This is a genomic window from Pseudomonas sp. MSSRFD41, assembly GCF_014230245.1.
GTDB classification, from domain to species: Bacteria; Pseudomonadota; Gammaproteobacteria; order Pseudomonadales; family Pseudomonadaceae; genus Aquipseudomonas; species Aquipseudomonas piscis.
The window spans coordinates 168912-226083 of sequence record NZ_JACKZK010000008.1 but is presented as its reverse complement, the minus strand read 5'-3'; the positions used below and the strand labels follow the sequence as shown (position 1 = coordinate 226083).

The window sequence follows — 57172 nt, the reverse complement described above, 5'->3', positions numbered from 1 at the left end:
TTCTTTCACTCGACAAGAGTGATTTTTTTCAGTAGTGGCACCACTTTTTTTATTCGGTAGTGGCACAAAAATATCCCACCGCTTTAACTCCCCAGAACTAAAGGGCCAAACCCTTAGTGCTATCAAATTGCGAGCAGTGCCATCTTTCTCGATATTTCAAGAAATTTCAGAAAACAGGATGAGTGGGCAGGAACTATGCCTGCGAAGACCGCTCATACCACCGGTAACGATTCTCAACGACAGCGTACGAGATGACTTACACGGACACCCGGAAAACTAAATAACTTACGAAGCCGCTTCCAACGGCGTAACTCAAACTTTAACTAACGGAATAAAAACAGGAGATAAGAGCCCCAACTATCCCCTAACAAGCCAAGGAACAGCTGGCCTTCAAGGCCTCCCTGCAAGCAACTGGAGAGCACGGACCACGTGGCATCCAGCTATCCACAGGAACGCGGGTGGTTTTTCGGGAGACCTGCAGCAGGAGCCGCCGGCAACATTCAACGGCACATCGAAACAACAAGGACCGGTTGCGCACAACTTGAGTGAATTTATTTAATCACTCGGAACTTAGTCTGCCTGCACAGGATATTACGGCGTCTTTCGCTGTACTTCCCAGTGCACAACTACAGCTGGCAAACATTAACTCCGGCCATCTAATGGCGTGAATAACACAGAGGTAAATGCGATGCGCATCAGCATATTTGGTTTGGGTTACGTCGGTGCAGTCTGTGCCGGTTGCCTGTCCGCTCGGGGCCATGAAGTGGTTGGCGTAGATATTTCCAAAGACAAGATCGACCTGATCAATGCCGGCAAGTCGCCGATCGTCGAACCGGGCCTGGGTGAACTCCTGGAGCAAGGAATCCGCACGGCCCGCCTGCGCGGCACCACCCACTTCGCCGAAGCCATCCGCGATACCGACCTGTCGATGATCTGCGTCGGCACCCCGAGCAAGAAGAACGGCGACCTGGAACTGGACTACATCGAATCGGTATGCCGCGAAATCGGTTTCGTCCTGCGCGACAAGGCCACCCGCCATACCGTGGTGGTGCGCAGCACCGTCTTGCCGGGCACGGTGAAGAACGTGGTGATCCCGATCCTCGAGGACTGCTCGGGCAAGAAGGCCGGTGTCGATTTCGGCGTCGCGGTCAACCCCGAGTTCCTGCGCGAAAGCACCGCGATCAAGGACTACGACTTCCCGCCCATGACCGTCATCGGCCAGCTCGACCAGGCCTCCGGCGACATGCTGCAAGCGCTCTACGAAGAACTCGACGCGCCGATCATCCGCAAGGACATCGAGGTCGCCGAGATGATCAAGTACACCTGCAACGTCTGGCACGCGACCAAGGTCACCTTCGCCAACGAGATCGGCAACATCGCCAAGGCGGTGGGCGTCGATGGCCGCGAAGTGATGGACGTGGTCTGCCAGGACAAGACCCTCAACCTGTCCCAGTACTACATGCGCCCGGGCTTCGCCTTCGGCGGCTCGTGCCTGCCCAAGGACGTGCGTGCCCTGACCTACCGCGCCGGTGCCCTGGATGTACAGGCGCCACTGCTCAACTCGCTGATGCGCAGCAACGAATCCCAGGTGCAGAACGCCTTCGACATCGTCTCCAGCCACGACAAGCGCAAGGTCGCCCTGCTCGGCCTGAGCTTCAAGGCCGGCACCGACGACCTGCGGGAAAGCCCGCTGGTGGAGCTGGCGGAAATGCTCATCGGCAAGGGCTTCGACCTGCGCATCTACGACCGCAACGTCGAGTACGCCCGGGTCCATGGCGCCAACAAGGACTACATCGAATCGAAGATCCCCCACGTCTCGTCCCTGCTCGACTCGGACTTCGACGCGGTGATCGAACATTCCGACCTGATCATCCTGGGCAACCGCGACGAGAAGTTCCGCCCCCTGGTCGAGGACGTCCCCCACGGCAAGCAGGTCATCGACCTGGTGGGCTTCATGTCCAAGCCGACCTGCGCCCAGGGCCGTACCGAAGGCATTTGCTGGTAACGGCAGCGGCAAGCTCCGAGCTTCAAGCCGCCAGTGTGAGCACCGCGCTTGCAGCTTGCCGCTTGGAGCTTGCAACTGATTTTAGGACGTTGATTATGCACAGGCTAAAACACTGCCTGCTCCAGGCCGCCGGTTGGCTGTTCTACCTGAGTCTGTTGATGGGGATGGCCCTGCTGCTGCCCGCCTCGACCTTCGACTCGCAGTCCAAGGACTTCATCTTCCTGATCGGCGCCGTGGGCATCTGGCGCTACTCCATGGGCGCCACGCATTTCGTGCGCGGCATGCTGTTCCTCTACGTGGTCTACCCACACCTGCGGCGCAAGGTGCGCAAGCTCGGCAAGGCGGCGGACCCGTCCCATGTGTACCTGATGGTCACCAGCTTTCGCATCGAGGCGCTGACCACCGCCCAGGTCTACGGCTCGGTGATCCGCGAGGCCATCGACTGCGGTTTCCCCACGACCGTGGTCTGCTCGATCGTGGAGATGTCCGACGAGTTGCTGATCAAGAGCCTGTGGGCGCGGCTGAACCCGCCCGAGCGGGTCAAGCTGGACTTCGTGCGCATTCCCGGCACCGGCAAGCGCGACGGCCTGGCCTTCGGCTTCCGCGCCATCTCCCGCCACCTGCCGGACGAGCGTGCCGTGGTCGCGGTGATCGACGGCGACACCGTGCTGGCCGAAGGCGTGGTGCGCAAGACCGTGCCCTGGTTCCAGCTGTTCGGCAATGTCGGCGGCCTGACCACCAACGAATTCTGCGAAGTGCGCGGCGGCTACATCATGAGCGAGTGGCACAAGCTGCGCTTCGCCCAGCGGCACATCAACATGTGTTCCATGGCCCTGTCCAAGCGGGTGCTGACCATGACCGGGCGCATGTCGGTGTTTCGCGCCACCGTGGTCACCGACCCGGACTTCATCGCCGACGTCGAGAGCGACTCCCTGCAACACTGGCGCCTGGGCCGCTTCAAGTTCCTCACCGGCGACGACAAGTCCAGCTGGTTCAGCCTGATGCGCCTGGGCTACGACACCTTCTACGTGCCCGACGCGGCGATCAACACCGTGGAGCACCCGCCGGAAAAGAGCTTCATCAAGGCCAGCCGCAAGCTGATGTTCCGCTGGTACGGCAACAACCTGCGGCAGAACTCCCGGGCCCTGGGCCTGGGGATCAAGCGCCTGGGCCTGTTCACCAGCGTGGTGCTGTTCGACCAGCGGGTATCGATGTGGACCTCGCTGCTGGGCCTGACGGTGGCCATCATCGCCAGCTTCAAGTACGGCACCGCGTTCATCCTCGCCTACCTGCTGTGGATCGGCATCACCCGACTGATCCTGACCCTGCTGCTGTCCTGCTCGGGGCACCGGATCGGCCCGGCCTATCCGCTGATCCTCTATTACAACCAGATCGTCGGGGCCCTGGTGAAGATCTACGTGTTCTTCCGCCTCGACCAGCAATCCTGGACCCGCCAGGACACCAAGCTGACCCGCGACCTCGCCAGTTTTCAACGTTGGTTCAACACCTGGTCGTCCCGGACCATGACCTTCTCGGCCGGCAGCGTATTCGTCGCCGTACTGCTGCTGATGGTCTGAACCGCCCTGCCTGAATGAACTAGGAAATCGACCCTATGAACACCGCCGTCAACGTCAACGTAGTGCATGAATCCGAAGCCCAGCGCCAGCACGCCCGGGTCAGGATCCCGGCCAAGCTGCGCTTCTTCGGCACCGAGGCCAAGCCCCTGGAAGTGCGGCTCCACGACCTCTCCGCCGGTGGCCTGAGCTTCAACGCCGGGCAACAACTGCTGGCCGTGGGCAGCGTACACAAGGGCCGCCTGCAATTCGTCATCGACAACCTCGGCCTGGCCATGGACGTGGAGCTGCAAGTGCGCTCCTTCGACCGCCAGAGCGGCCGCGTCGGCTGCCAGTTCCAGAACCTGGAACCCCAGGACATCGCCACCCTGCGCCACCTGATCACCTCGCACCTGGCCGGCGACCTCGTCAGCATGGGCGACGTGCTCGCCACCCTGCAGCGCGACAACTTCACCAAGGCGCGCAAGACCAAGGACAACGGCAGCGGCATGAGTCCCCTGGGCCGCCTGCGGGCCGTGACCTTCAGTGCCGGGATCTTCATCGTCGGCCTGGCCGCCTTCGGCTTCATCCTCAAGTCGGTGTATGGCCTGTACTTCGTCAGCCACGCCGAGGCCGGCCTGGTGAACGTGCCGGGAATGAACGTGACCATGCCGCGCGACGGCACCGTGCAAAGCCTGGTGCAGGCCAACGGCAACGTAGCCAAGGGCGCGCCCCTGGCCAGCTTCAGCACCAGCATGCTGGATGTGCTCAAGGGCCACCTGGACGAGAACCAGTTGCAGCCGGCCAAGGTCGAGGAGCTGTTCGGCAAGCAGATGACCGGCACCCTGACCTCGCCCTGCGACTGCACCGTGGCCCAGCAGCTGGTGGCCGACGGTCAGTACGCCAGCAAGGGCGACGTGATCTACCAACTGGTGCCACGGGGCAGCCTGGCCACCGTCGAGGCGCGCTTCTCTTACCGTCAGTTCGGCGACGTGCGCCCGGGCACCAAGGTCAACCTGCAGGTCGCCGGGGAAGACCAGATGCGCACCGGCACCATCGTCAGCAGCACCAGCCTCAACGGCAACGACCTGTCTTCGGATATCCGCGTGCAGATCAAGCCCGACGCGCCCCTGGGCAGCGAGTTCGCCGGCCGCCCGGTGGAAGTCAGCAGTGACCGCGGGCCATCGATGAACTGGCTGATCGACAAAGCCATGGCCACGGGTCTGTAACCATGAACACGCCTACCCAACTCGCGGTGTTGCCGTTGGTGGCCGCCCTGGCCCTGGCCGGTTGCGCCGGCCTGCCGGACCAGCGCCTGGCCAACGAAGCCCTCAAGCGCGGCGACACCGCCCTGGCGCAGCAGAACTATCGCCAGCTGGCGGACCTGGGTTATAGCGAGGCGCAAGTGGGCCTGGCGGATATCCAGGTGGAAAGCCGCGACCCGGCGCAGATCAAGCAGGCCGAGGCCACCTACCGCGCTGCCGCCGATACCTCGCCACGGGCCCAGGCGCGCCTGGGCCGGTTGCTGGCGACCAAGCCCGGGGCCAGCGAAGCCGAACGGCACGAAGCCGAGGGCCTGCTGCAGAAGGCCTTCGCCAACGGCGAAGGCAACACCCTGATCCCCCTGGCGATGCTCTACCTGCAATATCCCCACAGCTTCCCCAACGTCGACGCCCAGCGGCAGATCGGCCAATGGCGCGCCGCCGGCTACCCCGAGGCCGGGCTGGCCCAGGTCCTGCTGTATCGCACCCAGGGCACCTACGACCAACATCTGGATGAGGTGGAGAAGATCTGCAAGGCGTCCCTGAACAGCACCGACATCTGCTACGTCGAGCTGGCCACCGTCTACCAGAAGCGCGGCCAGGCCGAGCAGCAAGCCGAGCTGCTCAAGCAACTGCAAGCCAGCCATGGCCGTGGCACCGTCAGCGCCCAGCGGGTCGACAGCGTGGCCCGGGTCCTGGGCGACGCCAGCCTCGGCAAGCCCGACGAGAAAACCGCCCAGGCCCTGCTCGAGCAAGTGGCCCCGGTGTACCCGGCGTCCTGGGTCAGCCTGGCGCAACTGCTCTACGACTTCCCCGAACTGGGCGATGTCGAGCAAATGATGAAGTACCTGGACAACGGCCGCGCCGCCGATCAGCCTCGCGCCGAACTGCTGCTGGGCAAGCTCTACTACGAGGGCAAGTGGGTGCCGGCCGATGCCAAGGTGGCCGAGCAACACTTCAAGCAAGCCCAGGGCCGCGAGGTCGCCGCCGACTACTACCTGGGCCAGATCTACCGCCGTGGCTACCTGGGCCAGGTGTATCCGCAAAAGGCCCTGGACCATCTGCTGACCGCTGCCCGCAACGGCCAGAACAGCGCCGACTTCGCCATTGCCCAGCTGTTTTCCCAGGGCCGCGGCACCCGGCCCGACCCGGTCAATGCCTACGTCTTCAGCCAATTGGCCAAGGTCCAGGACACCCCCCAGGCCAACGAACTGGCCCAACAACTCGATGAACAACTGCCCCCCGGCCAACGCGCCGAAGCCCAGCGCCTGCTGCAACAGGAACAGGCCGTACGCGGCACCCTGGCCCAGAGCACGCTGCAACTGCAGGCCCTGCAGGAAGAAGACGGCGAGGAATCCCTATGAAGTACATCCCATTGCCCACGCGCGCCCTTGTAGCCGCTGCCGCAGGCTGCGACCGCCAGGCCCCCTTGCGCCTGTCGAAGCTGGGGCTTGCCCTGGGTTGCGCCCTGGCCTGGTCGACACCCTCTTTCGCGGCACTGAGCGAGACCAAGAACTTCGGCCTGGAAGTGAAGATCACCGCGCAATCGGAGGACGACCGCGACCTGGGTACCCAGGGTGGCGGCGACGTCAACGGCATCGGCCTGGACCTGCGGCCCTGGGTCTATGGCGAAAGCGGCAACTGGAGCGCCTATGCCATGGGCCAGGCGGTGACCTCCACCGACGTGATCGAGACCGACACCCTGCAACAATCCAGCGACGATGCCAGCCAGCAGTCGGCCAACGACGACCGCAAGGCCAAGAAGAACTACCTGGCCCTGCGCGAATTTTGGGTCGGCTACAGCGGCTTCACCGCCTACCCCGGCGAGCAACTGAAGTTCGGCCGCCAGCGCCTGCGTAACGACGATGGCCAATGGCGCGACACCAACATCGAAGCGCTGAACTGGACCTTCGACACCACCCTGCTGCGGGCCAACCTGGGCCTGGCCGAGCGCTTCAGTGAATACCGCACCGACCTCAAGGAACTGGCGCCCAAGGACAAGGACCGCCTGCACGCCTACGCCGACGTCGCCTACCAGTGGACGCCCGGCCAGTGGGTGGGCATTCGCGCCCACCATACCCACGATGACGGCAAGCTCGACTATGCCAAGCCCGGAGAGGCCAGAGACCCGCTGGACAAGCAACAGAACGGCGACCTGACCTGGCTTGGCCTGGAGGCCAACAGCGACGCCTATAACTGGCGCAACACCAACACTGTCAACTACTGGGCCAGCCTCACCGGCATGCGCGGCGACCGCGACACGGTCAACCCGCTGAATGCCGACGGCAGCCGCCCGACCCAGGCCAAGCGTGGTGAAAACCTCAACGGCTGGGCCACCGACCTGGGCGTGCGCCTGCGCCTGGACCCGAACTGGCAAGTGGGCGCGGCCTATGCCCGGGCCAGCGCCGAATACGAGCAGAACGGCCTGCAAAGCAACCGCTCGAACTTCACCGGCACCCGCTCGCGGGTGCACCGTTTCGGCGAAGCCTTTCGTGGCGAGCTGAACAACACCCAGACCGCCACCCTGTTCGGCTCCTGGCAGTTGCGCGAGGACTACGACGCCAGCCTGGTCTACCACAAGTTCTGGCGCGTGGACGGCAACAGGCCGGTGGGCAGCAACGGCATCAATGCCGTGCACAACGACTACGACGACAGCACCGGCGCCCTGCTGGGCAGCACCTCGCTCCCCCTGCAAGACGGCAAGAAAGACCTCGGCCAGGAGATGGACCTGGTGGTCACCAAGTACTTCAAGCAAGGCCTGTTGCCGGCGGCCCTGAGCCAGTCGATCGACGAGCCCGCGGCCCTGGTGCGTTTTCGCGGGGGCGTGTTCAAGCCCGGCGACGCCTACGGCAAGGACGTCGACTCCTATATGCACCGCGCCTTCATCGACGTGATCTGGCGCTTCTGAGGCCAGCCATGAACGGAGTCCCCCAGATGCATCGCCATCCCCACACCCCGCTGCACAAAGGCTCCCTGGGCCTGCTGGCCGGTGCCCTGCTGCTGGCCAGCGGCACGGCCCTGGGCAACGTCGAGACGGCCAAGGCGCCGACCGTCGTCAAGGAGCTGCAACAGGCCAAGACCTACACCGTCAGCAGCGCCCCCAGCGAACCGCTGGCCCTGGCCAAGCCGACCCTGCCCGACCTTTCCGGCTACACCGCCGAAGCCGTGGCGGCGAAGATCGTGCGCAGCAAGCCGGGCAAGATCAGCGTGCGGCGGATGATGCAGGAAGACGCCCTGAAGGACTTCATCGGCGGCGACAACAAGATGGCCGAATGGGTGGTGCGCCAGCACGGCATTCCCCAGGCGATCTTCGTCGACGATGGCTACGTCAACCTCAAGGACCTGGCAGGCAAGCTGCCCAAGCAGTACATCAGCGAAACCGCCCCTGGGGTCTACCTGGCCCGCCTGCCGATCGTGGTCGGGCGCCACGGCATCCTGGAGATCGACCAGCAGACCCGCGAGCTGCGCCTGTCCCAGGAAGCCGGCGCGTTCCTGGTCAACGATGGCCAGCTGTTCGTGCGCGATACCCAGGTCACCGGCTGGCGCGAGAAGGACAACGGCCCGGCGACCTTCCGCTCGGCCAAGGAGTTTCGCCCCTTCCTGCTGGCCTGGGGCGGCACCCAGACCTACATCGCCAACAGCAAGATGGCGAGCTTCGGCTACGCCAATTCCAAGTCCTACGGGGTGAGCATTTCCCAGTACACGCCGAACATGGCCAAGGTGCTCAAGCGTCCCGAGCCCACTGGCTGGATCATCGGTTCGGAGTTCTCGGACATGTGGTACGGCTTCTATTGCTACGAGACCGAAGGCTTCGTGCTCAAGGGCAATACCTACCGCGACAACATCGTCTACGGCATCGACCCCCACGACCGTTCCCATGGCCTGATCATTGCCGAGAACACCGTCTACGGCACCCGGAAGAAGCACGGCATCATCATTTCCCGGGAGGTGAACGACAGCTTCATCTTCAACAACCGCAGCTACGACAACCACCTCTCGGGGCTGGTGATCGACCGTAACAGCATCAACAACCTGATCGCCTACAACGAGATCTACCGCAACCACACCGACGGCATCACCCTCTACGAGAGTGCCGACAACCTGATCTACGGCAACAAGGTGGTCAGCAATCGGCGCCACGGCATCCGCATCCGCAACAGCGTCAACATCCGCCTCTACGAGAACGTCGCCATGGCCAACGGCCTGACCGGGGTCTACGGCCATATCAAGGACCTGACCGACACCGACCGCGACATCAAGCTCGACCCGTTCGATGCCCAGGTCTCGCTGATCGTGGTCGGCGGCGAGCTGGCGGCCAACGGCAGCGGCCCGATGTCCATCGACTCGCCCCTGAGCGTGGAGCTGTACCGGGTGTCGATGCTGGCACCGACCAAGAGCAGCGGCATCAGCTTCTCCGGCGTGCTGGGCGAGCGCCAGGACGAAATTCTCGACCTGCTGGTACGCCAGCGCAAAGCCGTATTGATCGACCCCGTCGAACGCCAGACCGAAATGCGCGATTGAGGATGACTTGCATGCACCCACACTTGATCAAATTCCTGGGCTTGTCGGCCCTCGCCGCGGGCATCCTCGCCGCCAGCGCCACGGCCCGGGCCGATGAGGTCGCCGCGCCGTCGTTCAAGGCCGAGCCATGCTGCAACCTGTGCCCGGCCGCCCACGATGCGAAGAACTACGTGACCCGCTACCAGCAGAACTTCACCACCCTGGTGCAGGCCCAGGGCGACTGGCTGTTCCGAACCCAGGAGGATTTGCGTACCGAGTTCGACACCACCGCGCAAGGCTACCGCCGCCTCAAGCAGTTGCACGACGCCTTCAAGAGCAAGGGCGTGGAACTGGTGGTGGTCTACCAGCCGACCCGCGGCCTGGTGAACCGCAACAAGCTCAACCCGGCGGAAAAAGCCCGCTTCGACTACGACAAGGCCCTGGCCAACTACAAGGCCATGCTCGGGCGTTTCGCGCAGATGGGCTACGTGGTCCCGGACCTGTCGCCGCTGACCGACGAGCAATTGCCCGAGACCCTGCCGGCCCACGACTTCTACTTCCGTGGCGACCAGCACTGGACTCCCTACGGCGCCCAGCGCACGGCGCGAATCGTCGCCGACAAGGTCAAGCAACTGCCGGCGTTCGCCGACATTCCCCGGCGCGAATTCGAGACCCACAAGTCCGGACGCATGGGCAAGACCGGCACCCTGCACAACATGGCCGGGCAACTGTGCGGCACCAGCTATGCGATCCAGTACATGGACCAGTTCACCACCGAGCCCAAGGGCGAGGCCGGCGATGGCGACCTGTTCGGCGACTCCGGCAACCCGCAGATCACCCTGGTGGGCACCAGCCACAGCGGCAAGAACTACAACTTCGCCGGCTTCCTGGAAGAGGCCATCGGCGCCGACATCCTCAACGTCGCTTTCCCCGGCGGCGGCCTGGAAGGCTCGATGCTGCAATACCTGGGCAGCGAGGAGTTCCAGAAGACCCCGCCGAAGATCCTGATCTGGGAGTTCTCGCCGCTGTACCGCCTGGACCAGGAAACCATCTATCGGCAGATGATGGCGCTGCTGGACAACGGCTGCGAAGGCAAGCCGGCGCAGATGAGCGCCAGCACCACCTTGAAGCCCGGCAAGAACGAACTGCTGGTCAACAGCCAGAACAAGGACCTGCGCAACAGCGCCCACCAGGTCGACATCCGCTTCGCCGACACCTCGGTGAAAACCCTGCAGGCCACCCTCTGGTACATGAACGGCCGGCACGAGGACATCAAGATCGAAAAACCGGAGACATCCGACACCGACGGGCGCTTCGCCTTCGAACTGCGTACCGACGAGGACTGGGCCGCGCAAAACCTGCTGGCGGTGGAAATCCAGGGCCCCGAGGCCGGCACCGCCGGGCAGAAGGTCGAAGCGAAAATCTGCAAACGCAACGTGTTCCCGAGCGCCGAGCAACGCACCGCGCGGATCGGGCAGTGAGGTTATCCATGCACAGCACACGCGTGACACAACTACTGATACCGGGCCTGCTGGGCCTGGCGATGGTCGCCGGCAGTGCCCAGGCCGCCGCGCCGCTGCGCCCGCCCCAGGGCTACTACGCCCCGGTGGACAAGTTCAAGACCAGCGACGACCGCGACGGCTGCGACGCGATGCCGGCGCCCTACACCGGCGCCCTGCAGTTTCGCAGCAAGTACGAAGGCTCGGACAAGGCCCGGGCGACCCTCAACGTGCAATCGCAGCAGGCCTTCCATGACAGCACCGCGGACATCACCAAGATCGAGCGCGGCACCAGCAAGCAGGTCATGCAGTTCATGCGCGACGGTCGCCCGCAACAGCTGGACTGCACCCTCGCCTGGCTCAGTGCCTGGGCGCAGGCCGACGCGCTGATGTCCAAGGACTTCAACCACACCGGCAAGTCCATGCGCAAATGGGCCCTGGGCAGCATGGCCTCGGCCTACCTGCGGCTGAAGTTCTCCGACTCCCATCCCCTGGCCACTCACCAGGAGCAGGCGCAGAAGATCGAGGCCTGGTTCGGCAAGATGGCCGACCAGGTGGTCAGCGACTGGGACAACCTGCCCCTGGACAAGACCAACAACCATTCCTACTGGGCCGCCTGGTCGGTGATGGCCACCGCCGTGGCCACCAACCGCCGCGACCTGTTCGACTGGGCCGTCAAGGAATACAAGATCGGCGCCGGCCAGGTCGACGCCGACGGCTACCTGCCCAACGAACTCAAGCGCCAGCAACGGGCCCTGGCCTACCACAACTACGCCCTGCCGCCGCTGGCGATGATCGCCAGCTTCGCCCAGGTCAACGGCGTCGACCTGCGCCAGGAAAACCACGGCGCGCTCAAGCGCCTGGGCGAGCGGGTGCTGGCCGGGGTCAAGGACCCGGACACCTTCGAGCGCAAGAACGGCAAGCAGCAGGACATGACCGACCTCAAGGTCGACGCGAAATTCGCCTGGCTCGAGCCCTTCTGCAGCCTCTACACCTGCGCCCCGGATGTGCTGGAACGCAAGCACAAGATGCAGCCGTTCAAGACCTTCCGCCTGGGCGGCGACCTGACCAAGGTCTACGACCCGGCCTTCGAGAAGGGCAAGAAGGGCTCATAACCCGTAGGAGCGAGGCTTGCCCGCGATCAAGGCACCTCGGTCCAAGCGCCGGTCCGCGTCATCGTTCATCGCGGGCAATCGAGCGTCGACCGGCCGCTCCTACAGGGGGCGTTGCGGTCGATGCGCACGCCAGACGGCGTCGGTGAATGCAATACGCCGCCCATGGTTTTCCACGGGGGGGTTTGGGGGGCTGCGGCCCTGACTATTGGTTAAACATGGAGAGATCGGGATGGTTTTCTCATCCAATGTGTTCCTGTTCCTGTTCTTGCCGGTGTTCCTCGGCTTGTACTACGTGAGCGGGCAACGCTATCGCAACCTGTTGCTGCTGATCGCCAGCTACGTGTTCTACGCCTGGTGGCGGGTGGACTTCCTCGCGCTGTTCGCCGCGGTCACCTTGTGGAACTACTGGATCGGCCTGAAGGTCGGCGCCGCCGGCGTCAGGACCAAGCCCGCCCAGCGCTGGCTGCTGCTCGGCGTGGCGGTGGACCTGTGCATCCTCGGCTACTTCAAGTACGCCAACTTCGGCGTCGAGAGCCTCAACGCGATCATGACCGCCATGGGCCTGGAGCCGTTTATCCTGACCCACGTGCTGCTGCCGATCGGTATCTCGTTCTACATCTTCGAGTCCATCAGCTACATCATCGACGTCTACCGCGGCGACACCCCGGCGACCCGCAACCTGATCGACTTCGCGGCGTTCGTGGCGATCTTCCCGCACCTGATCGCCGGCCCCGTATTGCGCTTTCGCGACCTGGCGGACCAGTTCAACCATCGCACCCACACCCTGGACAAGTTCTCCGAAGGCTGCACGCGCTTCATGCAGGGCTTCATCAAGAAGGTGTTCATCGCCGACACCCTGGCGGTGGTCGCCGACCATTGCTTCGCCCTGCAACACCCCACCACGGGTGACGCCTGGCTGGGCGCCCTGGCCTACACCGCGCAGCTGTACTTCGACTTTTCCGGCTACAGCGACATGGCCATCGGCCTGGGGTTGATGATGGGCTTTCGCTTCATGGAAAACTTCAAGCAGCCCTACATCAGCCAGTCGATCACCGAGTTCTGGCGGCGCTGGCACATCAGCCTGTCCACCTGGCTGCGCGACTACCTGTACATCACCCTGGGCGGCAATCGCAAAGGCACCCTGATCACCTATCGCAACCTGTTCTTGACCATGCTCCTGGGCGGCCTGTGGCACGGCGCCAACTTCACCTACATCGTCTGGGGCGCCTGGCACGGCATGTGGCTGGCCATCGAGAAGGCCCTGGGCATCAACACCAGCCCACGCAGCCTCAACCCGATCCGCTGGGCCCTGACCTTCCTGCTGGTGGTGATGGGCTGGGTGATCTTCCGCGCCGAGAACCTGCACGTGGCCGGGCGCATGTACGGCGCCATGTTCAGCTTCGGCGACTGGTCGCTGTCGGAACTCAACCGTGCCAGCCTCACCGGCCTGCAAGTGGCGACCCTGGTGGTGGCCTACATCACCCTGGCGCTCTTCGGCCTGCGTGACCTGTATCGCAACCCGGCACCGACCAAGAGCAAGCCCGAAGCCGGCCCGGCCCTGGACACCCGGGCCGATGGCCCGGCCACCGCCCAACCCGGCCTGATCAAGGCAGCGCCCGGCGACAACCCCGGCAGCATCCACCAACCGGGCTATATCGTCGGCCGCGAGGCCCAGGTGCAACCGGCCTACTGGAGCGCCGACTGGTCGCGCTATGCCATGCGCGCCCTGGTGCTGCTGCTGTTCATCGCCTCGATTCTCAAACTCTCGGCGCAAAGCTTCTCGCCGTTCCTGTACTTCCAGTTCTGAGGAGGCCGCTCATGACCCGCTCATTACGCCTGTTCTACGTCGCACTGTTCCTGCTGACCCTGCTGGTCCTGGGGCTGTGGTCGGCGCGCAGCTTCTTCGGCTTCAGCACCAACAGCGACGCCACCGTGCTCGACGGGCGCTGGACCAAGGCGGTGGAAACCCACTACGACGACCAGTTCCCGATCAAGCGCCTGGGTACCAACCTCTGGGCCGCCCTGGACTTCAAGCTGTTCAACGAAGGCCGCCCGGGGGTGATCCTCGGCCGCGACCAGTGGCTGTACAGCGATGAAGAGTTCAACCCCGTGGTCAACGAGGAGCTCAACCTGCAGGGTAACTACGCCCTGGTGGAGGGCGTGCGCCAGACCTTGAAACAGCACGGGGTGAAACTGGTGATGGCGATCGTCCCGGCCAAGGTGCGGTTGTATCCGGAACACCTGGACACCGTGCGCCCGGCGCGCATCCACGCCAACCTCTACCAGGACTTCCATGCCCGGGTGGCCGCCGACAAGATCCTCGCCCCCGACCTGCTGGGGCCTCTGCAACAGGCCAAGCAACAGGGCCAGCCAGTGTTCTTGCGCACCGACACCCACTGGACCCCGGCCGGCGCCGAAGTCGTCGCCCGCCAACTGGCCCAGGCCATCGCCCGCCAGGCGCCACTCAGCGGCCAGCCGCAACGCTTCGTCACCCAGACCCAGGAGACCGTCAAGCACCAGGGCGACCTGCGGCGCTTCCTGCCCCTGGACCCGTTGTTCGAGAACCTGATGCCGGCCCCGGAGCCCCTGCAAAAACGCGTGACCCACGCCGCCGGGGAACAGGCCGACGCCGCAGACAAGCTGTTCGCCGACCACGAAGTGCCCGTGACCCTGGTGGGCACCAGCTACAGCGCCAACCCCAACTGGAACTTCGTCGGCGCCCTCAAGCAGGCCCTGCACAGCGATGTGCTGAGCTACGCCGAAGACGGCCACGGCCCGATCCTGCCGATGCTCAGCTACCTCAAGAGCGACGACTTCAAGAACCACCCGCCCCAGGTGCTGATCTGGGAATTCCCCGAACGCTACCTGCCGGTGAACAACGAAATCGGCGACGCCGACCCGCAGTGGGTCGCAGAGCTCAAGCAAGCCGGTGCCCAAGCCGGGCCGGGTAGAAGCGTCGCGAGCGAAGGTAAGACAAGGCAAAAACAGGCGAGGACGCGGAGTTTACGAGCTGTAAATGAGCAGTCCGAGCCTGTTTTTAACGCTGGATTGCCGAGCGCAGCAGCTTCTACCCAGCCCGGCCAACAAAACGTAGCTGCACTCAACACATCCGAGACGCCCGACCGGGCACACAACTGAAAAAGAGAGGTGACACCCATGAATTGCACTATCAATCCGCGTCGTCTCGCCAAGGCCATCACCCTGGCTGCCGGCATGAGCGTCCTGTCCCTGCCCGCCTTCGCCGGTGGCGACGCCGCGCTGTACGGCCCCACCGCGCCCAAGGGCTCGACCTTCGTGCGCATCTACAACGCCAGCAACAGCGAAGTCAGCGCCACCATCGGCAGCACCAACGTCAACGACGTCGCGCCCCTGGCCAGCAGCGACTTCAGCTTCATGCCCGGCGGCGACTACACCGCCAAGCTGGGCAGCCAGAGCGTGCCAGTGAAACTGGCCGCCGACCACTATTACACCCTGGTCAACAACGCCAGCGGCCAGCCGCAACTGATCGAGGAACCGCCGTTCAAGAACAAGCAGAAATCCCTGGTGCGGGTGCAGAACCTCAGCGACCAGGCCCTGACGCTCAAGACCGCCGACGGCAAGACCGACGTGGTCCAGGCCGTGGCCGCCAAGGGCCGCGGCGAACGCGAGATCAACCCGGTGAAGGTCAGCTTCGCCCTGTACGACGGCCAGAAGAAGGTCAGCGACCTCAAGCCCGTGGCCCTGGAGCGCGGCGAAGCGGCGGTGCTCTACGTCACCGGCAGCGGCAGCAACCTGTCGCCAGTGTGGGTGAAACGCCCAGTCTCAACGCGCTAACCGCGCGAGCTATCAGCCACAAGCCTCAAGCGGCAAGTGAAGAGCTTTTAACTTGTCGCTTGCAGCTTGCGGCTCCCAACTGCATTTATTAGGAGTAACAACATGATTCCGGTGATCTTGTCAGGTGGTAGCGGCTCACGTCTTTGGCCACTTTCGCGCAAGCAATTCCCCAAGCAGTTCCTCGCCCTGACCGGCGAACACACGCTGTTCCAGCAGACCCTGGAGCGCCTGGTGTTCGAAGGCATGGACACCCCCATCGTGGTCTGCAACAAGGACCACCGCTTCATCGTCAACGAGCAATTGAGCAACCGCAGCCTCGAAGCCCAGCGCATCCTGATGGAGCCTTTCGGTCGCAACACCGCGCCGGCCGTGGCCCTGACCGCGATGATGCTGGTCAACGAAGGTCGCGACGAGCTGATGCTGGTGCTGCCGGCCGACCACGTGATGGACGACCAGAAGGCCCTGCAGCGGGCCCTGGCCCTGGCCACCGTGGCCGCCGAGCGCGGCGAGATGGTGCTGTTCGGCGTACCGGCGACCAAGCCGGAAACCGGCTACGGCTACATCAAGTCGACCCACGATGCGCTGCTGCCGGAGGGCGTCAGCCGGGTCTCGCACTTTGTCGAGAAACCCGATGAACAACGCGCCACCGAGTTCGTCCAGGCCGGAGGCTACTTCTGGAACAGCGGCATGTTCCTGTTCCGCGCCAGCCGCTTCCTCGAAGAGCTGAAAAAACATGATCCGGACATCTACGACACCTGCCTGCTGACCCTGGAGCGCAGCCAGCAGGACCCGGACACCGTGATGATCGACGAAGCCACCTTCGCCTGCTGCCCGGACAATTCCATCGACTACGCGGTGATGGAAAAGACCCAGCGCGCCTGCGTAGTCCCGCTGAGCGCCGGCTGGAGCGACGTGGGCTGCTGGTCATCGCTGTGGGACGTGCATGAAAAGGACGCCGACGGCAACGTCAGCAAGGGCGATGTGGTGATCCAGGACAGCAAGAACTGCATGATCCACGGCAACGGCAAGCTGGTGTCGGTGATCGGCCTGGAGAACATCGTCGTGGTCGAGACCAAGGACGCCATGATGATCGCCCACAAGGACAAGGTCCAAGGCGTGAAGCAGATGGTCAACACCCTCAACGAACAAGGCCGCAGCGAAACCCAGAACCACTGCGAGGTCTACCGCCCGTGGGGCTCCTACGACTCGGTGGACATGGGCGGGCGCTTCCAGGTCAAGCACATCTCGGTCAAGCCCGGCGCCTGCCTGTCCCTGCAGATGCACCACCACCGCGCCGAACACTGGATCGTGGTCAGCGGCACCGCCGAAGTCACCTGTGACGAAAACGTGTTCCTGCTCACCGAAAACCAGTCCACCTACATCCCCATCGCCTCGGTGCACCGCCTGCGCAACCCCGGCAAGATCCCCCTGGAGATCATCGAAGTGCAATCGGGCAGCTATTTGGGTGAGGACGATATTGAGCGGTTCGAGGATATCTACGGGCGTTCGACGCCGGTGGAGCGCGGCGTCTCGGTGAAGACCATCGCCCAATAAGGGCCGCAGCAAGTTTCAAGCGGCAAGCTGCAAGTAGAAGCAGATAGTCGTTGTCAGCGAGTCCTTTCAACCCCCTTCCGGTCGCCTGCGTCCCCTATCCGCAGGCGGTTGGACCGGGGGATTTTTTTGCCTCTGAAGCCGCTGTCGAGCCTGGGCGAGGCTGCGACAAGGGCCGCAGGACCTTCAGCACATTCAAGACCCAGCGGCCGCTGCGCACCCGTACGCAACCTACGGTAGCGGCTACAGGGAGATTACGATGCGCTTGAATATTTCTGTCATGGGGGCGTAGTTCACATAGACCCCATTGATATTGGCTTCGAGCCATTCAGGCTGGCTGACATCTTCCCAGTCGAGTTCATAGCCCGCAGATAAGGCGAGATGTTCGAAAAATAGTCGTTGGACTCGACCATTGCCTTCACGAAATGGATGAATCATGTTGAGTTCGCAATAGAACTCCGCCAGCTTCTCACAGAACGTTTTTTTATCGAGACCACCCAGCCAATTTACTTTTTGAAGATCGGAAAAAATCTTCAGTGCCTCGGCTTCAATTCGCGCGCAATTACAGAAACGAGTCCCGCCCTTGGAGATATCAACATTTCTTAACTCCCCAGCCCATTCATAAAGATCTGAAAACAGTTTCCGATGCAATACCTTAAAGTTCTCGAGACTGTAGGGAGGTGCCACATAGACGACCCTACTGACTGTGACAGCCGTGATATCTCTTTCAGCGGCCTCGAGGTCCGCCATTACCTGGATGTTCAGTTTGTTCCTGAGTACCGATGAACTGGGATAACAGTAATGATCGTTAGAGGCGTCATACTTATCCATTCAACTGCCGTCCATGTTTGGCCAGGATGTTTTCCAGGGAGAGTTTCTCGTCAAAAGCAGGAATTTCGATGCCTTCCAGCCTTGAACTATGCATGAAATTCTTGCGTTTCTTCTTTTCGAAACGTTCATGCAGGTCGAGCTCGCGGGGAGTGACGCATGTCGAAATCCCGTGAAGCGCATCCTTCAACTCCATCCAGTTTTTTGCCGTTATTTCAAAACCAATCATTTTCGATGCGTTGGCTCGAGCGACTGGATAAGAATTCGTAGCGCGAGAATAATGTTCATAATCGAAACTCGATTTCTCCAAGGCACGGATGGTTTGCAACCTCAGCAACAAGGAGTTCCAGCCTTTGGCGCCTAGCTTCAAGTAAAGCTGGGTCTCGACAAAGCGTTTTATTTCGAGAAACTTCCCCAATGCCTTCAGGTCATCAACCTGTGCAGTGTGGAAAATCTGTTGCAGCGATACGCCCATCATTCGACCCCATGACTTTTATCAAAGCCTGGAAATTATACACCCCATGGGTCATCCACACGCTCCGTGAAGAAGGCACCTTGTCGCTCTTCATATAGAGCCAATGATCGCCATGGCAGGTTGCAATGGCTGTTTCTCAAAGATCATTCATCGTTGACAGACCGCGCGCTCAGCCAGCAACTTCCTCTGGGCTTCTGGCAGATCGGTGAAAATCAAGAGCCGAGCCCCTGCATCGCCAACCCCACCTACGCTTAGGTAGGATGCCCCCACATTTCCCAGAGGTTCGCGTCATGTTCATCGGCGTTCTGCTGGTCATCACCTGGCTGGTCCTGCTCCTGCGCTACCCCTCCAAGGCCGTCCCGGTGTCCCTGGCCGCCGCCTGCGGCCTGGCCCTGGTGGCCGGCTGGGTGGTCTGGCTGGACAACCGCGAAGCCCAGCAGCTGGCGCGCCTGGAACTGCGCCTGGCATACGCCCCCGAACACTGCCCGGCCGACCGCCCACTAGAGGTCAAGCTCAACAACGGCAACCCGGTGCCCCTGACCGAACTGCGCTGGCGCGTCGCCGCCTACGCCCCGGGCGACACGGTGAACCTCGCCGATAACCAATACAGCGCCCCACGCTATCGCGGCCCCGGCGAATTGCAGGCCGGCGCCAACTGGCAGGACTGCCTGCCCCTGCCACCGCTACGCCCGGGCTATCGCCCGCAAACCCTGGAGTTTCGCGCCGAGCGTTTACAGGGTAGTTTCTCTCGCTGATCCCCTTCCCATCGCCCAGCACAAGGACCGCGCCATGCCCGTAGCGTTGATCACCGGTTGTTCCAGCGGCATCGGCCGCGCCCTGGCAGATACCTTCAAACAGGCCGGCTACACCGTTATGCCCAGCGCCCGCAAGGCCGAGGACGTCGCCGCCCTGCAAGCCGCCGGCTTCCACGCGGTGCAGCTGGATGTGAATGACGGCGCGGCCCTGGCCGCCCTGGCCGAAAACATCAACCAGCAGTACGGCGGCCTCGATGTGCTGATCAACAACGCCGGCTACGGCGCCATGGGCCCGCTGCTGGACGGTGGCGTGGAGGCCCTGCAGCGCCAGTTCGAAACCAACGTGTTCGCCGTGGTCGGGGTGACCCGGGCGCTGTTCCCGGTGCTGCGCCGCAGCCGTGGCCTGGTGGTGAACATCGGCAGCGTCTCGGGAGTGCTGGTGACGCCGTTCGCTGGCGCCTACTGCGCGTCCAAGGCCGCGGTGCATGCGCTCAGCGATGCCCTGCGCATGGAGCTGGCGCCGTTCGGCATCAGGGTCATGGAAGTGCAGCCCGGGGCCATCGCCTCCAGCTTTGCCAAGAATGCCGGGCATGAAGCCGAACAACTGCTCAACGAACAATCGCCCTGGTGGCCGCTGCGCGAGGGCATCCGCTCCCGGGCCAAGGCTTCCCAGGACAAGCCGACCCCGGCCAGCGAATTCGCCGCCGGCCTGCTCAAGGCCGTGCAACAGCCCAACCCGCCGCGCCTGGTGCGCCTGGGCAACGGCAGCCGCGCCCTGCCGCTGCTGGCCAACCTTGTGCCCAAGGGCTTGCTGGAGAAGGGGCTGATGAAGCGCTTCGGCCTGGCCGCCAAGCTCTGACCCCGTGACGTACGGGGCCCGCCTATACACCGGCCCCCGAACCCTCTCGAAACAGCGCCCCCAACCCAGGTTGTAGCCCGGTGCAATCTTAGTAGAATGCGCGCACTCAAGGCCCCGGGCCTCGATCAAGCCGCATGGAATCGCTGGCGTCTCAAGCACGGAACTGCTGAAGCTGCTCCTCCCGCCCTTTCCTGCCCGCCCATGCGCTACTTCGCCCATAGCAGACCAGGAACTCATCATTGAAGCCCCAACACTTGCTGCCGCTGGCCGTGGCTACCTTGCTCATCGGCTGTGGCGAACCGTCGCCGGACGAAGAACTGAACGCAACCCTGCCCCAGGTCGGCCTCGAGCAACTGCTGCCCCCTGCCACGCCCAACCAGTACTGCACCACCCAGCTGGACACTGAGCTGCTGTTCGGCCTCGGCTACCAGCTGTACGACCACGACCAACCCGAGCTGGCGCGCAGTTGCCTGATCATGGCCGCACCCAGCTACGACCGGGCCCTGTGCTACCTGGCGAAGATCGCGGAGCAAGACAGCAGCAAGGACAGTGCCGAGCGTGATCGCGAGGCCTTTGGCTACATGGCCTACTCGGCACGCAAGAACGACTCCTGCGCCGAATTCGGCATGTTCCAGAACTTCACCTTCGGGATGCGCGGGCAAACCCCGGACACCGCCTTGGGCTTGCGCTGGCTGGAGCGCTCGGCACGCCATGGCGACACCGACGCCCAGCAGACCCTGGTGCGCCTGCATACCAACAAGGGCAACCTGGCCCTGGCCTACAGCTGGGCCAAGGCGCTGGACGACCAGCAGAAGATCCTGGGCCTGAAGCAGAAGATGAGCGCGCAGCAACTGGGCGAAGGCGAGCAGGAGTACCAGCGGCTGAGCCCACAGCTGACCAGCCAGGACAGCGTGCGCCAGCAAAACCGCGAACAGAACATCGCGCTGTATACAGCGGGCGTCTATCAACTGCGCCCCACGGCCTTCGAGAGCATGCCCGCAGCCGAGCGCCATGCCTTCATGGACCGGGCCCTGACCCGGGTCAGCGCGCTCCCTGAGTTCACCAACCGGCTGCAGCTCTATGCCTACGCGATCATCGCCCGCCAGGCGCAGTTGCGGGACCCGCAGCTGGACATCCTGCAGAACCCCCAGGTCCTGGCCCTGTTGCAGAATCCCGACCTGGACCTGGAGCCAACCCTGATCCAGGCCCTGGCAATCCTTGCGCCAAGCGGCTCATAGGCCTGCATGCCGCATTTCCTTTTCTCCATCATCGACCAGGGAACCTCCTTTGAAATTGCTCAAGGCATTGCCACTGACCTTGCTCGCCGTACTGGCTGCATGCTCTCCCGAAGCCCCGCAACCTGCCGCGCCCAAAGCCCCGGACCTGAACGACAGCCTGCCCAAGCTGAGCTTGCAGACCCTGCTGCCGCAGGTGCCCGACACCCAGGACTGCAACCGCCGGATGGACAGCGACGTGCTCTACGGCATCGGCATGGCGCACTTCAACGACAACGACTATCCGGCCGCCAAGAGCTGCCTGGTACTGGCCGCCCCCGAGCAGCACCGGGCGTTCTGCTACTTGTCGATGATCGCCGAGCAGGAAAGCGATGGCAGCGATGCCGGGCTTGATCGCGAGTGGTTCGATTACCTGGCCTATGCCGCCCGCCAGAACGACTGGTGCGCCGAATACGGCCTGTACCAGGTGTACCGTTTCGGTCGCAAAGGCATGGCCGCGGACCGGGCCCTGGCCCAGCGCTGGCTGGAGCGCTCGGCCCTGCACGGCTACCCGGTAGCGCAGCAGGCCCTGGCCCAGACCCTGGAGGAACAAGACGACCTGGCGAGCGCCTATGCCTGGTCGAAGATCATCGACGACCGCAATGCCAGCGGTGAGCGCGAGGCACTCAAGGCACGCCTGGGCGCCGAGCAACTGCTGGCCGCCGAGCAGCACTACAACCAGCTGCTGCGCCAGGTCACCAGCAAGGAGGCGATGTACGCCCAAGCCCGGGAAGAAGATGTCGGCCGCTACTCGGCCACCATCCAGCAGGCCTACCCGGACACCTTCCGTGGCATGGCCAGCCAGGAGCGACGGGACTTCGTCCGCCAGGCCATGCTCAAGGGCATCGACCTGCCGTACATCCACAACCGCCGCCAAATCACCAGCTACATGGTCATCAGCCGCCGCGCGCAGCTCAAGCAGGCCAACGCCGACGTGCTGCAGAACAAGCAGATTGTCGCCCTCCTGGGCAATGACGACCTGACGGTGGCGCAGATCCTGGACAAGGCCCAGGTCATCCTCAACAAGCACTACAAGTAGCGCACTCACGCGCCAGTCGCCGTTTCGCCGGCGGCTGGCGACTCAGTCCTGCGGGTCTTGGCGGACCACCACGGTGCAGGTGATACCCGCCGCCAACAGCACGCCCTCGGGCACCTCGTCGATATGGATGCGTACCGGCACCCGCTGGGCCAGGCGCACCCAGTTGAAGGTCGGGTTGACGTCGGCGATCAGCTCGCGGCTCTCGGGGTTGTCACGGTCGTAGATCCCTCGGGAAATGCTTTCCACATGGCCCTTGAGCACCTGGCCGCTCATCAACTGCATGTCGGCCTTGTCGCCCACGCGCACGTGGGGCAGCTTGGTTTCCTCGAAGAAGCCGTAGACCCAGAACGAATTCATGTCCACCACCGCCATCTTCGCCTCGCCGATGCGCGCGTAGTCGCCACGGTGCACGTTGAGGTTGGTGACGTAGCCGTCCACCGCCGCCCGCACCTGAGTGCGTTTGAGGTTGAGTTCGGCGGCTTCCAGCTGGGCCTGGGCGTGCTGGTAGTCGGCCAGGGCCGAGTCGGCGATGTTGCCGGCGTCGTCGCGGTTTTCCTTGGAAATCACCAGGCTGTCCAGGTCGGCGCGGCGCCGGGCGTTGACCTTGCGCATCTCCCAGGTGGCTTTTTTCGAGGCCACCAGCGATTGCGCCTGCTTGACCGCGATCTGGTAGTGCTCGGGGTCGATCTGCATCAGCAAATCGCCCTTGTGCACCAGCTGGTTGTCCTTGACCGGTACGTCCACCACCTCGCCGGTGACGTCGGCGGCGACGTTGATGACGTCGGCCCGTACCCGCCCATCGCGGGTCCAGGGGGTGTACATGTAGTGCTCCCACAGGGTACGGCCGATCCACAGGGCCAGGGCCAGCACGAGCAGGGTGGCGAGCAGGCTGAAGAACTTTTTCATTGCGGGGGTCTCAACGGTAGACAGTGAGCGCCATGGCGCCGAACAGACAGCAGAACAGGCTCAGGCGCAGCAGCGCCGGGTGCCAGAAGAAGCGATACAGGTCATAACCGGAGATGAACCGGTCCAGGGCCCAGGCCAGGGCCGCGGCGATGAAGAACATCAGGGTCATGGTCGGCATGTAAACGCCGTGGAAGGCGATTTCACGAGGCATGTGCAGGTCCTTGGGGCGCGGGCACCGCCGGCTTGGCCACGGCATAGGCCGCCAGCGGCGATTGCGGGTCGAGCAACGAAGTACGGATGAAATGCAGGTAGCTCTTCACCCGGCGCAAGGCCGAGGTGTCGAAGTGCGGGGCGAAGGGTTCGTCGGTGGCCTGGACCCGGCTGATGGCATGGTCCACGGCGATCAGCCCGCGTTCCAGGTTGCTCTGGCTCGGTTGCAGGAACAGCCGCACCAGGGAGCGACCCATGACCCGGATCGCCTGGCGCCAGGGCTGGGATTCGGCATAGGCCGGGTGCACCGGGAGGATCGCCTGCTCCTTGCGCAGCTCGATGATGGCGTGGCCGACCTCCAGCACTACGAACATCCAGCGCAGCAGCTCGCTCTGCACCTTGGGCTGGCCCACCGCCAGGCCATAGGCCTGGTGCAGCAGGTCGCGGGTGCTGCTCTCGAAGCTCGACGCCAGGCCCTTGAGCTTGCCGCTGATGGCATACACCACCTGGCCGCGCAGGTCCTGCTCCAGGCGGCGCCACAGCCAGCGGCTGTTGGGCGGCAGGATGATCGCCCCGGCCGCGGCGCACACCAGCATGCCCATGACCATGGCGATGTAGTCGTTGATGAAGGCGTAGGGGTTATAGATCGTCAGGTTGTCCGGCACCGAGCCGGTGCTGAAGAAGATCAGCAAGCCCAGGCCGACCCCGGCGTACTTGGGCCGCGAGGCCAGGAACGAGCCCAGCACGATCACTGGCGCCAAGGTCAGGCACAGCAGCGGGAAACCGTCGAGCCAGGGGAACACGAAGAACATCTCGACGAACCCCACCAGGGCGCCGATGAAGGTCCCGCAGGCCATCTGGAACGCCATGCGCTTGGGGTTGGGGGTGGCGGCCGACAGGCCGATGGTGGCGGCGGCGATCAGGGTCATGGTGGCGCCACTGGGCCAGGCGGTGGCGACCCAGTAGCTGCCCAGCACCAGCAGGACGAAGGCGGCGCGAATCCCCGAGGCGGCCGAGGCCAGCCAATTGGTCCGCGGGGTGTAGGGCTCGTCCCAGCGTTCGCGCTCATGGCTGTGCTCGGCCAGGGAGGCGTGGGTCTGGGCGTAGCTGTGCAGTTCGTCGACGAAGCGGTACAGCAGCTCGTAGGCGGTGTGGAAGTCCAGTTGCTCGGCATCGCTGGGGGCGGTGTCCTGGAACGCCGCGCGCAGACTGCGCACCCGCGCCGGCAGCTCGCCTTTATAGGCCGCCAGCGCCGTGGCCAGGCGGGCCGCGTCGGGGCTGGTCAGGGCCCGCCCGGAGAACCCGTCCAGCAACTCCGCCAGGTCGTAGAGCCCGGGCTTGATCGCCGCCACCACGTGATCGGCACCGCTGCTGCGCAGGCGTTCGAGCAACTGATGCAGGGCGTTGAAGCGCGTGGTGATGCCCATGAACTCGCTGTTCAGGCGGCTCAGGCGACCGTTGCGCCGGCGCATGTGCGGGTCTTCGAACACGGTCACGCTGCGCAGCCCTTCCAGGCCCACCGCCTCGGCGATGAAGCGCACGTTGCTGCTTTCGAAGGCATCGCGCTGGCTGCGGCCGCGCAGGCCGTCGGTGACGAACATCGCGAACACTCCGAAGCGCTGGTACAAGGCGTTGCGCATGGCGGCACTGGCGGTCTGCGGCAGGATCGCGGCGCTGACCAGGGTCGAGCAGAGAATCCCCAGGGAGATCTCCAGCACCCGCCAGACCGCCGCCATGAAGGCGCCCTCCGGATGGGCCAGGGCCGGCAAGCCGACCATGGCCGCGGTGTAGCCGGCGAGGACGAAGCCATAGGCGCGGAAGTTGCGATAGCGCGCAGCGCCAGCCGAGCAGATACCGACCCAGATCGCCAGCGAGCCCAGGAACAGTTCGGTGTTCTGGGCGAACAAGGCGATCAGCGCCACCATCACCGCCGAGCCGGCCAGGGTACCGAGGAAGCGATAGAAGCTCTTGGCGAACACCTGGCCGCTCTGCGGCTGCATGACGATGAACACGGTGATCATCGCCGTGCGCGGCTGCGGCAACTCCAGGCGCATGGCCAGCCACAGGGTGAGGAACGCCGCCGCCAGGACCTTGAAGATATAGACCCAGGTCACGCCGTCGCTGCGTGCCCAGTCGAAGAAACCCCGGCGCCACTCAAGGGAATACAGCCAGCGCAAGGGTGCGGGCAAGGAAGTCATCGAAACCTGCTTCAGTGATCAAGGACGGCCAGGGCCGCCGGGGTCTTGGGCGCTTGGATCTGTTTGTCGGAGGGCACGTCGCGACCGGCTTGCAGGCCACCGCCCAGGGCGGTCACCAGGTCGGCCTGGGCGACCAGGCGCGCGGCCTGGACCTGCTGTTGCACCTGTTGCTGATGCAACAGCAGGGTCTGGGCATTGAGCACATTGAGGTAGTCGGTCAGGCCGCGCTGGAACGCCACGGTGGCCAGGTCGTAGGTCTTCTGCGCGGCGGCCACCGACTCGGCGGCGAACGACTGCTGCTTGTCCATGGACTCGCGACGGATCAACTGGTCGGAAATGCCCTTGAGCGCATCCACCAGGGTCTGGTTGTACCTGGCCACGGCCAGGTCGTAGCCGGCCGAGGCTTCACCCAGTTGCGAACGCAAGCGGCCGCCGTCGAAGATCGGCAGGCTGATGGCCGGGCCGACGTTGTAGTTGAGCTTCTTGCCGGTGAGGAACTCCAGGGCCCCGCCGCCGGTGGCCATGAAGCCGATACTGCCCACCAGGTCGACGTTGGGATAGAAACCGGCATGGGCCACGTCGATGCCCCGGGCCTGGGCCGCCACCTGCCAACGGCTGGCGACCACGTCCGGGCGCTGGCCCAGGAGCTCGGCGGGCAGGGCCGACGGCAGTTTCAGCGCCGCGCCCAGGGCCAGGCTCGGCCGTTGCAACTGCGCGCCCTCCCCCGGCCCCTTGCCGGCCAGGGCCGCCAGTTGGTTGCGGGCCAGGGCGATTTCTTCATCCAGGGCGTCGATCTGGCGATGGGTTTCCGGCAGCGGCGCTTCGGCCTGGCTCACTTCGAAATGCGTGCCGATGCCAGCGTCCAGGCGCCGCTGCGCCAGCTCGAGAATCTGTTGCTGCTGCTTGAGGGTGGCCAGGGCGATATCGCGCTGAGCGAAGTGCAGGGACAACTGGATATAACTGCGCACCACGTTGTTCACCAGTTCCAGCTGGACCAGGCGGGCCTCGGCCACGCTCATGTGGGCCAGGTCCACGGCGCGCTCGGTGGCATTGCTTTCCCGACCCCACAGGTCCAGCGCATAGCTGAAGCCCAGGGCGGCGTTGTTGTCCCAGGTGGTGCTGTTGGACAGCGCCCCGGGGCCATAGAACGGGTCGGTGGGCCAGTTGTGGCGCTTGAGAGTGGCGTCGCCCTTGACCTGCAGCGACTCGGCCGACTCGGCGATGCCGGCCATGGCCTTGGCCTGGCGCACCCGGGCAGCGGCCATGGCCATGCTCGGGCTGCCTTGTAGGGCCAGGTCGATCCAACGGTTGAGCTGCGGGTCGCCATAGGCCTGCCACCACTGGGCACTGGGCCAGTGGGCATCGCGCGCGGCGCTCTGGATCGCCTCGTCGGTGGCCAATGTATTAGCGGGAAGTGTCTTGCCTTGTGGGGCAATGCCTCCGGTTCCGATGCAGCCGCTGATTGCTAACGATAAAGCCCAAACACTGAGGGTCTTGAACCCTCTGCTGATGCGACGCGGCACTGCTGCGAATTCCTGAGATCGAGGGGGATGGCAAATCTCTCGCAGGTGCCGGCTGGCCAACGGTCCAGGCCCGGATATCGGGTCGGACGGCGCTTCGTCGGCAAGGCTCCTGCGGATCGGCGCAATTCTAGGGGGCGGCCGGTTCGGCGATAAGCTGGGATTCCTGTGAATCTTTGTTACCGTAAACGCGATAATCCCTTGGTCGTATCCCCAGACGCCTGTAAAAACAGAAACTTCGTGTCACAATTTGCAATCTCCTTTGAGAGCACCCCATGGACACCTTGCAAAACATGCGTGCCTTCAGTTGTGTCGCCGAAGCCGGCAGCTTCACTGCCGCTGCCGTGCAACTGGACACCACCACGGCCAACGTCTCGCGCGCCGTCTCCAATCTCGAGGCACACCTGCAAACCCGCTTGCTCAATCGCACCACCCGGCGTATTGCCCTGACCGAGGCCGGCAAGCGCTACCTGCTGCGCTGCGAGCAGATCCTGGCCTACGTCGAGGAAGCCGAGGCCGAGGCCAGCGACGCCCATGCCCGCCCCGCCGGGCAGTTGAAAGTCCACACCATGACCGGCATCGGCCAGCACTTCGTGATCGACGCCATCGCCCGCTATCGCAAGTCGCACCCGGACGTGACCTTCGACCTGACCATGGCCAACCGCGTGCCGGACCTGCTGGACGAGGGCTACGACGTGTCCATCGTCCTGGCCAGCGAGTTGCCCGACTCGGGGTTCGTGTCCCAGCGCCTGGGGATCACCTACAGCATCGTCTGCGCCTCGCCCGCCTACGTGAAGGCCCACGGCTGCCCGCAGAAGCCCAGCGACCTGCTGCACCATGCCTGCCTGCGCCTGGTGAGCCCGGTGATTCCCCTGGAGAAGTGGGCCTTCGACGGTCCGGAAGGCCAGGAAATGGTCACCATCAACAGCTCGCCGTTCCTGGTGAACTCGGCCGACGCCATGAAGACCGCGATCATCAGCGGCATGGGCATCGGCGTGCTACCGGTGTACGCGGCCATCGAGGCCCTGCGCAACGGGACCCTGGTGCGGGTCATGCCCAAGTACCGCTCCCAGGAGCTGAACCTCTACGCCATCTACCCCTCGCGCCAGTACCTGGACGCCAAGATCAAGACCTGGGTCGAGTACTTGCGCGGTTCGTTGCCGGAGATCCTCGCCGCGAACCAGACCGAACTGGCGTCCTATGAGCTGAGCGGCACCCTGGCCAGCGCCCGCTCCGGGCACTGAACAACCGGCCCCTGGCGCGGGCGCCAGGCCAGAAAAAGCCCATGGAACGGGCTGTTTGATGGTAGCGTGCCAAGCATTTTCCCCCGCCTGACGAGCCGCTTCGCGATGAAAAAGACCGTACTAGCCTTCAGCCGCATCACTGCCCAGATGACCGAGCGCCTGCAACAGGACTTCGAAGTCATAGTGCCCAATCCCAAGCAGGGGGATATCGCCGCCCAATTCAACGAAGCCCTGCCCCGGGCCCACGGCCTGATCGGCGTCGGCCGCAAGCTGGGGCGCGCGCAGCTGGAGCACGCGACGCAGCTGGAAGTGGTGTCGAGCATCTCGGTGGGCTACGACAACTACGACCTGGACTACTTCAACGAACGCGGGCTGATGCTCACCAACACCCCCGATGTGCTCACCGAAAGCACCGCCGACCTGGCCTTCGCCCTGCTCATGGGCAGCGCCCGCCGGGTCGCCGAGCTGGACGCCTGGACCAAGGCCGGGCAGTGGCAAGCCAGCGTCGGCCCGGCGTTGTTCGGCTGCGATGTACATGGCAAGACCCTGGGGATCGTCGGCATGGGCAATATCGGCGCGGCCATCGCCCGCCGTGGACGCCTGGGCTTCGGCATGCCGATTCTCTACAGCGGCAACAGCCGCAAGGCCGCCCTGGAACAGGAGCTGGGCGCGCAGTACCGCAGCCTCGAGCAGTTGCTGGCCGAGGCCGATTTCGTCTGCCTGGTGGTGCCGCTGAGCGAGCAGACCCGGCACCTGATCGGCCAGCGCGAACTGGCGTTGATGAAGCCCAGCGCGATCCTGGTGAACATTTCCCGTGGCCCGGTGGTGGACGAGCCGGCGCTGGTCCAAGCCCTGCAGAACGGCCAGATTCGTGGTGCCGGCCTGGACGTGTACGAAAAGGAACCGCTGGCGCAGTCGCCGCTGTTCCAGCTCAAGAACGCCCTGACCCTGCCCCATGTCGGCTCGGCCACCGGCGAGACCCGCGACGCCATGGCCGAGCGCGCCATGAGCAACCTGCGCAGCGCCCTGCTGGGCCAGCGCCCGCAAGACCTGGTCAACCCCCAGGTGTGGAAGGCCTGAAGCTGTAGCCGCTGTCGAGCCCTCGCACGACGGCGTGCCCGCCAAATCGCGTCATCCGGCTTGGCGTCGGCTGCGCCGCCGTGCGCAGCTTCGCCAGCTCAGCAGCGGCTACAGGATTCGCCGCCATTTACTGCTGAACGCCTGTAGCCGCTGTCGAGCCCGCGAGCCCTCGCAGGAGGGTGGGGTCAGGCCGTTGCGCGCAGTTTCGCGGGTTTGCTGGCGGTGCCGGGCTTGCGGAAGACCAGGACGTTGCCCAGCATCACCAGGACCAGGCCGGCCAGGGCCGGGGCGGTCCACTGGTAGCCCTCCACCACCGCCGAGACGTTCAGCGCCACCACCGGGAACAGCACCGTGCAATAGGCCGCCCGTTCCGGGCCCATGCGCCCCACCAGGGTCAGGTAGGCGGTGAAACCGATCACCGAGCCGGGAATCACCAGGTACAGCAGCGAGCCGATATAGCGCGTGCTCCATTCCACATCGAAGGCGATGCCCTGGGCCAGGCAGTACAGGGCCAGTAGAGTCGCTCCGTAGGCCATGCCCCAGGCGTTGGTGGTCATGGGCTTGAGCCCGGCCTTCTGCTGCAGGCTGGAGAGCATGTTGCCGGCCGAGAAGCACAGGGTGCCCAACAGGCCCAGCCCCAGGCCGAGCAAGGTCTGCGGGCTGGCGCCATGGCCCACCAGCTCCGGCCAGAACAGCAGCCCCAGCCCCAGCAGGCCCAGGCCGCCACCGAGCAGCACGTTGCGGGCGATCTTCTGGCCGAAGAACACCCGCGCATTGAGGGCGTTCCACAAGGTCGCGGTGGAGAACACCACCGCCACCAGGCCAGTGGGCACCCACTGGCTGGCATGCAGGAAGCACATGAAGTTGAGGCAGAACAGGCACAGGCCCTGGGCCAGGCAGATCAGGTGGGCGCGGCGGTCCATCGCCTGCAGCTTGCCGCTGGCCAGGAGCATGACGAACAGCACCAGGGCCGCCAGGGCGAAGCGATAGACGATGGATACCGGAATCGCCACCACGCCCAACTGCAGCTTCAGGGCGATCCAGGTGGTGCCCCAGATCAGCACGGTCAACAAGTACAACGACAGGTTCATGGCACGGCTCCTTGTATAAGGAACACAGTCTCGCGCCCGGAACCCAGCCTGCGCTTGCACAAACTTGCGGTTTTTATCGGCAACCGGCTGGCAGCCCGGACGCGACGGAGTAGGATGCGCAACATCGGCACACGAACCTCGCGATTCGATCACCATGTCCGCACTGGATAGCCTGCAAGTCTTCCAAGCCCTGAACCGCTCGCCCCACGCGCGCCTGGAGCACAGCGCCGAACTGGGGGACGGCTTGTGGGCGGCCATGTGGAGCAACCATCACGACGCCCAGGAATATGCCGCGCCCAGCCACCACACCCTGTCCTGCTACATCGCCGGCGGCACCGGCACCTTCCGCCGCGACCGGCCCGGAACCATGGGCGGCCCGGGCAAGCTGTGCATCCTGCCCGCCGAGCACCAGTCGGCCTGGGTGATCAATGGCGACATTCGCCTGGCCCACGTGTACTTCAGCCCACAGCAGTTCGCCCTGGGTTGCGTCACCTTGCTGGACCGCGAACCCCGGGAGATGCAGCTGCGCGAGAGCCTGTTCCTCGACGACCCGCAGCAGACCCGGCACTTCCAGCAACTGATCCGGTTGAACTGGAACGAGCCCGGCGAACGCCTGCTGACCAGCAGCCTGGCCCACGAGATGCTCGGCCACGCCTTGCTCAACCAGGCCGGCCTGCGCCAGGGCCTGCGCCTCAAGGGCGGCCTGGCCGCCCACCAACGGCGCCTGCTGGCGGACTACATCGACAGCCAGCTCGACACGCCCCTGAGCCTGGGCCAACTGGCCGGCCTGTGCGCCCTCTCCGAGTACCACTTCGCGCGGATGTTCCGCGCAAGCTTCGGCCTGCCGCCGCACCAATATGTGCTGGCCCGGCGCCTGGAGCGGGCGCGCCTGCTGTTGCGCAGCAGCGCCCGGCCCCTGGGGGACATCGCCCTGGCCTGCGGCTTCGCCAGCGCCAGCCACTTCACCAACCGCTTCCGCCAGGCCGTGGGCGGCACTCCGGGCGAATACCGCCAGGCCTTCGCCGGCTGACCCCGGCCTCAGGGCGCCAGGGTCAGGACCCTGAAGGTATTGGCATGGAACAACGGGTCCGGCTTCGGCTCACCCGGGGTCGGCGCCGGTTGAGTGAAGTCCATCGCTGCCAGGTAGACCTTCCGGCTACGCGGGTCGAACGCCATGTTATAGGCCATGGGTTGGGTGCTGACGCTGCCCAGCGCCTGGTAGCGGTCGGCATCGAGCTGGGCGATCAGGCTGAGGTTGGCGTCCACCCCGCTGGCCACCAGCACCCGGCGGGACTGCGGGTCGTAGGCCAGGGCGTTGACGTCCCGGGTGATCGGCAGGCTGGCCTTGAGCGCGCCGTTGTCGCGATCGAGCACCAGCAACCGTGGGCGCTCGCCGCGACAGGCGAGGAACAACCGCGAACGCTGCTCATCCTGGGCCAGGGCACTGGGCCGCTGACAATCGGGATACTGCCAGCGATCCAGGACCTCGAAGCTGCTGGACGACAACCGCGCCAGCACGCCTTCGTCGCGCATCGGCAAGAAGAAGCTGCCATCGCCCTTGAGCAGCAGCGGGTCGATCTTCTTCACCGCCAGGTCATGGACGGCGACGATCCGCTCCTGCTGCGGATCGAAGACGAACAGCGTCGAGCGATCGGCCCGGCGCCCGCTGACGATGATCACCTGGCCGGTTTTCGGCTCGTACACCGCGCTGTTGAGGTTGCTCTGGGACACGGCGATACGCTTGAGCGGCTTGAGTGTGGATAACTGCACCACGCCCAGGCTGCCATCGGTATTGAGCACCAGCACCCGGTCCAGTTCGGGCACGAACACCACGCCATTGGCCCCCGCCGACTGCTCCAGGGTCCGCAGCGGGCGCTGCTTGTCCACATCGAACACGCTCAGGCCGTTGTCGCGCCGGGCCAGGAACAGATAGGGCCGGACCGGGTCCAGGGCGATGAAGCCCCAGCTCGAACCGGCGCCCGGCAACAGCGCCTGGTGCTCACGGTGATACAGGCGGGCATCGGCCGCCGCGCCCTCGGGTTGCGCCGCCAGGGCCAGGTGGCAGAAGCCCAGGGCCAGGAACCACAGGTGACGGATCTTCATCAGAACTCCAGGGTGCTGGACAGCGACACTTGCCGTGAATCGCCCAGGGAGACGAAGTACTTGCTCGCCGACGAGGTGTAGTAGGTCTTGTCGAACAGGTTCTTGACGTTGAGCTGGAACTTGACCTTCTGCCCTTCGAGCTTGGTGTCGTAGGTGGCGAAGGCATCGGCCACGGTGTAGCCCGGCAGGTCGAAGCTGTTGGGCGCATCGCCGGCGCGCTCGCCGACATAACGAGCACCGGCGCCGACCCGCAGGCGATCACCGCCCAGCAGGCTGCCGAAGTCGTAGACCGCCGACAGCGAGCCGCTGTTCTTGGCCACGTTCTGCAACTGCTTGCCCTTGTACTGGGTGTCCTTGGTCACTTGGGCATCGGTGTAGGCGTAGCTGCCGATCAGGCTCCACTGGTCGCTGAGCTGGCCGGTCAGGTCCAGCTCCAGGCCCTTGGAATGCACCTCGCCGGCCACGCTGGTGACCGTCTCGGTGGCCGTGGCGGTGGACACCAGCACGTTGCGCTTGGTGATGTCGAACAGCGCCGCGCTGGCGGTGATGCGCCCGGGAATATCGAGCTTGGCCCCCAGCTCCCAGGACTTGGCTTCTTCAGGCTCGATGGAGCCATCCAGCACCGCGGTGCCACCGGCCAGCTGGGCGATGCTGGAGTTGGGCTTGAACGATTCGGTGTAGCTGCCATAGAACGACAGCTGGTCGGTGTAGCGATACACCAGGCCGGCACGGGGCACGAACTTCTGCCCGTTGCTGTCGGTGTTGGCATGGAACGGCCGGCCCTTGCCGGCGTACTGGTCGTACTCCTGGAAGCGTCCGCCGCCCACCAGGATCCACTGGTCGGTGAGGTGGATGGCGTCCTGGAAGAACAGCGAGTCGCTGCGCAGCAAGTCGGTCTGGTCGCTGTCCGGGGCGCTGACGTTGGTGCCCGCCACCTGCTGGCCGTACACCGGGTTGCGGTAGTCGAAACGGGTGTTCTTGCCGCGAATCAGGTCGGCGCGATAGATCTTGCGGTACTCGTCGTCGAGGCCGAACACCAGGTCATGCTGCATGCCGGCCAGCTGCACCTTGCCTTCCAGGCTGGCGGTGGCGTAGCGATCGGTGGTCAGGGCGCCCTGGGTGCCGTCCATGGTCCGGGTCAGGGTGCCGTTGGCATTCACCGCGGTCAGGCGCACCTGGCTGGCGTCGTAGGTCTCGCGGTTCCAGCTGTAGCCGAAGTGGGCCTGCCAGTCGTCGCCAAGTTCGTGGTCGACCTCGAGGCGGTACAGGTCCGAGCGCCCTTCCATGTCGTTGAACGGCTCGTCCAGGCGCCGGGTGGCCGGGATGTCCAGTGGATGGTTGGTCTTGGGATCGATGGCCGTGCCACGGTCGAACGGGGTCAGGAACTCGCGATGCTCGTAGGCCAGCAGGACCTTGGTGCGCTCGCCATACCAGGCCAGGGACGGCGCCACCAGGGATTCGCGATGGGTGCCGAAGTTGCGCCAGTAATCTTCGTCTTCGTGATCGACAATCAAGCGGTAGGCCAGCCCGGAGTCGCCGAGCGGCCCGGTGGTGTCGAGGCTGCCACCGCTGCCGTTCTTGCCCGAGCCGTAGGTCGAGCCGCGCACGGTCAGGGCGGTGGACTGTTGCAGCTCAGGCTTCTTGCTGACCACGTTGATCACCCCGCCCGGGTCCTGGATGCCGTAGAGCAGCGAGGACGGCCCCTTGAGCACTTCGACCCGCTCGGCCGTGGCGTTCAGGGCGCGGCCCTGCACCACCGGCATGCTATCGCGCATGATCGAGCCGTTGCGGTTGTCGCCAAAACCCCGCAGCAGCACCGCATCCTGGGTGCCGCCCAGGGTGTTGGTCTGGGTGATGCCGCTGACGTTCTTCAGCGCGTCGTCCAGGTTGCGCGGGACCTGGTCCTTCAGGACCTGGGCCGGGACCACGTTGATGATCTGCGGGATTTCCTGGTTCAGCGCCTGGCTGCGCGCCACCGAGGTGGTGGCCGGCGGCTGGTAGCTGGTGCTGTCGTCGGCCCCCAGGGCGGTGACGCTGGTGGCGCCCAGGTTCAAGCCGGCGCCTTGGGGCAGCGGTTCGAGGACCAGGGTGTGGGCATCGCTGCGCCGGTAAGTGAACCCGGAACCGCCCAACAAGCGCTGCAAGGCCTGCTCGGCCCCGAACTGGCCATTGAGCGCCGGCGCCTGGACGCCATAGGGCGTATCGGTGGTGTAGACCACGCTGATACCGGTGACCCGGGTGAAATCGCTCAACGCCTGGGGCAGTGGCTTGGCGGCAATGGTGAAGTTGAAGAGCGCGCTGTGCTGGGCACTGCCGGATTCGGCCGCCAGGGCCACGCCCAGGGGCAGCAGCGCCAACCCCGACACCATCAGCGCGGATGCGCCGAACCAACGTTTTACCGCAGCGTTTGCCACCGAATTTGCCCTGGACTTCATGCTTGAGACTCGTGTGTAGGAGCACATTGAATGCGAATTGATCGCACTTTCAAGCACTACACGGATGTCGAGGGCAAAGACCTCAGCCATTTTTTGAAAATATTTTCAGCCGCGTTGGAGTGAGTCCACGAGCGGACCTGGCAAGCCGGTTCTACGACCGCTGCGCGCCCGGGCGCAGCCTGCGGCAGCGGCTACACCCAGCAAGTGCCCGAAGCACCTGTAGCCGCTGCTGAGCCTGCGAAGCGGCGACAAGGTCCGCAGGACCTTCAGCGGCCCATCGGCTGTCGCCCGCACACCTCAATTGCTGCGCTCGATCCGCCCGGCGCTGGTGGCGGAGCCGGCCGGCTTGCCCTGGTGCTCCATGTCCTTGAGGTACTGCAACATGGCGTCCAGGTCGCTGATGCCCAGGTCGCTGCGCTGGGTGCCGTCCTTGAACAGGCTGAAACGATCACCGCCTTCGCCCAGGAAGGCGTTCATCACCACCCGGTAACGGGTATCGGCGCGCAATGGCTGGCCATCCAGGCGCAAGCTGTCCGGCACCACGCGGTCCCCCACCGGGCGCTTGGCGTCCCAGCGGTAGCTGAAACCCCGTGAGACCTGGAGGATGTTGGCATCGTCCGTGCCTTTCCACTGCTGGTTGAGCACTTGCTGCAACTGCCGGCCAGTGAGGTCGAAAGCGACCAGGGCGTTGTTGAAGGGTTGCAGGGTCGCCAACTGCCCGTAGTTGAGCTTGGCCTGCCCGGGCTCCAGGGCCAGGTCGCTGCGAATGCCACCGGTGTTCATGAAGGCGATCTTCGCGCCATTGGCCTGGCCGGCGGCCAGGTGGGCATCGGCGATCAGGTCGCCCAGGGGCATTTCCCCGGCGCCATCGGCGCGTCGGGTGATGGACGGGGCGCCAATCGCTGCCACCGGGCTGAGCAACACTTCATTGCTGCGCGCCTCGACGTCGCGCTGCAACCGGGCCAGGCCCGGGTCCTGTGGATAACGCGCCGGGTCGGCCAGCAGGTTGACCGCCTTGATGTCCGTGACCCGGTGCTGGCCCGGGGTCACTTGCAGGGTCAGGTGGGTCAGCAGGTGGCCATAGGAATTGCCCTGGGTCACCAGCAGCGAGCCGACCTTGCACAGGTAGCCCTGGTGCGAATGGGCGCTGACCAGCACGTCCACCGCCGGGTCGAGACGCTTGGCCACGTCGACGATGTCGCCACCCAGTTGCGAGCAGTCGGGCTTGTCGAACGGCTCGGGGGTCGCGCCGCCCTGGTGCACCACGGCGATGATGGCGTTGGCGCCCTGGGCCTTGAGCTCGGGAACCAGTTTATTGATGGAGTCGGCTTCATCCGCCACTTGCAGGCCACGCATGCCCTTGGCGCTGACCACCGAGGCCACGTCACGCAATACCGCGCCGACGAAAGCCACCTTGACCCCATGCACTTGTTCGATGCGGTAGGCCGGCAGCAGCGGCTTGCCGGTGTCGCTGTCCATCAGGTTGGCGGCCAGGTAGGGAAAGCCGCTGCCTGCGTAGTCCGGGCGGAACTGGCAGGCCTTGTCCGGCCGTGGCGATTGGCAGCCACCGTTGACCTGGCGCAGGAACTCGGCCTTGCCCTGGTCCAGTTCGTGGTTGCCGATGGCGCTGAGCTTCAGGCCCATCTGGCGCAGGGCGTCCAGGGTCGGCTCGTCGGCCCACATGGCCGACAAGGGCGGGCTGCCACCCACCAGGTCGCCGGCGCCGATGAACAACAGTTGCGGATCTTCCTGGCGTAGCTGGCCGAGCATGCCGCCCAGGGTGGCGATACCGCCGGCCTGGAGCTTGCGCACGCCGCCGGGGGCGCTCGGGTCCTTGAAGCTGAAGGGGTTGGCTTGCAAGTTACCGTGCAGGTCGTTGATGGCGACGATGTTCACCGCCACTGGCTGTGGCTCATGGGAGAGCGAACTGCAACCGGCCAGGGCGACCAGGGCGAATGTCAGTGCCCCCAGCAACCGGGGCATGGGACGAGGACGCGACATGGAAAAAGTCCTTGTATTGTCGGCAAGAAAAAAGCCGCTGGCGCAGGCGGCGCGGCGAGCCTGGCGGACGCTCTGGGAGCGCCCGCCCGGTCATCGCCCGCGGCCTTGGGCAGCGGCTACGGCGCGTAGCTTATCAGGCAGGTTGCAGGGTGCCCTGCACCGCTTGCGCTGGCGCCGGGGCTTTCAGGGCCGTGCCCATGCCGGCGCGCAGCAGCAGGATCTTCAGGTGGTCGGTGATGCGTTCGACCCGATCCTGGAAGTGGTTGTGGAAGATCATGCTGCCCAGGGCGATGGCGATCCCCAGTGCCGTGGCGTACAGCGCGGTGCCGATACCCTTGGACACCTCGCCCGGGTCGGAGACACCGGTCTCGGCCAGGGCCTTGAAGGTGTCGATGATCCCCAGGATGGTGCCCAGCAGGCCCAGCAAGGGTGCAGCGGTAACCACCGTCTCCAGCAGCCACAGGCCATGCATCAGCTTGCTGCGGGTGGCGATGTAGATCGACTCGCTGAGGTCTTCCAGGTCCTTGTGGCTGGCCAGCCCCTGCTTGTGGGCGAACAGCTCGGCGACCATTTCCAGGGGCAGGCTGTTGCGCTCGCGCAGCTGCGCCGGCAGGTCGTCGACGCTATGCATCTTCGGGTTGAGCACGGTCTCCAGTTTCTTTGCCTGGCGCAGGCTGAAGCTGAAGTAGATACCCCGCTCCACCGCGATGAAGGCGGCGATCGCGGCGGCGCCGTACATGGTGTAGAAGGTGATGTCGTGCAGCAGATTCATGTCCATCGTCATGTCCTCTTGTACCTGAAACGAATCAGAACGCGGCTTCCAGCGAGACCATCGCGGTCCGCTCCTCGCCGACGTTGTAGTAGGCGGTGCTCGGCGCCAGGCCATTGGTCTTCACGGTGTTGAACGACACGGTGCGGGTCGAGGCCAGGTATTCCTTGTCGAACACGTTGAGCATCGAGAAGCGCAGGGTCGCGGACTTCAGCACTTTCTTGTCCACTGGCAGGTGGATACCGGCGTTGAGGTCGAACACGGTGCGCCCGGAGATCTTCTCGTCATTGGTCAGGTCGCCGTAGAAGGCGCCGACGTACTTGCCGACGACGTTGCCGTAGTAGCGCGAATCGTCGTAGCCCAGGCTCAGGTTGAACATGTTCTGCGGCACGTTGGCCAGTTGCTTGCCGGAGGTCGGCAGCAACACGTTCTTGTTGGTCAGGTCGTCCATCTGCTCGGACTTGGTGTAGGTGTACGAGGCGTAGTAGTTGAAGTTATGCGGCAGCAACCCGCTCCACTCCAGCTCCAGGCCGCGGTTCTTCACCTCGCCGACGTTGGCCACCACGTAGTCGCCATTGACGTCGGTGGTGGAGATCTGCCGGTCCTTGAAGGTGATGTAGAACAGCGTCGCGCTCAGGGCCATGTTGTCTTCGCTGTAGCGCCAGCCTAGTTCCTGGTTCCAGCTCAGCTCGGGTTTCAGGCTGATCGAGTCGCCCTTGTTGTAGAGCACGTAGTTGGGCGGCGTGCGCATGTTGCGGGTGACGTTGTAGAACGCCTGGTTGTTCGGGTCGATCTGGTACTTGGCGTTGAAGCTGGGCAAGAACTCGTGATAACGCACGTTCCGCTTTTCCGGCTTGTCGGTCAGGCTGCCGAGGTTGTTGCCGTCACGCTCCACATGCTGGTAGGCCAGGGCCCCGGTCAGGGTCAGGTCCGGGGTCGCCTGCCAGGTGTCTTGCACCCAGAGTTTCTGTGCCGGGGTCACGGTGTACTGGTGCCGGCCCTGGACCGTGGCGCCATTGCGATCCACCAGCTGGTCGGAACCCTGGTAGTCGCCCCAGACGTTTTCCGGCGCGCCATTGGCCTTGATGCCGATGAAGGGCTGGGTCTGGCGCTGGCGGGCGCGCTCGTACCAGTAGCCAACGTCCAGGCTGTGCTCTTCGTTGAGGTCCCACTTGAGCTTGGTGGTCATGCCCGGGCGCCAGGTCTCGGTCCAGGAAGGCCGGTAGTAGGTACCGCTGGGCAGGCCCCTCAGGTCATAGTTGCCGGCCTTGCTGGAAGAGGCGGACAGGGTGGTGGCGGTCTGGCCGCTGAAGCTGCCGCCGTTGGACCACACGTAGTACGGGTTGAAGGTCAGGCTCAGGTCGTCACGCAGCTGGAAGCGCTGGGTCACCGAAGCGGTCAGGCTTTCGAAGGGGTTGCGGTTGAGCTTGTAGGACTGGGACACGCTGCCGTTCTTGAACAAGGTGCTTTCCGAATAGTCCACGCGTCGCCCCTGGTTTTGGAACTGGGCCTTGCTGACGCTGTTGTAGTTGTAGTTTTCCTGCTTGTTGTACTTGAAGATGGCGTTGGTGGAGTTGCCGTTGCCGTCTTCGAACAGGGTGTTCCACTCGATCTTGTCGGCGCGCAGGGTGCCCTTGCCCTTCCACTTGTCGCCTTCTGTGTGGGAGGCCGAGACCCAGGTCTTGAAGCCGCCCAGGTCACCGGTGTTCAGCCGGGCAAAGGATTTGCGCAGGTTGTTCGAACCCACCGATTGCTTGACGAATACACCGAAGTCCTTGGTCGGGCGCGCGGTCACCAGGCCGATGTTGCCGCCGCTGGAGCCGATGTGCGGACCGTCGGCCTCGGACGAGCCCTGGGTGACAAACACTTCGCTGAAGTTTTCCGAATCGCCCATCAGGTTCGGATAGATGGAGTAGTCACCCGAATCGTTGATCGGGAAACCATCGGAGGAAAGGCCCACCTGGTCGGAGTTCATCCCGCGCATGGTGAAGTTGGTGCCGCTCAGGCCCGTGGCATCGGTGCTGGAGACGTTGATCCCCGGGGTGTACTTGAGCTTGTCCACGGCGTTGGCGGTGGGCGCCATCTGGTCCATGGCTTCCTTGGTCACGGTGGAACGCGCCTTGGCGCTTTCTTCCTTGATCATGTGGCCATTGCCCAGGGACTGTTTGCCGGCAACGTTCACCGCACCGACGTCCACGCTATCGTCGGCCAGAACCAATGGCGCAAAACTGCCCAGGCCCGATGCCAGAAGCAGGGCATAAAGTTTATTGATCTTCACGGGTCAATCCCTTGCTTACAACTTTCGTTAATAGGTGATGGGTTATTCCACGTTGTAGCTAAAGGTCGCGGTGAACCGTTGCTTGTTCTTGCCCGAGAAGGCGTCCGCCGGGAACGGCGAGACTTTTTCCACGCGGCGCAAACTGGTTTGCGCGGCACGGTTGAGCAACATGTTCGGCGCCTTGTTTTCGATGCCACTGTCGAGCACGTTGCCGGCCCGATCGACTTCCAGCCAGATCACCACATCGCCCTGGGGACGCTGCAACGAGGCCTCGCGGCCGCTGGGGTATTGCTTGTGCTTTTCCAGTTCCTTGCGCAAAGCAGCGGTGTACAGGCTTTCCTTGATGGCACTGGCTGGCGCCGCGGGGGCGGGCGCTGGAGCCGGTGCGGCGGCCGGTGTCGCCACCGGAGGCTTGGGCGCCTCGGCCACGGCGGGCGGCGGCGCCGGGGTGCTCTTGGCCACTTGCGCCGGGGCCGGTTTAGGCGCCACGGGCTTGGCGGGCTCGGGCTTGGCCACCAGCGGCTTGGCCACCACGGGCTTGGGCTTGACCACCGGCTTGGGCTTGGGCGGCTCGATCACCAGGGGTTCTTCATCCGGCACCACCACCGGCGGCTCGGGTTCGATGGGCTCCGGCTCGGGCGGTGGCGGCTCGGCCACGGCCAACAGTTCGCTGGCATCCACCAGGGCCACCTCCACGGTGCTTTCGTCATACACCGGCGTGATCTGCAATCGCTGCAACTGGCTGCTGTAGATCACCAGCAACAGAAGGCCGGCCGGCAGCAGGCATGCCAGCAGCTTGCGGGTTCGATAGAGACTGAACATGGCGTCAGGACTTGCGTGTGGCGATGGAGACGGACGAGAAACCATTGCCCTTGAGCAGGTCCATCACCGAGACCAGGCGCTTGACCTCCACGCCCTGGTCACTGTTGATGATGATCACCAGCTTTTCGCTGCCGGTGTTGAGCACCTTGAGTTGCGCCAGCAGGGCACCTTCATCCAGGTCCTGGCCATCGAGTTGCAGGCGTTCCTGCAGGCCCAGGGTGATGACCGCCTTGTTTTGCGGTTTCAACTGTTGCGCGGTGCTGGCGACCGGCAACTGCGTCTTGATCCCCACGGCCGGGATCACGTTGAGACTGATGAGTACGAAGAACACCAAGAGAAACATCATCACATCGATCATCGGGATGATTTCGATATGGGCTTTTTTCTTTTTAGCTACATCCCAGCTGCGCATCGACTTGCTCCTGCTTCAGCCATCCCTCCCCTACGAGAGCTGAATCACAACCCTCTCCGATCCTGACCATGTACTCAGGAATGCGCAGATCATCCGCGCCTCGTGTAACGGTTTAGTGACAGAACGAAGTGATATCGATGAATGTTCGGGAGCTCTGGGACAAGCTTCTCAGCGCAGGACGATGAACCGGCCGAGCATCGTGTGCTGTTTGAAACCCAATACCGCCTGCAGGGAGTCGAGGACGGCCTGTGGGTCCTTGCTGGAGAAACTGCCACTGATGCGCCGCAGACCCAGCTCATCGTTGAGCAACAGGATGCGTCCGGGAAAATACCGGCGCAGGTCCGCGACCACCTCGGCCAGGGGCGCGTGATAGTAGTTCAACCAGCCCTGGCGCCAGGCCAGTTGCGCTTCGCTGTCGGCCCCATGCAACGGCGCGGCCTGGCCCTGGCCGTAGGCCACCTGCTGGCCGGCGCCAAGCACCTGCCGGGGCGCGCCTTCGGCCGGCGTGACCGCGACCCGCCCGGACAGCACCGTGACCTGGGCGCCCTGGGGTTGCAGGCGCACTTCGAACTGGGTGCCCAGGACCCGGGCCTCGCCTTGTTCGGCACTCACCACGAAAGACTCGCCGGTATGACTGACCTGGAAGAACGCGGCGCCACGGCGCAGTTGGACGTGCCGCTGGCCGTGGCTGAAGTCCACGGCGATGGCGCTGTCGGCGTCCAGGGTCACTTGGCTGGCATCGGCCAGGGTCACAGTGCGCACCTGGCCCGGGGCCGACACGTAGTCGGCGCCCAGGTCATCGATCCAGCGACCCGGCTGCCACCCCGCTCCCAGGGTCACGGCCAGCAACCAGCTGGCAGCCAGCGCCAGGCTCACCGACCAGCGACGCCGGGCCCGCCCCCTGGCCCCGTCCATCTGCCGCAGCAAGCCCTGCAGGGCCTGGTCCTCTTCGGCGGCCAGGGTCCGCGCTGGCTGCTCGCTCAATTCCCATAGCACCTGGGCCTGGGCATAGGCTTCGGCATGGGCCGGGTCGGCTTGCAACCATTGGCTGAAAGTCGCCTGGTCGCCGCTGCTGGGCTGGTCGTGGAGCAGGCTCAGCCAGGCCAGGGCGGCCTGCTCCTGGGCGGGCGTCGGGGTGACGGTGGAGCGCTGGTTCACGGGGCATTCCTTGGCGTGCGCGTGGTCGAGGGTTCCCGCAGGCTGGCCTTGCAGGCTTCGAGGGCGCGCATCATATGTTTTTCCACGGCGCTTTGGGACAGGTCCATGGCCTTGGCGATCTCGGCGTACTTGCGTCCATGGATGCGATTGAGCAGGAAGATCTGCCGGGTACGCTGGGGCAGGCCGCGCAAGGCCGCCTCTACGTGGCGCAGGTCGTTACCGGCCTCCAGCACGGCCTGGGGCTCGAGAGCGTGCTGGTCTTGCTGCTCCGGCACCCAGCCGGCGCTGACCCGGACCCGCGCGCCTTCGCTGCGCAGGTGGTCGATGGCGATATTGCCGGCGCAGCGCAGCAGGTAGGTGCTCAGTTCCTCGACCTGGACCAGGGGCCGGCGCCAGAAGCGCAGGAACAACTCTTGCACCAGGTCCGCGGCGGTGGCCCGGCAACCGACCCGGCGACTGACCAGGGCCTCCATCTGCGCCCGCTGGGACAGGAACACCTGGAGAAAATGCGCACGAGTGCCCTGCGGGTCGGAGCGATCGAGCTCTGTGGGTTCCGGCGGCAGGATATTCATCGCAGGCACAGCACTCAGAATTGGGCCAGGGCCGCCAGCGGACTGGCCAACAGGCTCGCGCCCGCCATGGACAGCACCAGGCGCGGGCGGTACGGCAGCAGCCAGACCAGCAGCAAGGCGCTGCACATCGACACCGCGCACCACTGCACCAGCCCCAGGCTCCAGCCGGTGTCTTGCACGGCGCCCATCAGCGACAGCCCCAGCAGCAGCCAGCCGCCCAGGCGCAGGCCCTGGCGACGGCGGGCGCTGGGCTTACGGCCCAGCACCTCACCGTGGTGCCGATCCAGGGACAGGCACAAACCGGTGAAGCCGGCATAACAGAGCAACAGGGCCAGGAGCATTCAATCCACCTCGGTTTCAGCGGCCCGTGAGCGGGCCCGGGACAGGTTGGCGGCAGGCGCCCGGGCGGCGCGCTGCATCTTGTACGCGGCCCAGGCCAGGAACAGGCCACTGGCCAGGCAGGCCAGGTCGAAGCCGGCCCGGGTCCAGTCCCCACGACTGAGGAAACCATCGGCCAGGTTCGGCGCGGTCAAGGCATCGAGCAGCGGAATGCCGGCCAGCAACAAGGCCGCCAGCGCCAACTGCTCGATCCAGGCCCGGCGCCCACGGCGCAGCGCCGCGTGCAACAGGCCCAGGCCCCAGGCACTGAAGAAGCTGTTGACTTCCCAGTCGGCGCGCTCGGCAAAGCCGGCCGGCAGCAGGCGGTTGGCCCAGAAGAACACCGCCACCGCCAGCACCAGCCCGGACATGCTGGCGATGTTCAGCACGTCCACCAGGCGCAGCTCGAAGGGCATGGCCGGGCTCTTGGCATGCTTGAGTTGGCGCTTGCCGAGCCAGATCACCAGCCCGGTGCCGATCATCGCGGTGCTGGCCAGGCCACAGATGAAGTACAACCAGCGCAGCACCGGCCCGGCGAACACGCCCATGTGCAGCCCATAGAAGCTGCCGCCGATGGCCTTGGGCAGCGACTGCCCGGGACTTTCCGCCAATGGCTGGCCGGTGACGCCATTGAACGCCAGCGCGCTGACGAAGTTGCGGGCTACCTGGTCAGCCCCATGGCGCATGACCTGCACCGAGGCGTTCGCATCCCCGGGATTGTTCACTACCACCCGCTGCGCACGCCCACCCGACCAGTGCTGCAAGGCTTGCCTGAGCATCGGTTGCAAGGGCGCCAGCGGCGCTGGTTCACCGGCAGCCGGGGTGTTGCGGGCTACCGCTTGCAGGTCCTGGAAGAAGGCATTGTTGTCGCCCTTGTAGGCGACCAGGACGCCCGCCGGCATGACCATGGACATGAAGATCACCAGGCTGCTGTAGGTGATCATCAGGTGGAACGGCAGCACCAGCACCCCCAGTGCGTTGTGCCCGTCGAGCCAGGTGCGCTGGCCCTTGCGCGGGCGGAAGGTGAAGAAGTCCTTGAAGATCTTCTTGTGGATGATGATGCCGCTGACCAGCGCCACCAGCATCACCATGGCCGCCATGGTCGACAGCCAGCGACCCCATGGATAGGGCATCTGCAATTGGAAGTGGAAGCGATAGAAGAACTCGCCGCCCCGGGTATCGCGCGCATGCAGCTCGCTGCCCGTGGCCGGGTCCAGCAGCTTCTCGCTGAAGACGCCGCGCTCGCCGGGGTTGCCCGGTGCCTGCCAGGCCACCGAAAGGGCCGGCTCACGGGCGTCGGGCAGGCCGATGAACCAGCGTTGCGCGCCCTGGCCGTGCTGCTCCAGGTAGCGCTGGGCCAGGCCCAGGCTGGTCTCGGCGTCCAGGGCCCGGGCCGGGATCTCGGGCTGCATCCAGTGGCTGATCTCGTGCTTGAAATAGGACAGGGTCCCGGTGAGGAAGATGGCGAACAGCAGCCAGCCGAACAGTAAACCGCTCCAGGTGTGCAACCAGGCCATGGATTGGCGCAAACCCTCTTTCATGGCAGGGCCGCCCAATAGGCGCTGCCAGCCACCAACGCCAGCACCAGGCAGGGCAGGAGCAAGCCGAACCAGGCATGCCAGGCGCTGCGGCAGGCGAAGCACCAGATCACCGCCAGCAGGTAGAACAGGAACGAACTCATCATCGCGCTGAGCACCGCGTCGACCTTGGGCAACGGCAGCAGCAAGGCCAGGCAGGCGCAGGCCAGCGCCGCCAGCAGGTAGCCGCCCAGGACCGCGGCGCCGACCCTTGATGCCACTGCCAGACGATAGGAAGCGGGAATCCCGCCGGCCTTGCTCTTCATGTTCGGACCTTGCAGCAAAAGAAAGCCCGGGACGCGCACGCCCGGGCACAGGAGGCGGACAATATTAATGATAAATATTCTCATACGCAAAAGACTCGAAGCGTCACCGCCCCGCCCGCCCATTCGCGCCAATTGCCGGCGGTCGCCTGCGTTCCTGCTGTACCTGCGGGACCGCCTTTGCCAGGCCAAGATCGGCTGCGAACCAGGCATTTCCATCACCACGGTCAAACGCCACCCGCACGATGACTTCGGGCCGCAACCACGGATCCTGTACGTGCAGAGTTCGGTCGCGTTCTGGGCCGCCCAAACGAAAACGGGCCTGCAATGCAGGCCCGTCGGGTCGAGGGAAAATCCAGCTGTCAGCTATTGAGCGCAGCCTGCTGGTTTTCCAGGAATTCTTCTTCGAGCAGGGCATCCGCCTCGCTGCCGTCATCGCCGGCCACTGCCGCCGGACGTTTGGCCCGCAGCCTGCCGAACATGTGTTCCAGGGCACTTTCCAGCTTGACGGTGGCGCCGTCGATGGCCTGCTCCAGGGTATCGGCCTTGTGGGTCACGGAAATTGGCTGGTGCCCCTTGGGCCGGGCCTCGAGCTGGCAACGCAGGTCATCCGGACCCGACTTGCCGCCGTTCTCGTCACGCAGATGGACCACCACCCGGGTCAGGTCTTCCTCGTAACGTTCGAGCGTGCTTTCAACGGTGCTGCGCACCCACTCCTCCATCCGAAGGCTGCTTTGAATATGGTTATCGCTATGGACTTGGATTTGCATAGTTCTTCCCTTATTTCAGCTTGCTCGCAAGAGGCCTTGAACCTGGTTTCGACCAGCATTTCGTGACCTCTTGGTTACACAATTAGGCACGGCGAAGAACATTTCAACCCCCGGAAAAATATAAATATTCATGCGCAAATAAAGCCGGACAAACCGCCAGGGCGCTGTTAGTGTGGGGAGTCCGCCGCGCTTGCGACACGTCTCGAAACAGCTCATTCCTGCCCCTCTCCCAGGGGGTGCAGACCGCGAAATATCTCCGCTTCCTCCACCAGCCAGTCATGCACCGCCCGCACCCCGGGATGGCTCAGTGCGCCTGGCGCATAAAGCAGCACGTAACGCTTGTGATTGGGTACCGCGAGGCCGAACGGCACGATCAGGGTGCCGCGCTCCAGCTCGTCGTTGAGCAAGGTACGCCGGGCGATCGCCACGCCCATGCCGGCGATCGCCGCCTCGATGGTCAGGTGGTTGCGGTTGAAGGTATGGCCACGACGCACATCGGCGCCTTCGAAACCGATGGCATCGAGGTAGAACTCCCATTCGGCATATTCGTAGCTGCCGCGCCAGGCGGTGATGTCGTGCAGCAGCGGGAAGTGTGCCAGGTCCGCCGGACCGTGCAACGGTGGCCGCCCGCGCAGCAGGCTCGGCGCACACACCGGGAAGATCTGCTCGTCCAGCAGGGCCGTGGATTGCAGGCCCGGATAGCTGCCGTCGTTCAGGTCGATGGCCAGGTCGAAGTCGCCCTCGTGCAGCGCCACGCTGCTGTCCTCCGCCACCAGCCGCAACTGGATCTCCGGGTAGCGCTGCTGCAGGCGCGGCAAACGCGGGGTCAACCACTTGCCGAGGAACGACGGGATCGAGCGCAGGCGCAAGGTACCGCCGATCATGCCCGCATCCAGGCGGCGCAATTCGGCATCGATGTTGCCGTAGGCCTCGGTCACTGTCAGGGCCAGGCGCTGGCCCTCGGCGCTGAGTTCGACACCCCGGGCCCGGCGGTGGAACAGGCGAAACCCCAGGCGCTCTTCGAGCTGGCGGATCTGCTGGCTCACCGCTCCGGGTGTGATGTGCAACTCCTCGGCACAGCGGGTGAAGGACAAGTGCCGCGCGGCACAGGAAAACACATGCAGCCAGACATAGGTCTGGGCATGAAATTGACGGCTCATCGTTTAGCCCTGCTAAAGGATCTCTTAGGAAATTTCGTTGGTCACTGCTGACCGAGATTGGCAGTATCGCCGACATTGCGCTTGGCCTACAAAAAATGGCAGCGATCTACCTTCCATTGCTTGTAAGGCTTTAGCATGGCTATCAGTGTTTTCGATCTGTTCAAAGTCGGCATCGGTCCGTCCAGTTCCCATACCGTCGGCCCCATGCGTGCCGCCGCGACCTTTGCCCAGGCGCTGTTCGAGCAGGGCCTGCAAGAGCAGGTGCGGCGAGTGCAGATCCGCCTCTACGGCTCCCTCTCCGCCACCGGAGTCGGCCACGCCACCGACCGCGCCAGCGTCATGGGCCTGATGGGCGAGTGGCCGGACAGCATCGATCCGCGCAGCATCGGCCCACGCATCCAGCAACTGCGCGAAAGCGGCCAGTTGCTGCTGGGCGGCCGCTCGAGCATCGCCTTCGACTGGCGGCAGGACCTGCTCCTGCTGGACGAAAGCCTGCCCTACCACCCCAACGCCATGACCCTGGTCGCCCTGGGCGAACACGGCACCCTGCTGGAGCAGACCTACTACTCGGTGGGCGGTGGTTTCATCGTCGAGGCCGCACAGGTCGAGGCCGGGATCGACACCAGCGCCAGCGTGCAACTGCCCTACGACTTCAACAGCGCCGCCGAGTTGCTGGCCCTGTGCAAGACCCACGACCTGCGGGTCGGCGAGTTGATGATGGCCAACGAGCGGGCCTGGCGCAGCGACGCCGAGATCCGCAGCGGCCTGCTGCACATCTGGTCGGTGATGCGTGAATGCGTGGAACAGGGCCTGAGCCACGAAGGCATCCTGCCCGGCGGTCTCGACGTGCCACGCCGCGCCGCCAAGCTGCATCGCAACCTGCTGGAGATCGGCAAGCCCAACGTCATCACCTCGACCCTGTCGGCCATGGAGTGGGTCAACCTCTATGCCCTGGCGGTCAACGAAGAGAACGCCGCCGGCGGACGCATGGTCACCGCGCCCACCAACGGCGCGGCAGGGATCATCCCGGCAGTGCTGCACTACTACATGAAATTCAACCCGCAAGCCTGCGACGACGATGTCGTGAGCTTTTTCCTCGGCGCCGCCGCGGTGGGCATCCTGTGCAAGAAGAACGCCTCGATCTCCGGGGCCGAAGTCGGCTGCCAGGGCGAGGTGGGTTCGGCCTGCGCCATGGCCGCGGCCGGCCTGGCGGAAGTCCTGGGAGCCACTCCCGAGCAGCTGGAAAACGCCGCCGAGATCGGCCTGGAGCACAACCTCGGCCTGACCTGCGATCCGGTGGGCGGGCTGGTGCAGGTGCCCTGCATCGAACGCAACGCGATCGCCGCGGTGAAGGCGATCAACGCCACCCAGATGGCCCTGCGCGGCGACGGCCAGCATTTCATTTCCCTGGACCGGGTGATCCGCACCATGCGCGATACCGGCGCCGACATGCACGACAAATACAAAGAGACTTCACGGGGCGGCCTGGCGGTGAGCTGGGTGGAATGCTGAGGAGCCTTCCCTGACCGTCCGTAACACGTGAGCCCGAGCAAGAATAATAACGAGGCGATACCGATGACCGATGTACCCACACCTGCTACCCAGAATCCTGCCGTAGCGACACCCCGTGACAGCGCGCCAGCCTCCCGGGGCTGGAGCAAGCACGACACCACCTGGATGCTCGGCCTGTATGGCACCGCCATCGGCGCCGGCACCCTGTTCCTGCCGATCAACGCCGGGGTCGGCGGCTTCTGGCCGATGATCGTGCTGGCGCTGCTGGCCTTCCCCATGACCTTCTTCGCCCACCGTGGGCTGACCCGCTTCGTCCTGTCCGGACGCTCCGGGGACATCACCGAAGTGGTGGAGGAACACTTCGGGGTCGGCGCCGGCAAGCTGATCACCCTGCTCTATTTCTTCGCCATCTTCCCGATCCTGCTGGTGTACAGCGTGGCCCTGACCAATACCCTGGGCAGCTTCATGGAACACCAACTGCACATGGCCCCACCGCCGCGGGCGGTGCTGTCGCTGTTGCTGATCCTGGGCCTGATGGCCATCGTGCGCTGCGGCCAGGGCGTGATCGTGCGGGCCATGAGCCTGCTGGTCTACCCTTTCGTCGCCGCCCTGCTGTTGCTGGCCCTGAGCCTGATCCCCAACTGGAACGGCGCGTTCTTCGCCTCCGCCGGCGACGGCATGCCCATGCCGCTGTTCCTCAAGACCCTGTGGCTGGCGATCCCGGTGATGGTGTTCTCGTTCAACCACTCGCCGATCATCTCGGCCTTCGCCGTGGACCAGAAGCGCCACTATGGCCAGCAGGCCGAGCGCAAGAGCAGCGGCATCCTGGCCATGGCCCACGGCATGATGGTGCTGACGGTGATGTTCTTCTGCTTCAGTTGCGTGCTGGCCCTGTCGCCGGCGGACCTGGCCGCGGCCAAGGCGCAGAACATCTCGATCCTGTCGTACCTGGCCAACCACTTCCAGACCCCGGTCATCGCCTACGCCGCGCCCCTGATCGCGCTGGTAGCCATTACCAAGTCGTTCCTGGGCCACTACATCGGCGCCAGCGAAGGTTTCCAGGGGCTGATCGTGAAAAGCCTGCGCGGTCGCGGCCGCGCCCTGTCTTCCAGCCGCCTGGAAAAGCTCACCGCACTGTTCATGGTGCTCAGCTGCTGGGCAGTGGCGACCTTCAACCCGAGCATCCTGGGCATGATCGAGACCCTGGGCGGCCCGGTGATCGCTTGCCTGCTGTTCCTGATGCCGATGTACGCGATCCAGCGCGTACCGTCGCTGCGCCAGTATTCCGGGCAGTTGTCGAACCTGTTCGTGGTGTCGATTGGCCTGATCGCACTGTCGGCGATCATCTTCTCCTTCCTGCCCTGAAACGGGGCGGCAACGAAAAAGCGGACCCTGCGGTCCGCTTTTTTTGGCTCCCGGTTTCACTGGCCGGCGCCGGCCGCGGCATGCCCCTTGCTTGATCGCCCGGGAGGCACGCGGCAGTCGGCAAGCCTCGACGAGCGATCGGCCAGTGGTCCGCGATTGCGAACTAATCCCGCACCCGGCCGGTCAATGTCTGCACGATCCCAGCAGGCGGTGACGCGACATGGACAATCCATTGCAACTGATTACCGACACTTTCGCTCCCCAGTACCAGGTCAACCTGAGTATCCAGGACCTGGACGGCAGCATGATGCTGACCCTGTCCCAGGCCGGCCAGGTGGTGGCCAAGCGCCTGATCAGCGCGGCCCAGCGCAACGACCCGCGACGCATCGAACGGTTGGTGCAGAGCATCCAGTTCGGCATCGCCATCGAGCAAGGCCACAGCGCCATGGCGATCCTCCAGGCCATGACCAACGGCGACCGCCTGCCCCTGCCGCCGCCGGCAAACCAGGCAGCCCAGGCGCGGGCGCTGCCTCGCTAGATCTCGCCTTTCTCCACTTCCGGGTGCTCGCTGGAGCCCTCGCCGACCATGCGTTGCGGGTGCTCGATCTTCACCGAGGGAAACTGCGAGGACGCGTAGCGCACCACTAGCACGGCAAAGGCCAGCAGCAGGATGCCGCCGCACAGGTAGATGATCCCCAGGTCCGGCGGATTGTGGTGGGAGACGTTGGAAATCAGCAGCCGGGTCAACGCGGTGATCGCCACGTAGATCAGGAAACGCACCGGCATGTGGTTGGTCTTGAAGTAGATACCGACCATCGCGCCCAATTCCAGGTAGATGAACAGCAGCAGGATGTCGTCGATCTTGATATGGCCTTCCTCGAGCATCTGCAGGAATTCCATCACCGCCGCCCAGGCGGTCACCGCGCCGATGGCGAACAGCGCCAGGTAGTGGAACGACTCGACGAACAGGTTGCCCAGGGACTCGGCCAACTGATGGACGTTCTGCCGCAGGTTTTCGGCCCAATTGATTTTCACGATGGTTATTCCTTAGGTCGTTTCGACCGGATGATGCGCAAGGGACGTGACGGTTGTCCTGCATGCAGAAAAAAGGCCAGGGGCCGGTCATTGAGATGGCGACCATCGCCGACGAGGCACGTACCCGGCAGCAACGACTGCCGGGATCAATGGCCGGGGAAAAAAATCCGTCTACATTGAAAAGCCACTATCCAAGGGAAAAGGTTTCGCCTATTCTCTCGAACCTGTATATCGATACAGTATTTGTACCGACCCATTATCGTGAAGGCATGTGAGGTGGTGAATGGCCGTCGAAGTGGTATACCGCAGCAGCCGAGATCTGGAGCGCTTGTTCATGGATAAAGCCGAAGCTGACCGTCATGACAAAATGCTCGAACTGGCTGAAGTGCTAGCGCAGGTGCTGCAAAAAGCGGTGCCGTCGCTGACCGAGCAACAAGTGGAAGAAGCCGGCATCTACATGGCCAAGAATCGCGATGTGTTCGCCAAGGCCTTCAAGAGCCAGCCGGATGCGCTGAACGAACTGCTCAGCGAGGCGGCGCCAGCCGTGGCGTCGGTCGAGCAGGAGCAACCCGTCGAGGTGGAGGCGCCAGCCAAGCCGGCGAAAGCGGCCAAGGCCGCGAAATAGCTTGCCCCGATCAAACAGCCCTGCGTCCACGACACAGGGCTTTTTCATGCCTGGGAATGGAGTTGCCACCCGATGGCGTTCGTGCCGGAACGCCTTGGCGTACTGGCCACGCAACTGTCGATCCAATCCGTCGTCGAGCCCTTCAACCATCGTCCAATACATTCCCCGGGTGGTCGGTCGCAGCAATGGTTGGCCCCCGTCCGCCAACCGCTGCAAATGCCGATGCTAGAAACAGGCAGCAGGTTAACGCTGCCTAGCGATAGAGCACCCGCTCCGCCAATTCGTCGGCGATGCGTGCCGGCGAGCGCTTCTCCGCCTGGGCGTGGGCGAAGATCTCGGTCAGGCGCAGGCTGATCTGCGCCAAGTGGGCGGTGATCACCGGCAGTTCCTCGTTATGGTGCTTGAGCGACACGTAGATCAGCCCCCCGGAATTGATCACGTAGTCCGGGGCATAGAGGATGCCGCGCCGCTCCAACTGATCGGCGACCTGCAGGTTGGTCAGCTGGTTGTTGGCAGAACCGGCCACTGCCGAACAACGCAGCTGCGCCACGCTGCGGCTATTGAGCACGGCCCCCAGGCCACAAGGCGCGAGGATATCGCAAGGGGTGCTGAGCAAGGCGTCGTTGGCCACCGGATGCGCGCCCAACTGCTCCATGGCCAGTTGCACCTTGCCCGGGTCGATATCACTGACCAGCAATTCGGCGCCGGCGGCATGCAACTGCTCGGCCAGGGCATAACCGACATTGCCCAGGCCCTGGATCGCCACCCGCAGGCCCTCCAGGTTATCGCTGCCCAGGCGTGCCATGGCGGTGCTGCGAATACCGGCGAACACCCCCATGGCCGCATGAGGCGCCGGGTCGCCGGCGGCACTGGTACTGGTGACGTAACGAGTCTGCTGGGCGATGCAGTCCATGTCGGCCACCGAGGTGCCGCTGTCGATGGCGGTGATGTAGCGTCCGTCCAGTTGCTCGACGCAACGGCCGAAGGCCTCGAACAACGCGGCGCGGTTTTCCACATGGGCCGGGCGGATGATCACGGCGGTACCGCCGCCCTGGGGCAGGCCGGCCAGCGCCGCCTTGTAGCTCATGCCCTGGGCCAGGCGCGCGGCATCGGCCACGGCACTGGCGTCGTCGGGATAGGGCAGATAACGACAACCGCCCAGGGCAGGCCCCAGGCGGTTGTCGTGGATGGCGATCACTGCTTTCAACCCGGTCGCGGGGTCGATACTCAGATGCAGCGATTCAAGGCGGGTGCTGTGCATGAGAGCGAACATCGACGGGCTCCCGAATCACTTCTTGTAGTCGCCAGTATAGGCTTGCGCCCGGAAATTGCTGCGCTGCGCAGGAATAAGCCGTCCGGCTTTGCATCCTTGGGGAAATAACCACGGGCGATTGCTCCAACACTGGACGAAGCGCCGGGACGGCGCTAAAACGAGGCATTCGCCGGAGGTTGCCATGAACCCGCGCCAAGCCTTTTTCGCCTGCCTGCACCGCTCACCACCGGCCTTGCTGGAGGCCGCGCTATGGATCGCCGCCGAACACGAACCACGACTGGTGCCCGGCCAGTTGCTGGAGGAGTTCAAGCATATCCAGCAGCAGATCGGCGGCAGCCTGCCGTCGCTGCCCGCCAGCGAACTGGGCCAGCCCCTGCTGCGGCGGATGAACGACCTGGAATTCCAGCAGGACGAGTACCTGCCGCTGCGGCCCCAGGCGGCGTTGATGGACAAGGTCCTCGAGCGGCGTCGCGGACAGCCCCTGGCCTTGGCCCTGATCGCCCTTGAGCTGGCGCAGCGGCTGCATATTCCCCTGGTGGGGGTGAACTTTCCCGGCCACTTCCTGCTGCGGGTGCCCGGCGCCGACCACCTGCTGGACCCGTGCGGCGGGCGCCGCCTGTACCCCAACGACTGCCGCGAATTGCTGCAACGCCAATACGGCGATCACCTCAAGCTCCAGGCCGAACACCTGGCCAGCGCCGAACCATGGCAGATGTTCCAGCGCCTGTCGCGCAACCTGCGCCAGTTGCACCTGACCCATGACGACTTCCTCGGCGCCCTGGTCGACGCCGAACGGGTGCTGGAGCTGGGCGATGGCAACGCCGCCGACTACCTGGCCCGGGCCAGCCTCTACCAGCGCCTGGAATGCCCCAACGCCGAACGCTTCGACCTGGAACGCGCCCTGCTGCTCAGCGAGGACCCGATCCAGCGCCTGCGCCTGACCGAGCGCCTGTGCCACCTGCCGCCGGCGAACAAAGTGGTGCACTGAGCACGGCAAGGCATGACAGCGCCGTTGGCGCCCAGGCATGATGGCCGGCCCACGCCAAGGAACGGACCGAGCATGCTGATCAGAAAAGCCCACGGCGACGACGCGCAACGGGTCTTCGACATACGCAACCAGGCCATCAACCACCAATGCACCGGCCATTATCCGGCCGCCGACCTGCAGGTCTGGACCGCCGGCAGCCTGGGGGAATACTTCATCGAGCTGCTGGAGAAGACCGGACACGTGGCGGTGATCGACGGCCAGGTGGCGGCCAGCGGCATGCTCGACCTCGAGTCCGGCCAGGTCGACGCGGTGTTCGTCGACCCGGCCTACATGGGCCGGGGCATCGGCCGGCAGATGATGAACTACCTCGAACAGCAGGCCCTGCAGGCCGGCCTGCCGCACCTGATCCTGGACTCGACCCTGAATGCCGCCGATTTCTACCGCCGCTGCGGTTTCATCGGCGAGCGCATCGCCCAGTACCAGTCGCCCCGGGGCCTGACCCTGGCCTGCATACCGATGATCAAGCACCTGGCACGCTGACCCGACCCCACCTCAAGACTTGAGCGGCGCCTGCAACGGCTCGGCCGCCGCCGTGCCGTCGCCAGTCCCTTCGCCAGGTCCACGGACCTGGATGATCAGCAACGCCGCCAGCAGGGCCGGCACCGCGCAGAAAAAGAAAATCTGCTGCACCGGGATATGCATCGCCAGCAACAGGCTGCCCAGCAGCGGCCCGAGGATCGAACCGAAGCGCCCGACTCCCAGTGCCCAGCCCGTGCCGGTGGCGCGCACCTGGGCCGGGTAGAAGTTGCTGGCGAAGGCGTTCAGGGTCAGCTGGCCACCGATGATGCAGAAGCCTGCGGCAAACACGAACACCACCAGGTAGCGCGGGTTGTCGTGGTTCAGCCCCAGCAGCACGGTGCACAGCGCCGCCAGGGCGAGCACCGCGGACAACAGCCGCACCTTGCGCTTGAGGCGATCGGCGACCCAGGCCATGCAGATCGCCCCCAGGGTTCCGGCGAACAGGAACATCGACGTCACCAGGTTGGCCTGTTTCAGGGCCAGGCCGCTTTCCAGCAGCAGGGTCGGCAGCCAGCTGATCATGAAATACAGCAGGATCAGGCTGACGAAAAAGGTCGACCAGATCAGCAGCGTCGGCCGCGCATACCCCTGGCGAAACAATTCCACCACGGTGAACTTGCCAGCGGCCTGTTGCGGGCCCTGGTCGCCGCTCGCCACTGGCGGCTGCCAGTCCGGCAGCATGCGCGCGCAGAGCTTGCGCAGGCGCGCGTAGGGTGGCGCATCGCGCAGCAGGCGTGGCAGGGATTCGGGCAAGCGCCAGAGCAGGAACGGGAACAGCAGCAACGGGGTCACGCCGCCCGCCAGGAACACCGCCTCCCAGCCGAAGCGATCGATGAAGCCGGCCGCGACGAAACCGCCGGCCGCGCCACCGAAGGAGAAACCGCAGGCGGCCAGGGTCACCATCAGGGTGCGCAGGCGCGGCGGCGAATATTCGGACATCAGCGCCATGGCGCTGGGCATCGCCCCACCCATGCCGATGCCACAGATAAAACGCGCGGCCATCAGGCTGTCCAGGGATTGGCTGAACACCATCAGCACCGTCAGGCTGGCGTAGATCAGCACGCAACCCAGGAGGATCCGGCGTACGCCAAAACGATCCGCCAGGGGCGTCACCGCCAGGGAGCCCAGGGTCAGGCCCAGCAGGTTGGCACTGAACACCGGGCCGAAGGCGGCTTTCTCCAGGCCCCAGTCCTGGGCCAGGGCCGGCACCACGTAGCCCAGGACCTGGGCGTCGTAGCCATCGGTGACCAGCAGCAAGGCGAGGAGCAACAACAACGACCACTGGTAGCCGGACACCGGGCGGGCGTCGAGCGCAGCGCGAAAGCTGGCAATCTGGTTTTGCATCGCAAGGTACCTGTTCGGTTTCTTATGGTTATGAAAGGTGATGCGAGAGGCGCCTGGGCAGACCCCCTGGTGGTGGGACTCAAGGGTCCCGCAGCCGCTCCACAGCGGCTGCAGGGGCCGGGTGCGCCCTGGACCAGGGCGCCCAGGGTCAGGCCGGGGTGTCGGGCTGGTTGGCCGGGTGCGCAGCCTGGAACGCCGGATGCTCGGCGGCCAGCGCGGCCACCCGGCGAATCCGCGGGTAGGCTTCCAACGACACCTTGAAGCGCTCGGCGGCGTACAGCTGCGGAATCAGGAACACATCGGCCAGTCCCGGCTGCTCGCCGAAGCAGAAGCCTTCATCTCCGATCAGTTGTTCCAGGGCTGCCAGGCCCTGGCTGATCCAGTGGTCGATCCACACCAGCAACTGCGCCTCTTCATGCCCCCACTCACGCAGCAGGTTCTGCGTGCTGGAGTTGTGCAAGGGATGCACGTCGCAACCGATGATGGACGCCACTGCCCGGGCGCGGGCACGGCCGACCAGATCCTCGGGCAGCAGCGGCGCCTGTGGATAACGCTCCTCCAGGTACTCGATGATCGCCAGCGACTGGATCAGCAGGTCGCCCTCGTCGGTACGCAGGGCCGGAACCCGGCCCTGGGGGTTGATCTCCAGGTACTCGGGCAGGCGGTTGGCCCCGCCCTTGGGTACCAGCAGGTTGACCGGGATGGCCTGGTAGTCCAGGCCCTTGAGGCCCAGGGCGATCCGCACCCGGTAGGACGCGGTGGAACGGTAATAGGTATAAAGCTCCATGCTGCACTCCCCTTAGCGGGCCGTTGAAAATCTACCTGCGTTGTCATCGCTGCGTTAAAAACAGACTCAAAATGCTCATTTACCACCGTAAACTGCGCTTTTTCGCCTGTTTTTGCCTTGCGCTGGCTGCCTCGCCTACGTTTTTCAACGGCCTGCTAGCGGGCTGGCTGGACGATACCCCGGCATTCG

50 protein-coding genes and 2 pseudogenes (1 of these 52 running past the window's edge) are annotated in these 57172 nt (G+C 64.7%); 26 read left to right on the top strand and 26 right to left on the bottom strand.

Annotated elements, in window-relative coordinates:
* Nucleotides 1-688: 688 nt before the first annotated feature.
* The 12 genes and pseudogenes from H7A76_RS15095 to H7A76_RS15040 all read left to right on the top strand — a co-directional run bounded on the left by H7A76_RS15095 (nt 689) and on the right by H7A76_RS15040 (nt 17301).
* The gene (locus H7A76_RS15095) at nt 689-2005 is read left to right on the top strand and encodes a nucleotide sugar dehydrogenase (RefSeq protein ID WP_185699222.1); all 1317 of its coding nucleotides are present in this window, start codon (nt 689-691) and stop codon (nt 2003-2005) included.
* 95 nt (nt 2006-2100) lie between these two features.
* Nucleotides 2101-3582 carry a mannuronan synthase gene (alg8, locus tag H7A76_RS15090; protein WP_185699221.1) on the top strand — a complete coding sequence of 494 codons (1482 nt, stop codon included), beginning with the start codon at nt 2101-2103 and terminating at the stop codon, nt 3580-3582.
* A 35-nt stretch (nt 3583-3617) separates the two neighbouring features.
* Nucleotides 3618-4787 (top strand): alginate biosynthesis protein Alg44, encoded by a 1170-nt coding sequence (locus tag H7A76_RS15085; RefSeq protein ID WP_185699220.1) that lies wholly within the window; start codon nt 3618-3620, stop codon nt 4785-4787.
* 2 nt (nt 4788-4789) lie between these two features.
* Entirely contained in the window at nt 4790-6184 is a 1395-nt protein-coding gene (algK, locus tag H7A76_RS15080; protein ID WP_185699219.1) for an alginate biosynthesis TPR repeat lipoprotein AlgK, read from the top strand.
* The gene (locus H7A76_RS15075; RefSeq protein WP_409519186.1) at nt 6181-7728 is read left to right on the top strand and encodes an alginate export family protein; all 1548 of its coding nucleotides are present in this window, start codon (nt 6181-6183) and stop codon (nt 7726-7728) included. Before algK ends, H7A76_RS15075 begins: the two co-directional genes overlap by 4 nt.
* Before the next feature lie 26 nt (nt 7729-7754).
* A complete protein-coding gene (gene algG, locus H7A76_RS15070) occupies nt 7755-9341 on the top strand; it encodes a mannuronan 5-epimerase AlgG (RefSeq protein WP_185699218.1) in 1587 nt (528 codons plus the stop codon).
* An 11-nt stretch (nt 9342-9352) separates the two neighbouring features.
* Nucleotides 9353-10801, top strand: coding sequence for an alginate O-acetyltransferase (locus H7A76_RS15065; protein ID WP_185699217.1), 1449 nt, complete (start codon nt 9353-9355; stop codon nt 10799-10801).
* A gap of 8 nt (nt 10802-10809) precedes the next feature.
* On the top strand, nt 10810-11934 hold the full coding sequence (locus tag H7A76_RS15060; protein ID WP_185699216.1) for a mannuronate-specific alginate lyase: 1125 nt from the start codon (nt 10810-10812) through the stop codon (nt 11932-11934).
* Nucleotides 11935-12163: 229 nt separating this feature from the next.
* The gene (locus tag H7A76_RS15055; protein ID WP_185699215.1) at nt 12164-13741 is read left to right on the top strand and encodes an MBOAT family protein; all 1578 of its coding nucleotides are present in this window, start codon (nt 12164-12166) and stop codon (nt 13739-13741) included.
* Between the two features lie 11 nt (nt 13742-13752).
* A pseudogene (locus tag H7A76_RS15050) lies at nt 13753-14871 on the top strand (alginate O-acetyltransferase); the annotation flags it as partial.
* Nucleotides 14872-15090: 219 nt separating this feature from the next.
* Entirely contained in the window at nt 15091-15747 is a 657-nt protein-coding gene (locus H7A76_RS15045; RefSeq protein WP_185699214.1) for an alginate O-acetyltransferase AlgF, read from the top strand.
* A 102-nt stretch (nt 15748-15849) separates the two neighbouring features.
* Nucleotides 15850-17301 carry a mannose-1-phosphate guanylyltransferase/mannose-6-phosphate isomerase gene (locus tag H7A76_RS15040; protein ID WP_185699213.1) on the top strand — a complete coding sequence of 484 codons (1452 nt, stop codon included), beginning with the start codon at nt 15850-15852 and terminating at the stop codon, nt 17299-17301.
* Nucleotides 17302-17541: 240 nt separating this feature from the next.
* Here H7A76_RS15040 and H7A76_RS15035 read toward each other — a convergent pair whose 3' ends face one another.
* Together H7A76_RS15035 and H7A76_RS15030 are read right to left on the bottom strand one after the other, a co-directional pair.
* Nucleotides 17542-18129 (bottom strand): putative adenosine monophosphate-protein transferase Fic, encoded by a 588-nt coding sequence (locus tag H7A76_RS15035; RefSeq protein WP_185699212.1) that lies wholly within the window; start codon nt 18127-18129, stop codon nt 17542-17544.
* Complete coding sequence (locus H7A76_RS15030; protein WP_185699211.1) at nt 18122-18601, bottom strand: YhfG family protein; 480 nt, start codon at nt 18599-18601, stop codon at nt 18122-18124. Before H7A76_RS15030 ends, H7A76_RS15035 begins: the two co-directional genes overlap by 8 nt.
* 290 nt (nt 18602-18891) lie before the next feature.
* Here H7A76_RS15030 and H7A76_RS15025 point away from each other — a divergent pair, with 290 nt between their 5' ends.
* The 4 genes from H7A76_RS15025 (at nt 18892) to H7A76_RS15010 (ending at nt 22528) form a co-directional block, all read left to right on the top strand.
* Entirely contained in the window at nt 18892-19356 is a 465-nt protein-coding gene (locus H7A76_RS15025; RefSeq protein ID WP_185699210.1) for a multidrug transporter, read from the top strand.
* A 34-nt stretch (nt 19357-19390) separates the two neighbouring features.
* The gene (locus H7A76_RS15020) at nt 19391-20215 is read left to right on the top strand and encodes an SDR family oxidoreductase (RefSeq protein WP_185699209.1); all 825 of its coding nucleotides are present in this window, start codon (nt 19391-19393) and stop codon (nt 20213-20215) included.
* A gap of 239 nt (nt 20216-20454) precedes the next feature.
* Nucleotides 20455-21453, top strand: coding sequence for a hypothetical protein (locus H7A76_RS15015; protein WP_185699208.1), 999 nt, complete (start codon nt 20455-20457; stop codon nt 21451-21453).
* Between the two features lie 49 nt (nt 21454-21502).
* A complete protein-coding gene (locus H7A76_RS15010) occupies nt 21503-22528 on the top strand; it encodes a sel1 repeat family protein (RefSeq protein ID WP_185699207.1) in 1026 nt (341 codons plus the stop codon).
* A 42-nt stretch (nt 22529-22570) separates the two neighbouring features.
* Here the strand turns inward: H7A76_RS15010 and H7A76_RS15005 are convergent, their stop codons facing one another.
* The 4 genes from H7A76_RS15005 to H7A76_RS14990 are packed head-to-tail and all read right to left on the bottom strand — an operon-like array spanning nt 22571 to nt 27365.
* The gene (locus H7A76_RS15005) at nt 22571-23434 is read right to left on the bottom strand and encodes an HlyD family secretion protein (RefSeq protein WP_185699206.1); all 864 of its coding nucleotides are present in this window, start codon (nt 23432-23434) and stop codon (nt 22571-22573) included.
* Between the two features lie 10 nt (nt 23435-23444).
* A complete protein-coding gene (locus tag H7A76_RS15000) occupies nt 23445-23645 on the bottom strand; it encodes a DUF1656 domain-containing protein (RefSeq protein ID WP_007930063.1) in 201 nt (66 codons plus the stop codon).
* Nucleotides 23635-25842, bottom strand: a complete 2208-nt coding sequence (locus H7A76_RS14995) for an FUSC family protein (RefSeq protein ID WP_185699205.1) — start codon at nt 25840-25842, stop codon at nt 23635-23637. Before H7A76_RS14995 ends, H7A76_RS15000 begins: the two co-directional genes overlap by 11 nt.
* Before the next feature lie 11 nt (nt 25843-25853).
* Entirely contained in the window at nt 25854-27365 is a 1512-nt protein-coding gene (locus H7A76_RS14990; protein ID WP_185699204.1) for an efflux transporter outer membrane subunit, read from the bottom strand.
* A 272-nt stretch (nt 27366-27637) separates the two neighbouring features.
* Here H7A76_RS14990 and H7A76_RS14985 point away from each other — a divergent pair, with 272 nt between their 5' ends.
* Together H7A76_RS14985 and H7A76_RS14980 are read left to right on the top strand one after the other, a co-directional pair.
* Nucleotides 27638-28606 (top strand): LysR family transcriptional regulator, encoded by a 969-nt coding sequence (locus tag H7A76_RS14985; protein ID WP_185699203.1) that lies wholly within the window; start codon nt 27638-27640, stop codon nt 28604-28606.
* A gap of 105 nt (nt 28607-28711) precedes the next feature.
* Complete coding sequence (locus H7A76_RS14980; RefSeq protein WP_185699202.1) at nt 28712-29686, top strand: D-glycerate dehydrogenase; 975 nt, start codon at nt 28712-28714, stop codon at nt 29684-29686.
* A gap of 185 nt (nt 29687-29871) precedes the next feature.
* Here H7A76_RS14980 and H7A76_RS14975 read toward each other — a convergent pair whose 3' ends face one another.
* Entirely contained in the window at nt 29872-30777 is a 906-nt protein-coding gene (locus H7A76_RS14975) for a DMT family transporter (protein ID WP_185699201.1), read from the bottom strand.
* Between the two features lie 154 nt (nt 30778-30931).
* Between H7A76_RS14975 and H7A76_RS14970 the strand changes: the two genes are divergently transcribed.
* Nucleotides 30932-31807 carry an AraC family transcriptional regulator gene (locus H7A76_RS14970; RefSeq protein ID WP_185699200.1) on the top strand — a complete coding sequence of 292 codons (876 nt, stop codon included), beginning with the start codon at nt 30932-30934 and terminating at the stop codon, nt 31805-31807.
* A gap of 8 nt (nt 31808-31815) precedes the next feature.
* Here H7A76_RS14970 and H7A76_RS14965 read toward each other — a convergent pair whose 3' ends face one another.
* The 14 genes from H7A76_RS14965 to H7A76_RS14900 form a co-directional block, all read right to left on the bottom strand.
* Nucleotides 31816-32880 (bottom strand): YncE family protein, encoded by a 1065-nt coding sequence (locus H7A76_RS14965; RefSeq protein WP_185699199.1) that lies wholly within the window; start codon nt 32878-32880, stop codon nt 31816-31818.
* Entirely contained in the window at nt 32880-35315 is a 2436-nt protein-coding gene (locus tag H7A76_RS14960; RefSeq protein ID WP_185699198.1) for a TonB-dependent siderophore receptor, read from the bottom strand. The genes H7A76_RS14965 and H7A76_RS14960 overlap by 1 nt, the downstream gene beginning before the upstream one ends.
* A 297-nt stretch (nt 35316-35612) precedes the next feature.
* Entirely contained in the window at nt 35613-37316 is a 1704-nt protein-coding gene (locus H7A76_RS14955) for a bifunctional metallophosphatase/5'-nucleotidase (protein WP_185699197.1), read from the bottom strand.
* Nucleotides 37317-37449: 133 nt separating this feature from the next.
* Nucleotides 37450-38094, bottom strand: coding sequence for a MotA/TolQ/ExbB proton channel family protein (locus tag H7A76_RS14950; protein ID WP_185699196.1), 645 nt, complete (start codon nt 38092-38094; stop codon nt 37450-37452).
* A 28-nt stretch (nt 38095-38122) separates the two neighbouring features.
* A complete protein-coding gene (locus H7A76_RS14945; protein ID WP_185699195.1) occupies nt 38123-40363 on the bottom strand; it encodes a TonB-dependent receptor family protein in 2241 nt (746 codons plus the stop codon).
* A gap of 42 nt (nt 40364-40405) precedes the next feature.
* Nucleotides 40406-41185, bottom strand: coding sequence for an energy transducer TonB (locus H7A76_RS14940; protein WP_185699194.1), 780 nt, complete (start codon nt 41183-41185; stop codon nt 40406-40408).
* Between the two features lie 4 nt (nt 41186-41189).
* On the bottom strand, nt 41190-41597 hold the full coding sequence (locus tag H7A76_RS14935; RefSeq protein WP_068584035.1) for an ExbD/TolR family protein: 408 nt from the start codon (nt 41595-41597) through the stop codon (nt 41190-41192).
* Between the two features lie 168 nt (nt 41598-41765).
* On the bottom strand, nt 41766-42755 hold the full coding sequence (locus tag H7A76_RS14930) for a FecR family protein (protein WP_185699193.1): 990 nt from the start codon (nt 42753-42755) through the stop codon (nt 41766-41768).
* Complete coding sequence (locus tag H7A76_RS14925; RefSeq protein ID WP_022642392.1) at nt 42752-43327, bottom strand: RNA polymerase sigma factor; 576 nt, start codon at nt 43325-43327, stop codon at nt 42752-42754. The genes H7A76_RS14930 and H7A76_RS14925 overlap by 4 nt, the downstream gene beginning before the upstream one ends.
* 14 nt (nt 43328-43341) lie before the next feature.
* Nucleotides 43342-43668 carry a DUF3325 domain-containing protein gene (locus H7A76_RS14920; protein WP_185699192.1) on the bottom strand — a complete coding sequence of 109 codons (327 nt, stop codon included), beginning with the start codon at nt 43666-43668 and terminating at the stop codon, nt 43342-43344.
* A complete protein-coding gene (locus H7A76_RS14915) occupies nt 43669-45246 on the bottom strand; it encodes a PepSY domain-containing protein (RefSeq protein ID WP_185699191.1) in 1578 nt (525 codons plus the stop codon). It lies immediately after the preceding gene.
* The gene (locus tag H7A76_RS14910; protein WP_185699190.1) at nt 45243-45548 is read right to left on the bottom strand and encodes a DUF3649 domain-containing protein; all 306 of its coding nucleotides are present in this window, start codon (nt 45546-45548) and stop codon (nt 45243-45245) included. Before H7A76_RS14910 ends, H7A76_RS14915 begins: the two co-directional genes overlap by 4 nt.
* 359 nt (nt 45549-45907) lie before the next feature.
* Complete coding sequence (locus H7A76_RS14905; protein ID WP_185699189.1) at nt 45908-46315, bottom strand: HPF/RaiA family ribosome-associated protein; 408 nt, start codon at nt 46313-46315, stop codon at nt 45908-45910.
* A 212-nt stretch (nt 46316-46527) separates the two neighbouring features.
* A complete protein-coding gene (locus H7A76_RS14900; RefSeq protein WP_185699188.1) occupies nt 46528-47475 on the bottom strand; it encodes a LysR substrate-binding domain-containing protein in 948 nt (315 codons plus the stop codon).
* A 135-nt stretch (nt 47476-47610) separates the two neighbouring features.
* On the opposite strand from H7A76_RS14900, the gene H7A76_RS14895 reads away from it, so the two are divergent.
* The 3 genes from H7A76_RS14895 (at nt 47611) to H7A76_RS14885 (ending at nt 50890) form a co-directional block, all read left to right on the top strand.
* Entirely contained in the window at nt 47611-48987 is a 1377-nt protein-coding gene (locus H7A76_RS14895) for an L-serine ammonia-lyase (protein ID WP_185699187.1), read from the top strand.
* A 63-nt stretch (nt 48988-49050) separates the two neighbouring features.
* Nucleotides 49051-50352: a serine/threonine transporter gene (locus H7A76_RS14890; protein ID WP_185699186.1), complete on the top strand. Its 1302-nt coding sequence runs from the start codon at nt 49051-49053 to the stop codon at nt 50350-50352.
* 220 nt (nt 50353-50572) lie between these two features.
* Nucleotides 50573-50890 (top strand): DUF3509 domain-containing protein, encoded by a 318-nt coding sequence (locus tag H7A76_RS14885; protein WP_185699185.1) that lies wholly within the window; start codon nt 50573-50575, stop codon nt 50888-50890.
* Here H7A76_RS14885 and H7A76_RS14880 read toward each other — a convergent pair.
* Complete coding sequence (locus H7A76_RS14880) at nt 50887-51387, bottom strand: phosphate-starvation-inducible protein PsiE (RefSeq protein ID WP_185699184.1); 501 nt, start codon at nt 51385-51387, stop codon at nt 50887-50889. The genes H7A76_RS14885 and H7A76_RS14880 overlap by 4 nt on opposite strands.
* Before the next feature lie 62 nt (nt 51388-51449).
* On the opposite strand from H7A76_RS14880, the gene H7A76_RS14875 reads away from it, so the two are divergent.
* Entirely contained in the window at nt 51450-51662 is a 213-nt protein-coding gene (locus H7A76_RS14875; protein ID WP_185699183.1) for a hypothetical protein, read from the top strand.
* A gap of 8 nt (nt 51663-51670) precedes the next feature.
* Nucleotides 51671-51925, top strand: a pseudogene (locus H7A76_RS14870) (YebG family protein); the annotation flags it as partial.
* 340 nt (nt 51926-52265) lie between these two features.
* Here H7A76_RS14870 and H7A76_RS14865 read toward each other — a convergent pair.
* A complete protein-coding gene (locus H7A76_RS14865; protein WP_185699181.1) occupies nt 52266-53285 on the bottom strand; it encodes a Glu/Leu/Phe/Val dehydrogenase family protein in 1020 nt (339 codons plus the stop codon).
* A 181-nt stretch (nt 53286-53466) separates the two neighbouring features.
* Here H7A76_RS14865 and H7A76_RS14860 point away from each other — a divergent pair, with 181 nt between their 5' ends.
* Together H7A76_RS14860 and H7A76_RS14855 are read left to right on the top strand one after the other, a co-directional pair.
* Nucleotides 53467-54273, top strand: a complete 807-nt coding sequence (locus H7A76_RS14860; protein ID WP_185699180.1) for a SirB1 family protein — start codon at nt 53467-53469, stop codon at nt 54271-54273.
* A gap of 72 nt (nt 54274-54345) precedes the next feature.
* Complete coding sequence (locus tag H7A76_RS14855; RefSeq protein WP_185699179.1) at nt 54346-54813, top strand: GNAT family N-acetyltransferase; 468 nt, start codon at nt 54346-54348, stop codon at nt 54811-54813.
* 12 nt (nt 54814-54825) lie between these two features.
* Here H7A76_RS14855 and H7A76_RS14850 read toward each other — a convergent pair whose 3' ends face one another.
* From H7A76_RS14850 to fahA, 3 genes are all read right to left on the bottom strand, one after another.
* On the bottom strand, nt 54826-56196 hold the full coding sequence (locus H7A76_RS14850) for an aromatic acid/H+ symport family MFS transporter (protein WP_185699178.1): 1371 nt from the start codon (nt 56194-56196) through the stop codon (nt 54826-54828).
* 148 nt (nt 56197-56344) lie between these two features.
* Entirely contained in the window at nt 56345-56983 is a 639-nt protein-coding gene (gene maiA, locus H7A76_RS14845; RefSeq protein ID WP_185699177.1) for a maleylacetoacetate isomerase, read from the bottom strand.
* A 155-nt stretch (nt 56984-57138) separates the two neighbouring features.
* Nucleotides 57139-57172, bottom strand: partial view of a fumarylacetoacetase gene (fahA, locus tag H7A76_RS14840; protein WP_185699176.1) — the end only. Its footprint extends 1271 nt past the window's final position; the window shows 34 of its 1305 coding nt (coding positions 1272-1305); its start codon lies beyond the right edge, outside the window; it ends in the stop codon at nt 57139-57141.

Bases quoted from the DNA above. Each gene is read 5' to 3' on its own strand.
- H7A76_RS14960 (WP_185699198.1), bottom strand. From the start codon at position 35,315: ATGAAGTCCAGGGCAAATTCGGTGGCAAACGCTGCGGTAAAACGTTGG.
- H7A76_RS14970 (WP_185699200.1), top strand. From the start codon at position 30,932: ATGTCCGCACTGGATAGCCTGCAAGTCTTCCAAGCCCTGAACCGCTCG.
- H7A76_RS14975 (WP_185699201.1), bottom strand. From the start codon at position 30,777: ATGAACCTGTCGTTGTACTTGTTGACCGTGCTGATCTGGGGCACCACC.
- H7A76_RS15020 (WP_185699209.1), top strand. From the start codon at position 19,391: ATGCCCGTAGCGTTGATCACCGGTTGTTCCAGCGGCATCGGCCGCGCC.
- H7A76_RS14890 (WP_185699186.1), top strand. From the start codon at position 49,051: ATGACCGATGTACCCACACCTGCTACCCAGAATCCTGCCGTAGCGACA.
- H7A76_RS14985 (WP_185699203.1), top strand. From the start codon at position 27,638: ATGGACACCTTGCAAAACATGCGTGCCTTCAGTTGTGTCGCCGAAGCC.
- H7A76_RS14965 (WP_185699199.1), bottom strand. From the start codon at position 32,880: ATGAAGATCCGTCACCTGTGGTTCCTGGCCCTGGGCTTCTGCCACCTG.
- H7A76_RS15095 (WP_185699222.1), top strand. From the start codon at position 689: ATGCGCATCAGCATATTTGGTTTGGGTTACGTCGGTGCAGTCTGTGCC.
- H7A76_RS15060 (WP_185699216.1), top strand. From the start codon at position 10,810: ATGCACAGCACACGCGTGACACAACTACTGATACCGGGCCTGCTGGGC.
- H7A76_RS14980 (WP_185699202.1), top strand. From the start codon at position 28,712: ATGAAAAAGACCGTACTAGCCTTCAGCCGCATCACTGCCCAGATGACC.
- H7A76_RS15075 (WP_409519186.1), top strand. From the start codon at position 6,181: ATGAAGTACATCCCATTGCCCACGCGCGCCCTTGTAGCCGCTGCCGCA.
- H7A76_RS14995 (WP_185699205.1), bottom strand. From the start codon at position 25,842: ATGACTTCCTTGCCCGCACCCTTGCGCTGGCTGTATTCCCTTGAGTGG.
- H7A76_RS14895 (WP_185699187.1), top strand. From the start codon at position 47,611: ATGGCTATCAGTGTTTTCGATCTGTTCAAAGTCGGCATCGGTCCGTCC.
- H7A76_RS14940 (WP_185699194.1), bottom strand. From the start codon at position 41,185: ATGTTCAGTCTCTATCGAACCCGCAAGCTGCTGGCATGCCTGCTGCCG.
- H7A76_RS14915 (WP_185699191.1), bottom strand. From the start codon at position 45,246: ATGAAAGAGGGTTTGCGCCAATCCATGGCCTGGTTGCACACCTGGAGC.
- H7A76_RS14875 (WP_185699183.1), top strand. From the start codon at position 51,450: ATGCAGAAAAAAGGCCAGGGGCCGGTCATTGAGATGGCGACCATCGCC.
- algK (WP_185699219.1), top strand. From the start codon at position 4,790: ATGAACACGCCTACCCAACTCGCGGTGTTGCCGTTGGTGGCCGCCCTG.
- H7A76_RS14860 (WP_185699180.1), top strand. From the start codon at position 53,467: ATGAACCCGCGCCAAGCCTTTTTCGCCTGCCTGCACCGCTCACCACCG.
- H7A76_RS14855 (WP_185699179.1), top strand. From the start codon at position 54,346: ATGCTGATCAGAAAAGCCCACGGCGACGACGCGCAACGGGTCTTCGAC.
- H7A76_RS15030 (WP_185699211.1), bottom strand. From the start codon at position 18,601: ATGGGCGTATCGCTGCAACAGATTTTCCACACTGCACAGGTTGATGAC.
- H7A76_RS15000 (WP_007930063.1), bottom strand. From the start codon at position 23,645: ATGCCTCGTGAAATCGCCTTCCACGGCGTTTACATGCCGACCATGACC.
- H7A76_RS14900 (WP_185699188.1), bottom strand. From the start codon at position 47,475: ATGAGCCGTCAATTTCATGCCCAGACCTATGTCTGGCTGCATGTGTTT.
- H7A76_RS15035 (WP_185699212.1), bottom strand. From the start codon at position 18,129: ATGGATAAGTATGACGCCTCTAACGATCATTACTGTTATCCCAGTTCA.
- H7A76_RS14865 (WP_185699181.1), bottom strand. From the start codon at position 53,285: ATGTTCGCTCTCATGCACAGCACCCGCCTTGAATCGCTGCATCTGAGT.
- maiA (WP_185699177.1), bottom strand. From the start codon at position 56,983: ATGGAGCTTTATACCTATTACCGTTCCACCGCGTCCTACCGGGTGCGG.
- H7A76_RS15085 (WP_185699220.1), top strand. From the start codon at position 3,618: ATGAACACCGCCGTCAACGTCAACGTAGTGCATGAATCCGAAGCCCAG.
- H7A76_RS14850 (WP_185699178.1), bottom strand. From the start codon at position 56,196: ATGCAAAACCAGATTGCCAGCTTTCGCGCTGCGCTCGACGCCCGCCCG.
- H7A76_RS15055 (WP_185699215.1), top strand. From the start codon at position 12,164: ATGGTTTTCTCATCCAATGTGTTCCTGTTCCTGTTCTTGCCGGTGTTC.
- alg8 (WP_185699221.1), top strand. From the start codon at position 2,101: ATGCACAGGCTAAAACACTGCCTGCTCCAGGCCGCCGGTTGGCTGTTC.
- H7A76_RS14955 (WP_185699197.1), bottom strand. From the start codon at position 37,316: ATGTCGCGTCCTCGTCCCATGCCCCGGTTGCTGGGGGCACTGACATTC.
- H7A76_RS14905 (WP_185699189.1), bottom strand. From the start codon at position 46,315: ATGCAAATCCAAGTCCATAGCGATAACCATATTCAAAGCAGCCTTCGG.
- H7A76_RS14935 (WP_068584035.1), bottom strand. From the start codon at position 41,597: ATGCGCAGCTGGGATGTAGCTAAAAAGAAAAAAGCCCATATCGAAATC.
- H7A76_RS15025 (WP_185699210.1), top strand. From the start codon at position 18,892: ATGTTCATCGGCGTTCTGCTGGTCATCACCTGGCTGGTCCTGCTCCTG.
- H7A76_RS15045 (WP_185699214.1), top strand. From the start codon at position 15,091: ATGAATTGCACTATCAATCCGCGTCGTCTCGCCAAGGCCATCACCCTG.
- H7A76_RS15040 (WP_185699213.1), top strand. From the start codon at position 15,850: ATGATTCCGGTGATCTTGTCAGGTGGTAGCGGCTCACGTCTTTGGCCA.
- H7A76_RS15005 (WP_185699206.1), bottom strand. From the start codon at position 23,434: ATGAAAAAGTTCTTCAGCCTGCTCGCCACCCTGCTCGTGCTGGCCCTG.
- H7A76_RS14950 (WP_185699196.1), bottom strand. From the start codon at position 38,094: ATGGACATGAATCTGCTGCACGACATCACCTTCTACACCATGTACGGC.
- H7A76_RS14910 (WP_185699190.1), bottom strand. From the start codon at position 45,548: ATGAAGAGCAAGGCCGGCGGGATTCCCGCTTCCTATCGTCTGGCAGTG.
- H7A76_RS14925 (WP_022642392.1), bottom strand. From the start codon at position 43,327: ATGAATATCCTGCCGCCGGAACCCACAGAGCTCGATCGCTCCGACCCG.
- H7A76_RS14885 (WP_185699185.1), top strand. From the start codon at position 50,573: ATGGACAATCCATTGCAACTGATTACCGACACTTTCGCTCCCCAGTAC.
- H7A76_RS14920 (WP_185699192.1), bottom strand. From the start codon at position 43,668: ATGCTCCTGGCCCTGTTGCTCTGTTATGCCGGCTTCACCGGTTTGTGC.
- algG (WP_185699218.1), top strand. From the start codon at position 7,755: ATGCATCGCCATCCCCACACCCCGCTGCACAAAGGCTCCCTGGGCCTG.
- H7A76_RS15065 (WP_185699217.1), top strand. From the start codon at position 9,353: ATGCACCCACACTTGATCAAATTCCTGGGCTTGTCGGCCCTCGCCGCG.